This is a genomic window from Gaiella sp., assembly GCF_057140465.1.
This window is the reverse complement of record NZ_DBNHWK010000042.1, coordinates 1-56834: the sequence shown is the minus strand read 5'-3', so window position 1 is coordinate 56834 and position 56834 is coordinate 1. Positions and strand designations below refer to the sequence as shown.

Below are 56834 nucleotides of genomic sequence, written 5' to 3'. Positions count from 1 at the left end.
CAACTCGCGCTTCCCGTCGCTCCTGATCGAGAACGGCTGGGTCGAGAAGCTGAACAAGGACCTGATCCCGAACATCGAGAACCTGATCCCCGCCCAGCAGAGCCCGCCCTTCGACCCGGACCGCGAGTACTCGCTGCCGTGGCAGTCGGGCATGACCGGCATCGCCTGGAACCCGAAGGTCTCGGGTGGCGACGTCACGTCGATCGAGCAGTTGCTCACCGACCCCAAGCTCAAGGGCAAGGTGACGATGCTGACCGAGATGGCCGACTCGATCGGGCTCGTGATGCGGCAGAACGGCGACGACCCGACCGAGGTCACGGACGAGACGTTCGACAGTGCGATCGCGACGATCCAGAGCGCCGTCGACAGCGGGCAGATCCGCCGCTTCACCGGGAACGACTACGCGGAGGGGCTCTCGGGAGGCAGCATCGCCGCCGCCGTCGCCTGGTCGGGCGACATCGTGCAGCTGCAGATCGACAACCCCGACCTGCAGTTCGTGATCCCCGACGCGGGCGGCATGATCTGGACCGACAACATGATGGTCCCGCTCGGCGGCAGCTCCGCCACCGCCTCGACGTTCATGAACTTCGTCTACGACCCGGTGAACCAGGCGCCGATCGAGGCCTACGTGAACTACATCCCGCCGGTCGAGGGGACGAAGGAGGAGCTGGCCAAGATCGACCCGGAGCTCGCGAACAACCAGTTGATCATCCCCGACGAGGCGACGCTCGAGAACGTCAGCGGGTTCGACTCGGCTGCGCTCAACAACGAGGACTACATCGAGAAGTGGCAGCAGGTGCTCGGCGCCTAGTCCGTCTCCGAGGGGTCTCCCCGATCGGGGAGACCCCTCGTTCCCTGCCCCGATTCGAAGCGAGCACCTAGGCGATGGGGAGGTTCCTCCACCGGCACAGGGGCGTCACGCCCTACCTGCTGCTCGCGCCGGGAATCGCCTGGCTCGCGGTCTTCTTCCTCGTCCCGCTCGCGTTCCTCGGCTACCAGTCGCTCCAGTCCGGCTCGCTCGGGAACTACTCGTTCACGTGGGAGTTCTCGAACTACACCGAGGCCTTCACCGACTACCGGGAGCAGCTCTTCCGCTCGTTCCTGTACGCGGGGATCGCGACCGTGATCGCACTCGCGCTCTCCTATCCGCTCGTCTACTGGATCGCGTTCCGCGGCGGGCGGTGGAAGAACCTGTTCCTGCTCTTCATCGTCGCGCCGTTCTTCGTCACGTACCTGATCCGCACGCTGGCCTGGCGGAACATCCTCGCCGACGATGGGGCGGTCGTCGGCGTGCTCCGCGATATCCACATCCTCGCGGACGACGGGCGCCTGCTCGCGACGTCGGTCGCCGTCGTCGCCGGCATCACCTACAACTTCCTGCCCTTCATGGCGCTCCCGATCTACGTCTCGCTGGAGCAGGTCGACCCGCGGCTGCTCGAGGCGGCGAAGGACCTCTACGCCAGCCCCGTGCAGTCGTTCCTCCGGGTGACGCTCCCGCTCTCGGCCCCCGGCATCGTCGCGGGGACGCTGCTCACGTTCATCCCCGCGGCGGGTGACTTCATCAACGCCCAGCTGCTCGGCACGCCGCAGCAGTCGATGCTCGGGAACGTGATCCAGTCGAAGTTCCTCGAGCTGATCGACTACCCGACGGCGGCGGCGCTCTCCTTCGTCCTGATGGCGACGATCCTCGTCGCGCTCCTCGTCTACGCGAAGGTCGTCGGCACGGAGAAGCTGACCGGATGACGAGCGTCCCCCAGACCACCGTGCCCGCGCGGCGCCGCGGCGCCGGCTTCAAGACGTGGCGGTTCGTCAAGCGCCACGTACTGACGGTGTACGCCATGCTCGTGTTCGCGTACCTGATGCTGCCGATCGCCGTCGTCGTGCTCTTCTCCTTCAACAATCCGAAGGGGCGCTTCAACTACGTGTGGCAGGGCTTCACGATCGACAACTGGCGCGAGTGGGACGCGATCCTCGGGCTCAAGGACTCGGTGATCACGTCGCTCGAGATCGCGCTGCTCTCGTCGCTCGTCGCGACCGCGCTCGGGACGCTCGTCGCCCTGGCGATCGTCCGCCACCACTTCCGCGGGCGCAGCTTCACGAACCTCCTCGTGTTCCTGCCGATGTCGACGCCCGAGATCGTGCTCGGCGCGTCGCTGCTGACGCTGTTCATCAACATGCGGATCGCGACCGGGTTCGCGACGATCTTCATCGCGCACGTGATGTTCGTGATCAGCTTCATCGTCGTCACCGTCAAGGCGCGCCTGATCGACTTCGACCGCCATCTCGAGGAGGCGGCGATGGACCTCGGCGCGAACGAGTGGACGACGTTCCGGAAGGTGACGCTGCCGTTGCTGGCGCCCGCGATCCTCAGTGCCGGGCTGCTCGGATTCGCGATCTCCGTCGACGACTTCGTGATCACGTACTTCAACTCCGGGCCGACGCAGACGTTCCCGCTGTTCGTCTGGGGCGCGGCGCGCGTCGCCGTCCCGCCGCAGGTGAACGTGATCGCGAGCTCGATCTTCCTGATCGCGGTGTCGGTCATGGTCGTCAACGTGATCGTCTCCGGCGTCCGCGCGGGCCGGGCGGAGCGGGCGGGGGCATGACCGCGACCGGGCTCGACCTCCAGCGCCTCGCCAAGGAGCACCTGTGGATGCACTTCACCCGCATGGGCGGGTACGCGGCCAGCGACGTGCCGATCATCGTGCGCGGCGAGGGCTGCTACCTCGAGGACGCGAACGGCAAGCGCTACCTCGACGCGCTCGCCGGCCTGTTCTCGGTCAACATCGGCTACTCGTACGGCGAGGAGATCGGGCAGGCCGCCCTCGAGCAGATGCGCGAGCTGCCGTTCTACACGAACTGGACGTACGCGCACCCGCGGGCGATCGAGCTCGCGGCGGAGGTCGCCTCGCTCGCACCCGCCGCGCTGAACCGGGTCTTCTTCGTCTCCGGCGGCTCCGAGGCGGTCGAGTCGGCGTGGAAGCTCGCCCGCCAGTACTACGTGGCACGCGGCGAGACCCGGCTCCGTGCGCACGTCGGCACCGTCCCCGAGCGCGACCACGACGCCGTCGTCGCGAACCTGCGGACGCCGCCGCGGCGCTACAAGGCGATCACGCGGCAGACGGCCTACCACGGCACCACCCTGGGCGCGCTGTCTCTGACCGGGATCCCTCCGATCCGCGCCCCGTTCGAGCCGCTCGTGCCCGAGGTGCGGAACATCTCGAACACGAACCGCTACCGGCGGCCGGCGGGCGAGACCGAGGAGGAGTTCACGGCGTCGCTGCTCGACGAGCTCCGCCGCACGATCGAGATGATGGGCCCCGAGACGGTGTGCCTCGTCCACCTCGAGCCGGTGCAGAACTCGGGCGGTGCGTTCACGCCCCCGGCCGGGTACTTCCAGGGCGTGCGGGCGATCTGCGACGAGTACGACATCCTGCTCTCCGCCGACGAGGTGATCACCGGATTCGGACGGGTCGGCGCGTGGTTCGCCTCCGAGCGCTACGACATCCGGCCCGACCTCATCACGTCGGCGAAGGGCCTCTCCTCCTCGTACGGAGCGATCGGCGCCGTGATCGCCGCCGACCGCGTCGTCGAGCCGTTCCTCGAGCAGGGCTCGATGTACTCCCACGGCATCACGTTCGGCGGGCACCCCGTGCAGTGCGCGGTCGCCCTCAAGAACATCGAGATCATGAAGCGGGAGGGGATCGTCGAGCACGTCCACGCGAGCGAGGAGCGCTTCCGCTCCAAGCTCGCGACGCTCCTCGAGCTGCCGCTCGTCGGCGACCTCCGCGGCGCCGGGTTCTTCTGGGCGCTCGAGCTCGTGAAGGACAAGGAGACGAAGGCGACGTTCGGCGACGACGAGTGCGAGCGCCTGCTGCGCGGCATCGTCTCCCCGGCGCTGTTCGAGGCCGGCCTCATCTGCCGCGCCGACGACCGCGGCGACCCCGTCGTGCAGATCTCGCCGCCGCTCGTCGCCGGCGAGGCGGAGATGGACTCGATCGTGGGCATCCTCGGCGACGTCCTCGCCGAGGCCGGCCGGCGCATGGGCCACTGACGCCGGCCGGGCGACGCCACCCGAGCGGGCACCGGGTCGGATCGCGGGCATCACCCGTTCTCGGCCGTCGGGCGAGCCGCTAGCCTGCGTCGCGGCAGGCACTCGAAGGGAGCAGCGTGGAACACGACGGATCGGTGGTGATCGCAACCGACCTGACCCGGCGCTACGGGGAGGGCGACACGGCGGTCGACGCCCTGAGGGGCGTCTCCGTGGACATCGCGCCGCAGCGCATGACGGCCGTGATGGGGCCCTCGGGCTCGGGCAAGTCGACGCTGATGCACATCCTCGCCGGGCTCGACCGGCCGACGACCGGTGCGGTCAGCATCGCCGGGACGGAGATCACGACGCTCGGCGACAACGAGCTCACGAAGCTCCGTCGCCAGCACATCGGCTTCGTCTTCCAGTTCTTCAACCTGCTGCCGATGCTGACGGCGCGCGAGAACATCGTCCTCCCCCTGAGGATCGCCGGGGAGACGCCCGACGAGCTGTGGTTCGACGAGCTGATCGCGAACGTCGGCCTCGCCGACCGGCTGTCGCATCGGCCGGCCGAGCTCTCGGGCGGCCAGCAGCAGCGGGTCGCGATCGCCCGCGCGCTCGTCTCGCGCCCGACCGTGCTCTTCGCAGACGAGCCGACGGGCAACCTCGACTCGTCGACCGGTGCCGAGATCCTCGAGCTGATGCGGCGCTCGGTCGAGGGCCTCGGACAGACGATCGTGATGGTGACGCACGAGGCGCGCGCGGCCGCGATGGCGGACCACGTGCTCTTCCTCGCCGACGGGAGGATCGTCCGGGAGGTCGGCCACGTCGATCAGCACGAGATCCTGAAGATCGTCGACGAGCTCGACGTCGGATGATCCGCTTCGCCCTCGGCGGGCTCCTCTCCCGCAAGCTGCGCACGGCCCTCACCGCGCTCGCGATCGTGCTCGGCGTGGCGATGGTGAGCGGGACGTACGTGCTCACGGACTCGATCGACAAGGCGTTCGACGCCGTCTTCTCGGAGATCTACCGCGACACGGACGCGACGATCACGGGCCAGACCGCGTTCGACCTCAGCGGCGGCAGCGGCGCGCTCGCGCCCACGTTCGACGAGTCGCTGCTCGACGACGTGCTCGCGCTCCCCGAGGTCGAGGACGCGATCGGCGGTGTCGGGAGCGAGTCGACCCAGCTGATCGGGGACGACGGCAAGGCGGTCGTGTACGGCGGGGCCCCCAACCTCGGCTTCAGCGTCGACCCGACGAAGGAGCGGTTCAACACGCTGACCCTCGTCGACGGGGCCTGGCCGGGGGCGGGGGAGATGGTCGTCGACGAGTCGACCGCCGGCAAGGAGGGCTTCGCCGTCGGTGCCGTCGTCGGCGTCCAGGCCGAGGGGAAGATCGAGAGGCTGACGATCTCGGGCCTCGTGCGCTTCGGCGCCGTCGAGTCGATCGGCGGCGCGACGCTCACGGGGTTCGACCTGCCGACGGCGCAGCGCCTCTTCGACAAGGAGGGGGAGCTCGACCAGATCCGCGTCGCCGGGAAGGACGGGGTCTCTCCGGACGAGCTCGTGTCGGCGATCCAGCAGATCCTCCCGCGCGGGACGCAGGTCCGGACGGGCGATCAGCAGGCCGTCGAGGACGCGTCCGAGACGAACGAGTTCATCTCGTTCCTCCAGCGGTTCCTGCTCGCGTTCGCGGGTGTCGCGCTGTTCGTCGGCGCGTTCGTGATCGCGAACTCGCTCTCGATCACGATCGCCCAGCGCACCCGTGAGTTCGCGACGCTGCGGACGATCGGCGCCTCGCGGCGGCAGGTGCTCGGCTCGGTCGTGCTCGAGGCGCTCGTCGTCGGCGTCGTCGCCTCGGTGATCGGCCTCTTCCTCGGCCTCGGCCTCGCGAGCGGGCTTTTCCGTCTCTTCGACGCCGTCGGCTTCACGTTGCCGAACAGCGGGCTCGTCTTCTACGTGCGCACGGTGATCGTCGCGATCCTCGTCGGCGTCGTCGTCACGCTGCTCGCGAGCCTCCGGCCCGCGATGCGCGCCACGCGCGTGCCGCCGATCGCGGCCGTGCGGGAGGGCGCGACGCTGCCAGAGGGCCGCTTCGCCCGCTTCCGGACGCCCGCCTCGCTCCTGCTCACCGCGCTCGGCTTCGGCCTGCTGGCCTGGGGGCTGTTCGGGGCCAGCGGGACGACCCAGGTCCTCCTCTCGATGCTGGTCGGCGCGCTCGTGATCTTCCTCGGCGTCGCGCTGTTCTCGGTCCGCCTCGTCGACCCCCTCGCCCGCGTGTTCGGCTGGCCGGCGGCGGTGCTCGGAGGGGCTCCGGGGCGGCTCGCCCGCGACAACTCCCGCCGCAACCCGCAGCGCACCTCGTCCACCGCCTCGGCACTGATGATCGGCCTCGCCCTCGTGACGCTCGTCGCCGTCCTCGCCGCCGGGATCGTGCAGACCTTCACGGGGGCCGTCGAGGACCTGTGGGAGGACGCCGACTACGCGATCACGGCGCAGAACAACTTCTCGCCGATCCCGATCGCCGCCGCCGAGGCGGTCGCCCGCAGCGAGAACGTCGAGTTCGTCGCCAACGTGCGCACGGGCGAGGCGCTCGTGCTCCGCAAGCCGCGCTTCGTGACCGCTGTCGACCCACCCGCGGCGGAGGTCTTCGCGATCGACTGGGTCGAGGGCTCGCCCGACGTCCTGCGCACCCTCGGGGCGGACGGCGCCTTCGTCGACGACGGCTTCGCGAAGGACAACGGGCTCCGGGTCGGATCGATGATCGACGTCACCGTGCCGAGCGGCAAGGCGAAGCTGTTCGTCGTCCGGGGCATCTTCGACCCGCCCACGGGTGGCTCGCCCTTCGGTGACGTGACCGTCTCGGTCGCGGCCTGGGACGCGCTCGTCGACCAGCCGCGCAACCTCTACTCGTTCGCGAAGATGGCCGGCGGCGTGTCCGCCGCGAACCAGAAGATCCTCGACGAGACGCTCGAGGGCTTCCCGAACGCGAAGGCGCAGACCCGCGACGAGTTCGTCGACAACCAGATCTCCGGCCTGTCGGCGGTGCTCAACATCCTCTACGTGCTGCTCGCGCTCTCCGTCGTCGTCAGCCTGTTCGGGATCGTCAACACGCTCGTCCTCACCGTCTTCGAGCGGACGCGCGAGATCGGGATGCTCCGTGCGATCGGCATGACACGGCGCCAGGTGCGCCGGATGATCCGCGCGGAGAGCGTGATCACGGCCCTCATCGGGGCGGCGATCGGGATCGTGCTCGGGATCGTCCTCGCCGGCCTGCTCATCGTCCGGGTCGAGTTCATCGACTTCGCGCTCCCGATCGGCCAGCTCGTGATCTTCGCGGTCGCCGCCGTGATCGTCGGCCTGATCGCCGCGATCTTCCCCGCCCGGCGCGCGGCCAAGCTCGACCCGCTGGAGGCGCTCCACTACGAGTAGACGCGCCGGGGTCGCGACGCCCTCCGTGCGGGCGCCCTGCCACGGAGTGATCCCTCGCGCCCCGACGGCCTCCCGCTGGCCCTCGCGCCCCGGGGCAGGAGACGCGCGAGCAGTGTCGCGATCGTCGCGGCAGCGGCGACGCCCCGGGCCGATCGTGAGCTCGCCGACGTCTCAGTCGAGCTGTCGGCGCGCCACGCCGTCGCGCTCGGCGGCCGCGGCGACGGCGCTCGCGACGGCCGGGGCGACGTCCCGGTTGAAGACGCTCGCGATGATGTGATCCGGGTCGAGCTCCTCGGGCGGGATCACGGACGCGAGCGCATGGCTCGCCGCGACCTTCATCCCCTCGGTGATGTCGCTCGCCCGGACGTCGAGCGCGCCGCGGAAGACCCCGGGGAAGGCGAGCACGTTGTTGATCTGGTTCGGGTAGTCCGAGCGGCCGGTCGCCACGACGGCGGCCAGGCCCTCGATCTCCTCGGGCGCGACCTCCGGCGTCGGGTTCGCCATCGCGAAGACGATCGCATCGGACGCCATCGTCCGTACGCCGTCGACGCTGATCGCCCCGGGCGCGGAGAGGCCGATGAACACGTCCGCACCCGCGAGCACGTCGTCGGCCGAGCCCTGCTCCGCGTCAGGGTTCGTGCGCTCGGCGTAGGCGGCCTTGACCGGCGAGAGGCCGGGCCGCCCCCGGTGGACGGCGCCCTCGCGGTCGCACCCGACGATCGTGCGTACCCCGGCGTGGAGGAGCACGTCGGTGACGGCGACGCCGGCGGCGCCGACGCCCGAGATCACGATCTTCACGTCCTCGAGCGACTTGCCGACGATGTGCAGCGCGTTCACGAGCGCGGCGAGGGTGACGATCGCCGTACCGTGCTGGTCGTCGTGGAAGACGGGGATGTCGATCTCGTCCCGGAGGCGCCGCTCGATCTCGAAGCAGCGTGGCGCCGAGATGTCCTCGAGGTTGATGCCGCCGAACCCGGGCGCGATCGCCTTCACGATCGCGACGATCTCGTCGGCGTCCTTCGTGTCGAGGCAGATCGGCCAGGCGTCGATGCCGCCGAACTCCTTGAACAGGACGGCCTTCCCCTCCATCACGGGCATCGCCGCCTCGGGCCCGATGTCGCCGAGCCCGAGCACGGCGGTGCCGTCGGAGACGACGGCGACCGTGTTCTGCTTGATCGTGAGGTTCCAGGCGGCGTCACGGGAGTCCGCGATCGCCTCGCACACCCGCGCCACACCGGGCGTGTACGCCATCGAGAGGTCGTCGCGGGTCTTCAGCGGGCTCTTCGGGTGGACCTCGAGCTTGCCGCCGAGGTGCATGAGGAACGTGCGGTCGGACACCTGGAGGACCTCGACGCCCTCGACGGCACGCACGCCCTCGACGATCCGGTGCAGGTGCTCCTCGTTGCCGGCCGCGACCGTGACGTCGCGGACCTTGTGGCGCGCCTCCACGCGGACGAGGTCGATCGCGCCGAGGAGCCCGCCCTCGTCGCCGATCGCCTTGGCCAGCCCGGCGAACGACCCCGGCGCGTTCGAGAGCCGCACGCGGATCGTGGCGCTGAACGAGGCGGACGGGTGGCTCATCGGTGCGGCGCCTCGACTGCCATGAGAGCATTGTCGCCCGCCACGCGGTGTAACGCGCCGACAACCGTCCGCGACCGACGCTCTGCGAGGATGAGGGCGTGAACCTCTTCAACCAGCTCGTCGAGTTGGTGTCGGACGCGTGGTGGACGTACCCGCTCGTCTTCCTCGTGTCGATGATCGACGCGTTCTTCCCGCTCGTGCCGAGCGAGTCGGTCGTGATCACGGCCGGCGTCGTCGCCGGGGCGGGCGACCTCTCGTTGCCGTTCGTGATCCTGTTCGCGGCGACCGGGGCGATCGTCGGCGACAACATCTCCTACGGCCTCGGCACCTGGCTCGGCGAGCACACGGTGAAGCGCCTCTTCCGCTCCGACAAGGCCCGGCACGGCTTCGAGTGGGCGGAGCGCCAGCTGGAGGTGAGGGGCTTCTACCTGATCGTCGTCGCCCGCTTCATCCCCGGGGGGCGGACGGCGGTGACGTTCGCGTCCGGGTACACGCACGGCATGACGTGGCGGCGCTTCATCGTCGCCGACGTCGTCGCGGGCCTGATCTGGGCGAGCTACGCGGCCTCGCTCGGGTACTTCGGCGGCAAGCAGTTCGAGGAGGCGCCGTGGAAGGGGCTTCTCCTCGCGTTCGTCGTCGCCGCCGGCCTCGCCGCGGCCGTCGAGCTCGTCCGCTGGCTGCGGGCCCGGCGCACGCCCGCCGTCGAGGCGGCATCCGAGACCGAGTCGACCTAGGCCGACGAGACCGGCCCCGTCGGCGGTGGGCCGCGCAGCCCGAGCGCCCGTGTGGCGGCGTGGAGGTAGGCGGCGGCCGCGAGCAGGACGACCAGGGCGAGGAGGCCGTGGAGGCCGTTCACCCAGCCTCCGCTCTCCTCGGTGTCGCCGAGCAGGACGACCTGGAGCACGGACAGCGCGAGGAACGCCGCCGCGAGCCCGAGGCTCCTCCATCTGCCCCACCAGGTGCCGACCGCTCCGACCACGATCGCGAGCTCCCCGAGGTGGACGAGCAGCGAGACGGCGCCGTGCATGTCGAGAGCGCCGTCACCCGCTCCGCGGACGTATGCGGCGATCGAGAACGCCTGGAGGAGGACACCGATCGCGACGACCACGGCGCCGACGAGGAGCAGCCACGCCCACCCGCGTCTCATCCGCGCGACTCTACGACGGCCTGCCGGCGGAGCGCAAGCCGCGCGGGGGCGTGCGGCGGCGTCTGTTACAAGGCACGCGTGCGACTCGTGGCGATCGGCGGGAGCGGGTACCTGGGGCGCGAGCTGTGCCGGGAGGCGCACGCCCGCGGCTGGGAGGTCGTCCAGGCCGGCCATGCGAGCGGCGTCGGCGTCCCCCTCGAGGTCCGCGACGGCGAGGCCGTCACGCGGCTCCTCGCCGACGCCCGCCCCGACGTCGTCGTCAACCTCGCGTACGTGCAGGACGGCCCGGATGCGTGGGGGACGAACGTCGACGGGGCCCGGCACGTCGCCACGGCCGCCGCCGCGCGGGGCTGCCGGCTCCTGCAGATGTCGACCGACGTCGTGTTCGACGGGCGCAAGGGGGCGCCCTACGTCGAGGAGGACGAGCCGACGCCGTGCACGGACTACGGGCGCTCGAAGGCGGAGGCGGAGCGGGTCGTCGTGGACGTCGATCCGGGCGCCCTCGTCGTCCGGGCCTCCCTGATCGTCGGCGGCCCCGGCCACGAGGCCTCGAGGCACGAGCTCGTCGCGCTCGACCGCGAGGCGACGTTCTACGACGACGAGATCCGCTGCCCGGTCCAGGTCACCGACCTCGCCCGGGCGCTCCTCGAGGTCGCCGTGCTCGACGTCGCGGGGCCGCTCCACGTCGCGGGCGCCGACGCCGTGTCGCGCGCCGATCTCGCCGAGCTGGTGCGCCGTGGGCCCGTGCGGCGTGCGCCGGCGCCCTCCGCGCGGCCACTCGACTGCACCCTCGACTCGTCGCGGGCGCGCGCGCTCCTGCGCACCGAGCTCCGCGGCGTCCGGGCCGTCTTCGCCCGATGCCGGTAGCAAGGTTGTGCCAAGGTCGCCGCAAGGCCGTTGCGAGATGATCGCCGTGTGGCGACCCTCCTCGTGCACGTGACGTGCGGCCCGGAGCAGCCGACCCGGGCGGCGCTCGCGTTCCTCGTCGCGAAGGCGGCGATCGACGAGGGGCACGACGTCTCGGTGTTCGTCGCGGGCGACGGCGTGCAGCTGCTCCGTCCCGAGGTGCGGGCGTCGCTCCAGGGGCTCGGCACCGGCGCGCTCGGGGAGTCCTTCGACGCCGTCCGCGCCGGTGGGGGGCGGATCTACGCGTCGGGGATGTCGAGCGCGGCCCGCGGGGTCGACGAGGCGACGCTGTCCGACGCGGGCGCCGACGCCGCCATGCCTGCGCGGCTCGTCGAGCTGGCGCTCGCCGCAGACGCCGTCCTCGCGTACTGACCCTCCCGGGCGCTGGGCCGCGAGGCGACCGGGCTCCCGCCGGTACGGTCTCGGGGTGAACCGCCTCGCGCGCGAGACGAGCCCGTACCTCCTCCAGCACGCCGACAACCCCGTCGACTGGTACGCATGGGGGGACGAGGCCTTCGCGCGCGCCCGCGACGAGGACAAGCCGCTCCTCCTCTCCGTCGGGTACAGCGCCTGCCACTGGTGCCACGTGATGGAGCACGAGTCGTTCGCGGATCCCGCGACGGCCGCCGTCATGAACGAGCACTTCGTCAACGTCAAGGTCGACCGCGAGGAGCGCCCCGACGTCGACGCGCTGTACATGGACGCGACGGTGACGATGACCGGAAGCGGCGGCTGGCCGATGACCGTGTTCCTCACCCCGGCCGGCGAGCCGTTCTACGCCGGAACCTACTTCCCGCCCGAGCCGCGCCACGGCATGCCGAGCTTCCGCCAGCTCCTCCGGGCGGTCGCCGCCGCCTGGGACGAGCGCCGAGACGACGTCGCCGAGCAGGCGCGGCGGTTCGTCGCCGTCCTCGAGCAGGGCGAACGACTCCAGGCGTCGGGCGAGCCGCTCTCCGCGGGGATCCTCACGGAGGCGGAGGAGCTGCTCGCTCGGGCGTACGAGCCCGCGTACGGCGGCTTCGGGCAGGCACCGAAGTTCCCGCCGGCGTCGAGCCTCGAGCTCCTGCTGCGGCGCGGCGGCGAGCATGCGCTCGGGCTCGTGCGCGGCACGCTCGACGGGATGGCGGCCGGAGGGTTCTACGACGTCGTGGGCGGCGGGTTCCACCGCTACTCGGTCGACGACCGCTGGCTCGTCCCGCACTTCGAGAAGATGCTCTACGACAACGCACTGCTCGCCTCGACGTACCTCCACGCCTGGGTCGTGACCGGGGCGCCGCGCTACCGGGAGGTGGTGGAGGAGACGCTCGACTACGTCCTGCGCGAGCTCGCCGTCGACGGCGGCGGCCTCGCATCCGCGCAGGACGCGGACACGGACGGCGTCGAGGGGCTCACGCACACGTGGACACTCGAGGAGGCCGCGGCAGCGGGGCTCGAGGCGTCGCTGCTCGTGCCGTTCGAGCACGGGCGGTCGATCGTCCGCGGCGTGCTCGCGCCCGAGCTCCGAGCGCGCCTGCTCGAGATCCGCAGCGCCCGCCCGCAGCCGCTCCGCGACGACAAGGTGCTCGCGTCCTGGAACGGGCTCGCGCTCGCCGCGCTCGCGGAGGCGGGCTTCCGCCTCGAGCGCCGGGACTGGCTCGACGCCGCGAAGGGCGTCGCCGAGTTCCTCCTCGGGCCGTTGTCCGGCGAGGACGGGAAGCTCCACCGCTCGTGGCGCGACGGCCGCACGAGCGGCGAGGGCTTCCTCGACGACTACGCGAACGTCGCGCACGGGCTGCTCGAGCTCCACGTCGCGACCGGGGAGGGACGGTGGCTGCGCGAGGCGCGACGGCTCGCACTGCGGGCCGTCGACCTCTTCTCCGACGAGGTGAACGGCGGCTTCTTCCTCGCGCCGCGCGACGGCGAGCGCCTCGTCGCCCGGACGAAGGACCTCCAGGACACGCCCGTGCCCTCGGGCAACTCGATGCTCGCCCACGTGCTCCTGCGCCTCGCCCGGATCTGGGGCGACGACGACCTCGAGCGACACGCGGAGGGCGTGCTCCGGCTGGTCGCGTCGCCGATGCGACGCGCCCCGACGGGCTTCGGCTGGGCGCTCTGCGCGCTCGACCTGAAGCTCGCCCCGCCTCGTGAGATCGCGATCTGCGGCGACCTCGAGGCGCCGGTCGCACGCGCCGCGCTCGCCCCGTTCCAGCCCGCTGCCGTCGTCGCCGTCGGGCCTGCCGAGGACGTTCCGCTCCTCGCCGGCAAGGGGCTCGTCGGAGGCCTGACCGCGGTCTACGTCTGCGAGCGGTTCGCGTGCCGCGCGCCGGTCACCGATCCCGGGGAGCTCGGCTGATGGAGCTGCGGCTGATGGTCGAGGGACAGGAGGGGGTGACGTGGGAGCAATGGCTCGCGCTGGCGCAGGCGTGCGAGGAGCACGGCGTCGGCGCGTTGTTCCGGTCGGACCACTACTCCTCGATCGTGCGGCCCGAGGAGGGCTCGCTCGACGCCTGGACGACGCTGGCGGCGCTCGCGGCCGTCACCGACCGGGTCCGGCTCGGGACGATGGTGTCCCCCGCGACCTTCCGGCACCCGAGCGTCCTCGCGCGCATGGCCGTCACGGTCGACCACGTGTCCGGCGGGCGGCTCGAGGTGGGGATGGGAACCGGGTGGTTCGAGGGCGAGCACGTCCGCAACGGGTTCCCGTTCCCCGACGTGCCGACACGATTCGCGCTGTTCGCCGAGCAGGTCGAGATCGTCGTCCGCTCCTGGACGGAATCGGCGTGGAGCCACGACGGGCGCCACTACGCGCTCGAGGGCCAGACCGCCCTGCCGCGCCCGGTGCAGCAGCCGCATCCGCCGCTGATCCTGGGCGGAAGCGCCGGTCGGCGGTCGGCCGCCCTCGCCGCGCGCTACGCCGCCGAGTACAACACGCCGTTCGCGTCGCCGGAGCAGTGCCGCGGGCGGCGGGAGGCGCTCGACCGCGCCTGCGCGGCGATCGGCCGCGACCCCGGGACGCTTCCACTGTCACTGATGACGACCTGCGTCGTCGGCGCCGACCGCGCAGAGGCCGACGAGCGCGTGGCGCGCGTACGGGCTGTCCTCGGCGACGACGCGGCGGACTTCGAGCCGCCGACCGACATCTGGCTCGTCGGCACCGTCGACGAGGTGGCGGAGCGGCTCGGCGCCTACGCCGAGGCGGGCGTCGCGCGCGCGTACCTCCAGCACCTCGACCATGCGGATACGTCGGCGGTGGAGACGATCGGCCGCGGGCTCGCGGCCGCTCTCTAGGTAGGCTCCAGCCCATGTCGACGACCGAACAGACCGGTGCGGAGGAGGTCGCGTGGGACCTCTCCGACCTGTACGAGGGAGCAGAGGACCCCGCGCTCGAGCGTGACGTCGTGGAGGCCGAGACGGCCGGAGCCGCGTTTCGCGAGCGCTACCACGGCGCCGTCGCCGGGCTCTCCGCCGCGGACCTCGCGGAGGCGGTCACGGAGCTCGAGCGGATCGAGTCGGTCTTCACGCGAGCCGGCTACTACGCGCACCTCAACTTCGCGACGAACATGGCCGACCCCGAGCGCGGCGCGCTCGTCGCGAAGCTGAACGAGCGCGGGGCCGCCCTCGACACCAAGCTCCTGTTCTTCCCGCTCGAATGGGCGGCCGTCGACGACGGGCAGGCGGACGCGCTCCTCGCGTCGCCCGAGCTCGACCACTGGCGGCACCACCTGCGCTCGTTGCGCAAGTACCGCCCGTACCTCCTGAGCGAGCCCGAGGAGCAGGTCGTCACGGAGAAGACCGTCACCGGCGGCTCCTCCTGGCGTCGCCTGAACGAGGAGCTGCTCGGCGCCCTGCGGGTGACGCTGGACGGGGAGGACGTCTCGCTGGAGACGGCGATGGCGCGGCTCTACGCGAGCGACCGGGGCCGTCGCAGCGAGGCGGCCGCCGCGATCACGGGAGCGCTCCAGCCGGGGCTCCGCACACGGACGTTCGTCTTCAACACGCTCCTGCTCGACAAGTCCGTCGACGACCGGCTCCGCGGCTACCCGACCTGGATCACGTCGCGCAACCTCGCCAACGAGACGACGGACGAGGCGGTCGAGGCGCTGATCGACGCCGCCGTCTCCCGGTACGACGTCCCGCAGCGCTACTACCGGCTGAAGGCCCGCCTGCTCGGGCTCGACCGGCTGTCGCACTTCGACCGCTTCGCGCCCGTGGCCGAGGACACGACGAAGACCTCGTGGAGCGACGCGCGCGCGATCGTGACGGAGGCGTACGCAGGGTTCTCCGACGAGACCGGCGACGTCGTCGAGCGCTTCTTCGCCGAGAGCTGGATCGACGCTCCCGTCCGGGACGACAAGCGGACGGGCGCCTTCTGCGCGACGACGGTCCCCGGCGTCCACCCGTACATCCTCATGAACTACACGGGCGACCGACGCTCGATCCTCACGCTCGCCCACGAGCTCGGGCACGGCCTCCACGGCGTGCTCGCGGGGCCCCTCGGCCTCTTCAACGCGTCGACGCCGCTCACCACGGCCGAGACGGCCTCGGTCTTCGGCGAGGCGCTCACCTTCAAGATCCTGCTCGCGGGCGAGGACGACCCGCGCCGCCGGCTCGACCTGCTCACCGGTCGGATCGAGGACGCGATCGCGACCACGTTCCGGCAGATCGCGATGAACCGCTTCGAGCACGCCGTGCACACGGAGCGCCGCGAGCGGGGCGAGCTCTCCTCCGATCGGATCGCCGAGCTCTGGCTGCAATGCCAGGCCCAGCTCTTCGCCGACTCGGTCGACGTCGAGGGCTACGACGCCTGGTGGAGCTACGTCGGGCACTTCGTCAACGTCCCGGGATACGTGTACGCGTACGCGTACGGGTACCTGTTCGCACTCGCCATCTACCGGCGCTACGAGCAGGAGGGGGACGCGATGGTGGAGCCGTACCTGTCGCTCCTGCGAGCCGGCGGGTCGAAGTCGCCGGAGGAGCTGGCGCAGATGGTCGGCCTCGACCTGGCCGACCCGGCGATCTGGGCCTCCGGGATCGACGCGTTGGCAGCCGAGCTCGACGAGGCCGAGCGCCTCGCGACCGAGATCGGCCTCGGCTCCTGACCCGGGGGGCGCCGCGCTCGCAAACTCCTGCGGAGCGCTGGCGTCAGTGGGTGTAGGCGAGTATGGTCGCCCATGACGACTGTCTCCAGGAGGAGTCCAATGCGTAGATACGTGGTGTCCGCGTTCGCGCTCGTCGCGGCGCTCGCAGTCGCCGTCTCGGCAACGACCGCGGCAGCGAACGAGACCGGGGTCACAGCGCGGACGGTCAAGATCGGCGGAACGTTCCCGCTCACCGGTCCTGCGTCGCTCTACGCGCCGATCCCGGTGGCGATGAAGGCGTACTTCTCGTACATCAACGCGCGGAAGGGCCCCGACGGCAAGCGCGGCGTCGGCGGCCGTCAGATCGTCTTCAGCGCACTCGACGACGGGTACAACCCGGCGAACACGGTGCAGCTGACGCGCAAGCTCGTCGAGCAGGACAAGGTGTTCGCGGTCGTCGGCACGCTCGGCACGGAGGTCAACCTCTCGATCCGGCCGTACCTCAACGCGCGCAAGGTGCCGCAGATCTTGAACGCGACCGGCGCCACGATCTGGGGGACGGATGCCGCGAAGTACCCATGGACGATCGGCTGGCAGCCGCCGTACGAGCTCGAAGGCAAGATCTACGGCCAGGCGATCGCGCGGAACAGCCCCAACGCGAAGATCGGCGTTCTCTACCAGAACGACGACTACGGCAAGGACATTCTCGGCGGGCTCAAGCGTGGGCTCGGCGGAAAGACGTCCAACATCGTCGCCGAGGAGCCATTCGAGGTGACCGCGACCTCGGTCGCGACGCAGATCGCCAAGCTGCGTGCGAGCGGTGCGACGGTGTTCGTGATCTTCGCCACACCGCGGCCGACGATCCAGGCGTACGTGATCGCGAAGACACTGGGCTGGAACCCGCCCGTGATCTACACGAACTCGGTCTCGGCGACCGACACGTTCCTGACCACGGCACAGCGTGCGGGTGCGGGGGCGCTGGTCAACAACACCTACTCGACGCAGTACACGAAGGACCCGGCGAATCCGATCTGGGACGACGATGCCAGCATGAAGCTCTACCGCGACATCATGTCGCGCTTCTATCCCAACGGGTCGAACGCGTCAGTGCAGGCGAACGGGCTGAACCTCTATGGGGTGGCTCTCGCCCACGCCTTCACGCAGCTCCTGTACAAGGCGGGCGCGAACCCGACGCGCGCCGGGCTGATGAAGGCCGCGCGCAGCTGGAACGAGCCGAACCCGTTCCTGCTCCCTGGCAACAGGCAGCTCACCAAGGCGAAGGATCAGTTCCCGGTCGGTTGCTTCCAGATCGTGAAGTTCACCGACGGCACGTTCAAGGCCGTCTCGAAGCTCAAGTGCGGGTCGAAGACCACCGGCCTCTAGGCCGCGCACAGCACACGACGTGATCGTGAGGGCCGGCTCGAGCCGGCCCTCACGCTTCTCTTGTCCGCCACAACCTCCGAAGAAGCGGCGCTCATGCCGCCGCCGGTGCCACGACGGCCGCGCGAGCAGTCAGCGCCGGGGTCGGTACTGGCTCCAGTAGCGCTCCATCGTCGTCAGCCGCGTCGACGCGTGCACCGGGTCGAGCGGCGCGACGTTGACCGCCCGCACGATCCACTCGTCACCGATGTCGAGCACGTTCACGCACCCGGGCGCCTGCTCGAAGTGCCCGAGGAAGATCCGCTCACCGGTGAGGGCCCACGAGAGGATCGCGCGGTTCACGGCGCCGTGGGCGACGACGAGGACGGTGTCCCAGGCGTCGTCGGCGACGAGGCGGCCGAGCGCCGGGACCACGCGATCGAGGAGCGCCCCGATCGTCTCGCCCCCGAGGAACCGCTTCTCCAGCGGCACGACTCCGCGGAAGGCGTGCACGAAGGTCTCCTCCAGCTCGTCCGGAGGGATCGACGACAGGCGGGCGCCCTTGATCTCCTGCAGCTCGGGCCACACCTCGATCTCCGACCGCGGCGCGACGAGCTGCGCGGTCTCCATCGTCCGCGGCAGGCCGCTCGCGATCACGCGGTCGACCGCGACTCCGGCGAGCAGCTCGCCGGCCGCCTCCGCCTGCCGGACGCCGTCGGCCGTGAGCGACACCGCATCCGGGGGCACGGGGCGGCCGTCGGCGTCGAAGTACGCCACCTCGCCGTGGCGCATCAGGTAGAGGCGGCGCCGCATCTCAGGGGTAGCGCTCGAGCGCCCTCGGGCTCGCCACGGCCAGCCGCGCCTCGACCTCGGCACGGAGCTCGGCGAGGTCGGCGGCGCCCGTGCCGTGCGCCCGGATCGCGCGTGCGAGCGTCGGGTCGCGCTCCTCCCGCTCCGGCGACTCCCGCTCGACGATCGTGAGCGCGTTCATCGCGACGAGCGTCCGGAAGCGGGCACGATGGTCGTCGAGCCGCGGCAGGATCTCGCCCTCGAGGAACTCGCGGACGGCGGTCGCGAGCTCGCCGGCGGACGGGCGATCGTGCACGACACCGGCGGGTGGTGCGGCCCTGTGCGGCTCGCGGCCGTCGATCCGGGCGATCAGGTCGAGCAGCTCGAGCTCCTGCTCCGCCGCCAGCCGGCCGAGGATCGCGAACTCGACGCTACGGTCCTCGCCCGACAGGTGGCGGCGACCCTGGTTGAGGCACCCGACGGCCCACTTGCAGTTGCCGAGCACCTCCCATGCGTCGAGCTCGGCCGGCGAGACCTCGACGCCGGTCAGCTCGGCGTAGCGCGCGAGGTACGGCTCGACGTCGCCGATGCCGCCGAGGCGCCGGTCGTCGGCGCCGAAGCGCCACGCGCGGACGACCGGCCACGAGAGGTCGTCGAGGGGGTCGCCGACGTGCGCGAACTCCCAGTCGAGCACCGCGACGAGCCGGCCGTCGTCGATCGCGATGTTCCCGATCCGGAAGTCCCCGTGCGCGACCACCGGCGCCCGGCCGGGCGCGGCGCGCTCCCGGAACCACGCCAGGCCGTACTCGATCGCGGGGTGGGGCTCGCCGACCACGTCGAGCTCTCCCTGCAGGCTCGCCACGGGATCGGGCTCGGGGAGGAACGGCACGCGCTCGCGGGCGATCGAATGGATGAGGGCGAGCTCCTCCGCCAGTCGCAGGTCGAGCCCCGCGGGCGGGTCGCGAACGATCCGGCGACCGATCGTCTCCCCGCCGACGAACTCGACGACGAACGCCTCGCGCCCGTCGAGGTCGCCCAGGTATGCGATCGGCCGAGGGACGGTGACGCCGGCCTCGCGCGCGGCGACGAGGAGGTCGAACTCCTCGCGGAGCGACAGCGTGTGCCCGTGGATCACGCCGCCCATCGCGCGTCGCACGAAGAGCCGCCGTCCGTCGGCGGTCTCGACCTCCCAGGCCTCCTTGGACGCACCCCCCGGGAGCAGGCGTGCGCGATCGACTCGCGAGCCGAGGACGTCCTCGAGCGCCTCGTTCACAGCACGAGCTCGGCGGCCAGCCGGAGCGCCTCCGGCTGCCTCGCCTGCAGGATCAGCGTCGTCACGCCGCATGCGCGCCAGGCCTCGAGCCGGTCCGCGATGCGGGAGCCGTCGCCGACGAGCGCGATCTCGTCGACGAGCTTGTCGGGCACGGTCGCGATCGCGTCGCCTCGCTGCCCGCCGAGGTACAGCTCCTGCACGCGTGCCGCCTCGGCCTCGTAGCCGTACCGGCAGGCGAGCCGGTTGTAGAAGTTCTGCCCGCGGGCACCCATGCCCCCGATGTAGAGCGCGAGCAGCGGCTTCAGGAACTCGCGGGCGGCCGCGACGTCCTCGGCGACGACGATCGGGACGAGCGGCGCGAGGTCCCAGTCGTCGGGCCTGCCGCCACGCCGGGCGAAGCCCTCCTCGAGGCTCGGGGCGTGCACCTCGCCGAACCGCTCCGGCGAGAAGAAGATCGGCAGCCATCCGTCGGCGATCTCGGCCGCGAGGGCGACGTTCTTCGGGCCGATCGCGGCGAGGGAGATCGGCACCGCCGGGCGCAGGGGGTGGAGGATGATCTTGAGCGGCTTGCCGAGCCCGGTCGTCCCCGGGCCGCCGTAGGGGATGTCGTAGTGCTCGCCGTGGTGCTCGAGCGGGACCTCGCGCCGCAGGATCGTGCGCACGATCTCCACGTACTCCCGCGTCCGCACGAGCGGCTTGCCCCACGGCTGCCCGTGCCAGCCCTCGGCCACCTGCGGGCCGGACGTGCCGAGCCCGAGGAGGGCGCGCCCGCCCGAGAGCAGGTCGAGCGTGGCCACCGTCGCGGCCGTCGTCGCGGGGGAGCGGGCGGGCATCTGCATGATCGCGGCGCCGACGCGGACGCGCTCGGTGCGGGCGGCGACCCACGCCATCGGCGTCACCGCGTCTGCGCCGTACGCCTCCGACGTCCACACCGAGTGGAAGCCGAGCCGGTCCGCCTCCTCGGCGAGCGCGACCGCGGACACCGGGTCGTCGTATCCGAGTTGCAGTCCCAGGCGCATGTGCACGATCCTACTCGTGGTGACGTCCTCGCTCTTCCCACCCGAGTACCTCGAAGCCCGCGCCTCGTACCGGGCCTTCATGGAGGAGCACGTCTACCCGCAGGAGCACGCGCTCGATCGGGAGGACGACGACGCTGCCGTCCTGCTCGCGGACCTCCAGCGGCGCGCCCGCGGCTCCGGGCTGTGGGCGCCCCATGTGCCGCCGGAGGCGGGCGGCACCGGCGAGGGCTTCCTCTACTACGCCTGCCTCAACGAGGAGATCGGCCGCTGTCACTGGGCCCAGCTCGTGTTCGGCTGTCAGGCCCCGGACGCGGGCAACGCCGAGATCCTCCACCAGTTCGGGACCGGCGACCAGCACCGGCGGTTCCTCGCGCCGCTCGTGGCCGGCGAGGTGCGGTCCTTCTTCTCGATGACCGAGCCCGAGGTCGCGGGATCGGACCCGACGACGTTGCGCGCCCGCGCCGTCCGCGACGGGGACGAGTGGGTGATCGACGGCCGCAAGTGGTACTCGACGGGAGCCGAGGGCGCCGGCTTCGGGATCGTGTTCGCGATCACGGACGCCGACGCCGAGCCGCACCGCCGGGGGACGATGATCCTCGTCCCGGCCGACACCCCCGGCGTGGCGATCACGCCGACGGTCGTCATGGGGCACACCGGGCGCGGCTGGAACACGCACTGCGAGGTCTCCTACAGCGGTGTCCGCGTCCCGGTCGAGAACACCCTCGGCGGCGTGGGGGAGGCGTTCCTGATCGCCCAGAAGCGACTCGGGCCGGGTCGCATCCACCACGTGATGCGGTGGCTCGGGCAGATGCAACGCGCGTTCGAGCTGATGTGCCGCTACGCGCTCGAGCGCGAGGCCTTCGGCGGCCCGCTCGCCGACAAGCAGACGGTGCAGAACTGGATCGCCGACTCCGCCGCCGAGATCCAGGCCTGCCGGCTGCTGACGATGGACGCGGCGGCGAAGATCGACACCGGCGTCGACGCCCGGGTCGAGATCTCGCTGCTGAAGTTCAGCGCCGCCCGCGCGCTCGTCGACGTGATCGACCGCGCGATCCAGGTGCACGGCGGCCTCGGCCTCACCGACGGCACGCCGCTCGCCGGCATGGCGATGCGCGCCCGCGCGGGACGGATCTACGACGGCCCGGACGAGGTGCACCGGATGGTCGTCGCGCGCCGGATCCTGAAGGCGTTCCGGGACGGCGACGGCTACACGTTCGCCTGACCGTCGGCCGTCGCGCGGTCGGCGCCGCTCAGGGTGCGAGCGACGGCGGCGGGGCGAGGCGCTCGCCGTCGGCGGCACGCGGGCCCGGCACGTTTCCGAAGCGGAACGCGATCGGCTCCCGCCCTGGTTGCACGACGAGCGCCCGACCGGTGCCCTCGGTGGTGAGGAGGACGTGAACGGCGTCGGCGACCTCGGCCGCCGTCAGCAGCGGGAAGCCCGCGTCGGCGAGGCGCGCCCGGACGGGAGCGGTGACCATCGGCGTGTCGACGATCCCCGGGCAGACCGCGTCGATCGTGATCCCGCGCCTCGCCAGGGCCGGTGCGGCGCTACGGACGAAGCCGACGACGGCGTGCTTCGTGGCCGCGTACACGGGGTCGTCCGGCATCGCCGTGAGCGCGGCGAGCGAGGCGGTGCAGACGATGCGCCCGCCGGGGTGCATGACGGCCGCGAGCCTGCGCACGCCGAGCACGACGCCGTCCACGTTCACGGCGACGGCGCGCCGGTACCCCTCGAGCTCGAGGTCGGCGGGATCCTGCGGCCCGCCGAGGACGCCCGCGTTGAGGCACGCGACGCCGACGGCGCCGACGCGATCCCAGTGCTCCGGGTCGGAGACGTCGAAGCCCGTCTCGAGGTCGAGCACGTCGACCTCGTGCCCCTCGTCGCGCAGGCGCGCGGCGAGGGCGGCGCCGATTCCCGACGAGCCCCCCGTGACGATCGCGGTGGCCACGGGGCTAGCCTCACCGATCGAGCCCCGGTCGCGCAACGTCAGGCGTCGGCGGGCGGCAGCACGTACACGTGGGCCGCGAGCGGCGCGAAGGAGTCGGTGAGCACGCCCCCGGCCGCGGTCACCGTCCTGCCCTCCCCGAGCACGGAGAGCGACCGGGCGCCGGCACCCGCGACCGAGAGCCGGGCCGTCGTGCTCTCGCGGGCGGCGTTGACGGCGGCGACGACGGTCGTGCGGCCGTCGGTCCACGCACCGACGCGCACGGTCGCGGGGCCGCCCACGAGCTTCGCGTCGACGCGGCGCCCGAGGAGGGACGGCGCGAGCACCGCCGTCTCCTCGGCGACGCGGCGGATCGCGCCCTCGACCTGCGCCGTCCACGCGGCGGGGAACCAGCCGAGGCCGACCGCGCCCCCGATCACGGCGAGCCACGACTCGGCGCGCACCGTCTCGGGCGTCACCTCCTGCCCCGGCGTCTCCCGGCACTTCATCTCGGTCGCCTCGATCCACTGGAACGTCGGCTTGCCCGCGGCGAGCTGCACGAGCTCGCGCTGTGCGAGCTCGACGTCGACGAGCCGACCGCGCTGGCACCACTCCTGCAGCGGGTAGAGGTCGAAGCCGATCACGTCGGCGCGCGCGACGAGCCCCGGGTACATGCCGCGGCCCGCCGGGAGCGGGTCGGCTCCGGAGTAGAAGTGGTTCGTGAGCGTGAGGAACGTCGGGCTGCGCGGGGCCGGGGGCAGCATGTCGCCGGTGATCCCGCGTCCGTCGGGCTCGTCCGGGTAGAACCAGCCGATCAGGCCGAGCCCGTCCGTCGGCTCGTCGCTCTCGGCGCCCGCCGACAGCGCGCGGCCGTCGAGGACGCTCAGCTGCTCGACGAGCCCGCCGCACGGGTTGAGCGCGAGCAGCGTGATGTCCGCGGCGAGCGCCGTGTCGACGTGATGCGAGCAGAGCCCGTAGGTCATGAGCGGGAACCAGGGCTGTCCCGCGAGCTGCAGGACGCCGCCGCCGGTGGAGGCGGTGATCGGGCCGGTCACGGTCGGCGTCGTCACGTCGACGGACGTCTCCGATCGAGCGCCGTCCGCGGCCTGCGAGCGGATCCAGACGCGGAACGTCCGGCGCGGGGAGAGCGAGCCGATGGTCACGCCGTGGGTCGAGCCGAGCGCCGTCGGCGGGAGCCACCGCGTCGGCCCGAGCCCGGGCGAGCCCACCGCGACGTGGCCCGTCGTGGGCACGGTCGTGCGCCACGAGACGATCGCCGAGACGGTCGTCGCCTCGACGCGGACGTCGAGGGGCGCCGGGCCCGCGGGCTCCGTCGGCGGAGGCGCGGGCGGCGCCGTGGTCTCGGGGGCGGTCGTCTCGGGGGCGGTCGTCTCCGGCGCCGTCGTCGTCGGCTCCGGAGGCGTCGGCTCCTCCTCGCGCACGAGCCAGATCGCGAGGAGGACACCGCCCACGAGCACCACCACCGTCCCCACGGCGGCCAGGAGCGCGCGTCGGCGGTCGCGACGGCGTGGGCGCGGGCCCTCGTTCACGCGCCCGTCAGACCCCTCGTCATCGTCGTCACGTCACGAGCACGACCTTCCCCGTCGAAGACCGCTCCTCGACGAACGCGTGCGCTTCGGCGGCTCGGTCGAGCGGGTACGTCGCCCCGACCACCGGACGGACGATCCCCTGAGCCCACAGTCGCAGGAGGTCGCGCGTCGCGTCCCGCACCAGGTCCGGCTCTCGCTGCATGAGCCGGCCGAGGTAGAAGCCGTGCAGGCCGATGTTGCGCCCGACGAGCAGCTGCGGCTGCACGGCCTCCCAGGGCCCGCCCGCGTACCCGATCGCGACCACCGCCCCGAGCGGCCGGAGCAGGCGCAGGCACCGGCCGAGGAGCGGCCCCCCGACCGGGTCGAGCACGACGTCGACCTGGCCGAGCTCCTCGACGTCGTCGTACGTGACCGCAGCCGACGCGCCCAGCGAGAGCGGCAGCGCCCGCTTCTCCTCGCTCCCGACGGCCGCGACGACCTCGGCCCCGAGCGCGCACCCGACCTGCACGGCGGCGGAGCCGACGGCGCCCGCGGCGGCCGTCACGAGGAGGCGCATCCCGTGTCGTACGGGCGCCTGGCGCGTCAGCGGCAGCCATGCCGTGAGGAACGCCATCAGGAACGCGGCTCCGTCCTCGAAGCTCGCGTCCGCGGGGAGGTCGAACAGCCATCCCTCCTCCACGGCGACCGCCTCCGCGTAGCCGCCGCCGGTCGTCCGGACGAGGCCCAGCACGCGGCGGCCGCCCTCGGTCTCGCCGGCGACCTCGAGCCCGGGCACCCACGGCAGCTCCGGGGGCTGCGGGTAGTCGCCGCGGCGGACGAGGAGCTCGAGGAAGTTCACCCCGACGGCGCGCACCCGGACGAGCTCCTCGCCTGCGCCCGGGATCGGGTCCGGAAGCTCGCGGACGGCGAGGACGTCGGGCCCGCCGAGACGCTCGAGGACGACCGCTCTCACACGATCACCGCCCGGTGAAGGTCGGCTCCCGCTTCTCGATGAACGCGGTCACGCCCTCGAGCCCGTCCTCGGAGGCGAGGCAGCGGCGGAACCCCTCCGCCTCGCGGCGCAGGCCTTCCTCGAGCGGCAGGTCGCGCGTCGTGCGCGCGAGCTCGCGCACGACCGCGACGGCGTGGGGCGACCGGTCGGCGATCGCGCGGGCGACCTCCAGGGCGGCAGTGAGCACGTCCCCGGCGGGCACGACCTTCTCGACGAGACCCCACCGCTCGGCGGTCGCGGCGTCGACGAAGTCGCCGGTGAGGTTGAGGAGCAGCGCGCGCCCCAGCCCGACGAGCCGCGGGAGCCGTTGCGTGCCGCCTCCGCCCGGGATCAGCCCGAGCTTGATCTCCGGCTGGCCGAGCTGGGCGTCGTCGGCGCAGATGCGGATGTCGCAGCACATCGCGAGCTCGAGGCCGCCGCCGAGGCAGTAGCCCTTGATCGCCGCCACGAACGGCGTCCCGGCCGCGTCCATGCGCGCCCCGAGACGCTGGATCCCACGCGCCGACCCGCCCTCCTGGGCGGCGGACTCGCGCAGCGCCGGGAACTCCTTGATGTCCGCGCCCGCGACGAACGCCCGCTCGCCGCCGCCGCGCAGCACGACCGCGCGGGTCGCGTCGTCCGCGTCGAGGCGATCGATCTCGGCCTCGAGCTCCTCGAGCAGCGCGGCGGAGAGCGCGTTCATCGGGGGGTTGTCGATGGTGACGACGGCGACGTGGCCGTCGTGCTCGGTGGAGACGAACGTTCCCATGGCCCTCACGCTCCCGTCTCGGCGCCGGCGAACTGCTCGCGCAGCGCCGTCTTGCGGAACTTGCCGACCGCCGTCTTCGGGATCTCCTCCACGAACTCGAACCGCTCCGGCAGCCACCACTTCGCGAAGTGCGGCTCGAGGTGGGCCCGGAGCTCGTCGGGCGTCACCGCCTGTCCCTCTGCGCACACGACGACCGCGAGCGGCCGCTCGGACCACTTCTCGTCCGGGATCGCGATCACGGCCGCCTCGGAGACCGCGGGGTGCCCCATGAGCGCGTTCTCGAGCGCCACCGAGGAGATCCACTCGCCCCCCGACTTCACGAGGTCCTTGTCGCGATCCTGCACCTCGACGTACCCGTCGGGCCGGATCGTCACGATGTCGCCCGTCTTGAACCAGCCGTCGTCGGTCCAGCGGTCGCCGGAGTCCGGCGACTCGTAGTAGGCGGATGCGATCGACGGCCCGCGAACCTCGAGCTCGCCCATCGTCTCGCCGTCCCACGGGACGAGGCCGTCCTCGCCGCGGGCCCGGATCTCGACGAACGGGATCGGCGGCCCCTGCATCGCGCGCTGCGCGTAGATCCCGTCCGCGTCGAGCCCGTCCTCCTGCTCCGGAAGGCCCGACAGGGTGCCGACCGGGCTCATCTCCGTCATGCCCCATCCGTGCGCGACGCGCAGCCCGTGCCGCTCGCCGAAGGCCTCGATCATCGCGCGCGGTGGCGCAGCGCCGCCGACCGTCATCATGCGCATCGGCGACAGGTCCCAGCCGCCCGGGTTGGCGTCGAGCGCCTGCAGGATGCCGAGCCAGATCGTGGGCACGCCGGCGGAGACGGTGACGCGCTCCTGCTCGAAGTCCTCGAGCAGGCTCACCGGGTCGAGGTGCGGCCCCGGGAACACCTGCTTCGCGCCGACGACGGCACACGAGAAGGGGAAGCACCAGGCGTTCGCGTGGAACATCGGGACGACCGGGAGCACGATGTCGGCGGTCGTGAGCCCGATCCCCGGGCCGACGGTGAGCGCGTGGATCGCGATCGCGCGATGGGAGTAGACGACCCCCTTGGGCCTTCCGGTGGTGCCGCTCGTGTAGCACATGGCGGCGGCGGAGCGCTCGTCGAGGTCGCGGTACGCGAACGCGGACTCGTCGGCCGCGTCGATCAGTGCCTCGAACTCGAGCGCGCCGTCGGGCGTGGGCCCGTCGCCGACCGCGATCACGTGCTCGAAGCCGCACCGGCCGACGAACTGCTCTGCGAGCGGCCACAGCGTCTTGTCGACGACCAGCACCCGGTCGCCGGCGTGGGTCGCGATGTACGCGTTGTCGTCGGGGTGCAGGCGGAGGTTGAGGGTGTGCGTGACGAACCCGCCCGCCGGTGCCCCGACGTACGTCTCGAAGTGCTCGTGGTGGTTCCACATGAACGTCGCCACCCGGTCGCCGTCCTCGAGCCCGAGGCCTCGTAGCGCCACGGCCAGCCGCTTCGTCCGCGAGACGACCTCCGCGTACGTCGCCCGGTGGAAGCTCTTGTCCGGCAGGCGCGACACGATCTCGCGGTCGCCGTAGAGCTCGTCCGCACGGCGCAGGATCGCCGGAACGTTCAGCTGGTAGTCCATCATCAGCCCCTGCATCACCAACCTCCCTCGTCGAGTAGACGTGTCGCGATCTCGGCCCGGAGCGCCTCCGTGGAAGCCTCCCACGAACGGATCCACAGCGCGCGCTTGTAGAGGCGCTGTAGCGGGTGCTCCCAGGTGAAGCCGATGCCCCCGTGCGCCTGGATCGAGCGCTCGCACGCGGTGACCGCAGCCTCCGCGGCGAGCGCCTTCGCGGCGGCGGCGTCGACCATGGCACGCTCGTGCCCCACCGCCACGGCCCACGCCGCACCGAGCGCGAGCGACCGGGCCAGCTCGAGCTCCATGTAGGTGGACGCGAGCGGGTGGGCGACGGCCTGGTAGGAGCCGATCGGCCGGCCGAACTGCGACCGCTCGCCGACGTAGGCGGCCGCGAGCTCGAGCGCCCGTGAACCGACGCCGCAGGCCTCGAGCGCGAGCGCCGCCAGCGACCGGCTCCGCACCTCGGGCAGCACCGCGGACGAGCACAGCCGCCGCCCGGCCTCGCCGCCGATCACGACGCCGAGCGGACGGGTCTCGTCGTGCGTGTCGAGCACCTCGCGCTCGAACCCCTCGAGCTCGTAGACGCCGTCGCCCCCCGCCACGGCGACGTTCGTCACCGTGTCGAGGTCGGGGACGAGCGGGCCGAGCGCGAGCGCCCAGCTCGCCTCGCCTGCGGCCACGCGCGCCTGATCCTCCGCGGGCAGCGCCGGGAGGGCGAGGGCGACCGTCGAGTAGAACGGGCCGGGAGTCAGCGCGCGGCCGAGCTCCTCGTGGAGCATCGCCTGCTCGAGGAACCCGAGCCCGGCGCCGCCGAGCTCCTCCGGGACCGAGACGCCCGTCCACCCGAGCTCCGCGAGCTGCTGCCACGTCGGCTCCGGCGTCGTTCCGAGGAACGACCGCGCCTGCGCGCGCAGCTCCTCCTGCAGCGGTGTGAGCGCCGCGTCCATCAGCGGGACCTCGGCAGGCCGAGCACGCGCTCGGCGACGATGCTGCGCAGGATCTCGGACGTCCCGGCCTCGATCGTGTTGCCGCGGCTCCGCAGCTGCTGCTGCTGCCACCAGCCGCCGTACGGCGCATTCGCGGCCCGGAGCGCTGCGTCCGCGCCGAGCAGGTCGAGCGCGAGCGACGTCACCCGCTGGTTCGCCTCCGACCACTGGAGCTTGAGGATCGACCCCTCGGGGCCGGGCACGCCCGTGCGGGCGATCGTCGACAGCGACCGGTAGGCGGTGAGGCGCAGCGCCTCGAGCTCGATCCACTCTCGGGCGATCGCGTCGCGCTGCACCGGCGAGGCGCCTCGGTCGCGGGCGAGGGCGACGAGCTTGCGGAGCGCGAGGTCGAGCTGCGCCACGAGCGCGATGCCGAGCGTTCCGCGCTCGTGGAGGAGGGTCGTCATCGCGACCTGCCACCCGCCGCCGATCTCACCGAGGACGTTGGCCACGGGGACCTCGACTTCCGTGAGGAAGATCTCGTTGAACTCGGCGTCTCCCGTGAGCTGACGGAGCGGGCGCACCTCGACGCCCGGTGCGTGCATGTCGACGATGAGGTACGTCAGCCCCTCGTGCCGCTCGGACGCGGGCTCCGACCGGGCGAGGAGGATGCAGTGGTCGGCGACGTGCGCGAACGAGGACCACACCTTCTGGCCGTCGACGACGAAGCGGTCGCCCTCGAGGCGCGCGCTCGCACGGACGCCCGCGAGGTCGGAGCCGGCGTCCGGCTCCGAGAACCCCTGGCACCAGATCTCCTCCGCGGACAGGATCGGCGCGAGGTAGCGGGCCTTCTGCTCCTCGCTGCCGAACGCGATGATCGTCGGCCCCGCCATCCCGAGCCCGATCACGCCGATGTGCGGCGGCGCCTCCGCCCGTGCCGACTCCTCGAGGAAGATCGCCTGGTGGGCGAGGGGGGCGCCGACGCCGCCGTACTCCGTGGGCCAGGTGAGGCCGGCGTAGCCGGCGTCGTGCAGCGACCTGCTCCAGGCACGGAGCGCCTCGAGGTCGCCGGTGTGCACCCCGAAGGCGTACCCGCGGAGCTCGTCCGGGACGGCGGTCGCGAGCCAGTCGCGGAGCTCGGCACGGAACGCGGCCTCGTCCGGCGTGTCTCGGAGATCCACGACGATTGAGCCTACCCGTGCGCCGCCTCGGTCACGAGCGCACGGGGAACGACGCGCGCCGATGTGACGCCGGAGAGCGCCATCGTCACGTCGAGCTCGGCCGCCAGCTGGCGGATCACGGCCTCGACACCCGCGGCCCCGCCGGCGGCGAGCCCCCAGACGAACAGGCGGCCGAGCAGCACGCCGTCCGCGCCGAGCGCGAGCGCCTTGAGCACGTCGGAGCCTCTGCGGACGCCGCCGTCGACGAGCAGCGGATAGCCGTCGCCGACCACCTCGCGCACCTCGGGAAGCGCGTCCAGTGCGGCGACCGCGCCGTCGACCTGACGGCCGCCGTGGTTCGAGACGACCAGCCCGTCGACGCCGTGCTCCACGGCGAGCCGTGCGTCATCGGCGGTCAGGACCCCCTTCACGACCAGCGGGAGCGTCGTCTGCTCGGCGAGCCACGCCAGATCGCCCCACGTCAGCCCGAGGTTCGGGAACGTGGCGATCGCGCGCCGCGCGGCCGACTGCACGTCGTCCTCCGGCGGCGCGTCGAGCCCGGCGCGGAACCCCGGGTCGGAGAAGAACTGCGCCAGTCCGTGGCCGTCGAGGAAGGGGAGGTAGCCACGACGCAGGTCGCGGTCGCGCCAGCCGAGCATGAGCGTGTCGACGGTGACCACGATCGCGCCGTAGCCCGCCGCCTCGGCCCGCTGCACGAGGCTGCGGGCGAGCTCCCGGTCCGAGAACCAGTAGAGCTGGAACCAGCGCGGCGTGTCGCCGGCCACGGCGGCGACGTCCTCGAGCGACGTGGAGGCGGCCGACGAGAGGATCATCGGCACCCTGGTGGCGGCCGACGCGCGAGCCACGGCCAGCTCCGCGTCCGGGTGGACGATCGAGAGCACGCCGACGGGTGCGAGCACGAACGGTGCGGGAGAGCGGAGGCCGAGAAGCTCGATCGACAGGTCTCGGTGCGCGGTGCCGACGAGCATCCTCGGACGGAGCCGCCTGCGGGTGAAGGCCTCGACGTTCGCGCGCATCGTGTCCTCCGAGCCGGCGCCCCCTGCGACGTAGTCGAAGGCGCCGGGGTCCATGACCTCCTTCGCGCGCGCCTCCCAGTCGGACGGTGAGACCGGCCAGGACGCGCCGCCGGCGAGGTAGATCGCGGTCTGGGCCTCACCCCCCGGCTCGAGCGCCATGGTGTCCGATCTTCCCGCCTCCCACAGCTCCCGTCAACGGCTCCGTGGCCGCCGAGGGCCTGTCAGCGCACGAGCCAGGCGACCCAGGAGCTGGGCCGTTCGCCGCCTCCTCCTCTCGGTGCGGCGCGCCCGTCCTCAGGCCGGCGCGTCGCGCTCCGCGGCCGCGATCGCGGCGACGAGGTCGGCCCGTGACACCTCGAACACCGCGTGGGGCGTGCCGGCCGCGCACCACAAACGATCGAAGCGGTCGAGCGACTCGTCGACGATCGTCCGGAGCGGCCGGTCGTGCCCCAGCGGCGGGACACCGCCGACCGCGAACCCCGTCGCCTGTCGCACCTCGTCGGCGCTCGCGCGGCGAAGGCCGAGCTCGTCCGCGGGGACCTGCCGGTCGCCGGCCCAGAGGCAGACCACGGGCTCGCCGGTCGCCCCGTCGACGAACACGAGCGACTTCACGATCTGACCGAGCTCGCACCCGCAGGCGGCCGCTGCGTCGGCGGCCGTCCGGGTCGAATCGGACAGGACGACGACGTCGATCGCGAGGCCCCGGGCGTGGAGGCGCTCCTGGAGCCTCGCCGCCGTCGGGTGGAGCGAGTCGGTCACGCGGAGTAGGGTACTCACCCACGATGGCGTTGCTCTCCGTCCGCGACGTGACGCTCCGGTTCGGCGGCATCGTCGCTCTCGACGAGGTCTCCTTCACCGTCGCCGCGGGGACGATCACGGGACTGATCGGCCCGAACGGCGCGGGCAAGACCACCGTCTTCAACGTCGTGACGCGGCTCTACCGCCCCGACGAGGGCGACGTCCTGTTCGAGGGCGAGTCCCTGCTGCGCACGCCCGCCCACCGCATCGTGCGCCGCGGGATCGCGCGGACGTTCCAGAACCTCAACCTGTTCCGGACGATGTCCGTGCTCGAGAACGTGCTCGTCGGCGCGCACGCCCGCGGTCGGAGGGTCGGCGCGCGGGAGGCCCTCGACACCCTCGACTACGTCGGGCTCGCCGACGTCGCGTCGCGCCCCGCGTCGGCGCTTCCGTACGGCACCCAGAAACGGGTCGAGGTCGCCCGGGCGCTCGTGGCGAAGCCGCGACTGCTGCTGCTCGACGAGCCGGCCGGCGGCCTCAACCACGAGGAGGTCGACGAGCTCGGGGTGTTCGTGCAGCGACTCCGCGACGAGCTGGGGCTCACGGTGCTGCTCGTCGAGCACCACATGGGGCTCGTGATGCGGATCTCCGAGCACGTCAACGTGCTCAGCTTCGGGCGGAAGATCGCCGACGGCACGCCGGAGCAGGTCCAGGCCGACGACGCCGTGATCGAGGCCTACCTGGGGGCCGACGGGTGACGGCGCCGCTCCTGGAGCTCGAGGACGTCCACGCACGCTACGGGCCGGTCGAGGCGCTGCACGGGGTCTCGCTCGAGGTCGGCGACGGCGAGGTGGTCGCCGTGCTCGGGGCGAACGGGGCGGGGAAGACGACGACGCTGCGCGCCGTCTCGGGCACCGTCCGTCGCTCCGGCGGGCAGGTGCGATTCGCGGGGAAGCCGTTGCGGGCGGTGCCCGAGGCCGTCGCCAAGGCGGGGATCGCGCACGTCCCCGAGGGGCGGGGGACGTTCACGGATCTCACCGTCGAGGAGAACCTCCGCCTCGGCGCCTACACGCGGCGCGACCGCCGGGTGCGCGCCGACATCGAGCGGGTGGCCACGTGGTTCCCGTGGCTCTCGGAGCGCGCCGGGCAGCGCGCCGGCACGCTGTCGGGCGGGGAGCAGCAGATGCTCGCCCTCGCCCGCGCCCTCATGGGGCGGCCACGCCTCGTGATGCTCGACGAGCCCTCGCTCGGGCTCGCACCGATGGTCGTCCGGGAGATCTTCCGGATCGTGCGGGAGCTGAACGTCGAGGAGGGGCTGACGGTGCTCGTGGTCGAGCAGGACGCGCGGATCGCGCTCGAGACGGCCGCCCGCGCCTACGTGCTCGAGGTGGGACGGGTCGCGGTCTCGGGCTCGGCCGCGGAGCTCGAGGCGGACGAGGCCGTGCGGCGGAGCTACCTCGGGTACTGACGTGGCCGGCGTCGCATCGACACGGATCCCGTGCCGCCCCGACCGTGGAGCGGACGCCGCCGGCCGCGACAGCCGCCGGGCGACGACCGCGGTCGATCGGTGGAGGAGCCGCTAGGTGGCCGACTTCCTGCAGCAGGTCGTGGCCGGTCTCGCCTCGGGCGGCATCTACGCCCTGCTCGCCCTCGCCCTCGTGCTCATCCACCGGGCGACCGGGATCATCAACTTCGCGCAGGGCGAGATGGCGATGTTCTCGACCTACATCCTGTGGACGCTGACGTTCAACCACGGGTGGCCGTACTGGCCCGCCTTCGCGTTCACCCTGCTCGCGTCGTTCGGCGGCGGCATCGGCATCTACCAGGGCGTGATCCGGCCGAACAGCCGCAGCTCGGTGCTCCGCGTCGTGATCGTCACGATCGGCCTCCTGATCCTCCTCAACGGGCTCGCCCAGTTCATCTGGACCGGCGAGGTGCGTGCCGTCGAGAGCCCGTTCCCCACGGGGACGGTCGACATCGGAGGCGTGATCGTCGCGTGGTCCGACGTCGGCACGATCGCCGTCTCCCTCGCGCTCGTGCTCCTGCTCTGGCTCTTCTTCCAGTTCACGAAGGTCGGGCTCGCGATGCGCGCCGCCGCCGTGAACCCGGCCGAGGCCCGGCTCGTCGGTGTTCGCGTGACGCGCATGCTCGGTCTCGGGTGGGGCCTCGCGGCCATGCTCGGCGCCGTCGCCGGCATGCTCACCGCGCCGAGCCTCTTCCTCGACCCGACGATGATGCAGGCCACCCTCATCTACGCCTTCGCGGCGGCGGTGCTCGGCGGGATCGACTCGCCGATCGGGGCGGTCGTCGGGGGCCTCGCGCTCGGGGTGCTGCTGAACGTGCTCAGCTGGCTCAGCCAGTACGACCTGTTCGACTGGTTCACCGAGGAGCTGCGCCTGCCGACGGCGCTCCTGATCATCCTCGGCGTCCTCCTCATCAAGCCGTCGGGGATCTTCGGGCGCACGGAGGTGAGGCGCGTATGAAGGACGGGCTGCGGCGGATCGGGGTCCCGGTGGCGGCGTTCGTCGTGCTCGCGGCCTTCGCGCTCGTGCTGCCCGCGTTCGTGAGCGACTTCCGCGCACAACAGTTCGCGTACGTGTCGATCTACCTGATCGCGCTGCTCGGCCTCAACGTCCTCACCGGCTACACCGGGCAGATCTCGCTCGGCCACGGCGCGTTCATGGCGATCGGCGGCTACACGACGGCGATCCTGATGATCGACCACGGCGTCAAGGACGTCTGGACGATCCCGATCGCCGGGCTGGTCGCGGGCGCCGCGGGGTTCCTGTTCGGGATCCCCGCGCTCCGCCTGTCGGGCCTCTACCTGGCACTCGCGACGTTCGCCGTCGCGGTCGCGACGCCGGGGCTGATCAAGCGCTTCGACGAGTTCACGGGAGGCGGGCAGGGCATCAACCTGTTCGGGACGGAGGAGCTGACCGCATCGCTCGAGCCGGTGACGGTGCTCGGGCAGGAGCTGAACTTCAACAACTGGCTGTACTACCTCTCGACGTCGATCGCGATCGTGCTCTACGTCGTCGCCTGGCTGCTGCTGCGGGGACGGACCGGTCGCGCGTTCCGCTCCGTGCGCGACAGCGAGACGGCGGCCGTGTCGTTCGGGATCAGCCTCGCCCGCTACAAGACCCTCGCGTTCGGCGTCTCGGCCGCGTACGCCGGGGTCGCGGGCTCGCTGTTCGCGATCGCGACGACGTTCGTGAACCCGGACACGTTCCCGATCGCGCTCTCGATCTTCCTCCTGGTCGGCGTCGTCGTGGGCGGCCTCGGCTCGCTCGTGGGGATGATCGCGGGGGCGGTGTTCATCCATTTCATGCAGACGCAGTGGGCGCAGGACGCGGAGAGCGTGATCCCCGACTGGCTGCCCGTCCTCGGGAAGCTCGACACCGACTCCCCCGGCGCGCCGGCCGTCGTGTTCGGCGCGGTCCTGATCCTGCTCATGTTCGTGCTGCCGGACGGCTTCGCCGGGCTCCTCCACCGGGCGTGGCGGGCCCTGCGGCGCACATGACCTCCTAACACGTGACGGCTACGATCGGATGTCGACCACGACGCCACCGCGAAGGAGCACGCCCCGACCATGACCAGAAAGCTCACGTCCGCCGCCCTCATCTCGGCCGCCGCCCTCGTCCTGGGCGTGACGGCGGCCATCGCCGCCCAGTCCACCGTGGGCGCGGACCCCGGCGTCACGCCGACGTCGGTGCTGCTCGGCGGGACGTCACCGCTCTCGGGCTCGGCGTCCGCGTACGCCTCCGTCGCCCGCGGCGCCGACGCGTACTTCAAGTACGTCAACGGTCGCGGCGGCGTCGCCGGCCGGAAGATCACGTACCGGTACGTCGACGACGCCTACAACCCCGCGCAGACCGTGCAGGCGACACGGCAGCTCGTCGAGCAGGAGAAGGTGTTCGCGATCTTCAACGCGCTCGGGACGGAGCACAACCTCGCGATCCGCGACTACCTGCGGGCGCAGGGCGTCCCGCAGCTCTTCGCGGCGAGCGGCTCCACCCTGTTCGGCAGCCAGGCGTCGGAGTATCCGGGGCTGATCGGGTTCCAGCCCAGCTACCTCGCCGAGGGCTGGGTGTACGGCAAGTACCTCGCCCGCACGCAGCCCGGAGCGCGCATCGCCGTCCTCTTCCAGAACGACGACTACGGCAAGGACCTGCTGGCGGCGCTCAAGCGCGGGCTCCAGCGCTCGAAGGCGAAGGTGATCGCGGCGCAGCCGTACGAGGTCACGGCGACGGACGTCCAGTCGCAGGTCGCGAAGCTCAAGGCGTCGGGCGCGAACGTGTTCGCGATCTTCGCGACGCCGAAGTTCGCGATCCAGGCCTACGTGTTCGCGAACAAGCTCGGCTGGCGGCCGAAGCTCACGATCAACAACGCCGTCTCCTCGGCGTCGAACATCATGCTCCTCGCGTCCGAAGGCGGGCGCAACAAGGTCGTGAACGGCTCGCTGTCGATCGTCTTCTTCAAGGACCCCACCGACCCCAAGTGGAAGAACGACCCGGCCGTCAAGCTCTACCGTTCGGTGCTGAAGCGCTACGCGGCGGGCGCGAACCCCAACGACGTCTACCACGTGTACGGGATGGCGGTCGCGTGGACGACGGTCGAGCTCCTGCGCAGGATCGGCAAGAACCTCACACGCCCCGCGCTCGTGAAGGCGGTCTCGAACATGAACATCCCGCGCAACCCGTTCCTGTTGCCGGGGATCACGCTCAAGACCGGCGCAGGCGATCACTTCCCGATCGAGCAGATGCTCCTGCAGCGCTGGGACAGGGGGTCGTGGAAGAGCTTCGGCGGCATCTGGGCCTACCGCGGCGCCTAGTCGCCCTCGCGCGGGTGGCGACCCGGGAGGCGGATCGCCACCGCGCACCCACGTGGCGGCGCGGATCGCCGCCGATCAGGGGCGCAGGTCGAGGACCCGTCCGAGTGCGCTGAGGACCAGCGCGTGCCGGAGCACGCCCTCGGCGACGAGGCGCGGCACGTCGTCGAGCGGGACCGTCTCGACGACGATGTCCTCGCCGCCGTCCAGGGCGAGCTCGTCGGTCTCGACCGCGTCCTCGGCGAGGAAGTGGTGGCACGTGTTGTCGAGGAACGCGGGGTTGGGCGCCGTCGCGCCGAGGGCCGACCACCGCCTCGTCGTGTACCCGGTCTCCTCGCGGAGCTCCCGCCGGGCCGCGTCGAGCGGGCTCTCGTCCGGATCCACGATGCCCGCCGGGATCTCGAGCTCGACGGCGGCGGTGCCGAAGCGGAACTGCCGCACGCACACGAGCCGACGGTCCGGGGTGATCGCGACGACGTTCACCCAGTCGGGTGCCTCGAGCACGAGGCGCTCCAGCACGGCGTCGGTGCGCGGGTTGCGCATGCGGTCGATCCGCGGCCGGAAGAGCGGGAGCTCGTCGCGGTAGTCGCTGACGAGGCGCTCCCACGGTTCGGGCGGCGGGCCCACGCCTGACGGGTGCGTCATCGCACGATCGTACTGCGGGCCCGGGAGACGCCCGTCGCCTCGTCGCGATCGCGTATGCTGCGGCCGTCCGGGGCGAGGAGACCGCCCGGGCCGGTGCTCACGACCGACCCAACCGATGCTCGATCTCCTCGCCGACATCCGCAGGGCGCCGCTCGACGAGCTCCTCGCCGAGGCCAGGAGGGTGCGGGACACGCGCGCCGCCGGTCGCCTCGTCACGTACTCGCCGAAGGTCTTCGTCCCGCTCACGACGCTGTGCCGGGACGTGTGCGGCTACTGCACGTTCGCGCGGCCGCCCCGACGCGGCGAGCGGGCGTACATGAGCGAGGACGAGGTGCTCGCGGTCGCCCGCGCAGGAGCGGCCGCGGGGTGCACGGAGGCCCTGTTCACGCTCGGCGACAAGCCCGAGCTCCGCTACGGGGTCGCCCGGGAGGAGCTCGCGGCCCTCGGCTGCACGACGACGATCGAGTACCTCGCGCGGTGCGCACGGCTCGTGCTCGAGGAGACCGGGCTCCTGCCGCACGTCAACCCCGGGGTGATGACGCGTGCAGACCTCGAGCTCCTGCGTCCCGTCTCGGCGTCGATGGGGCTCATGCTCGAGACGTCGTCCGACCGGCTCGCGGCGAGGGGCATGCCGCACTGGGCCTCGCCCGACAAGATCGCCGCCCGTCGGATCGAGACGATCCGGGCAGCCGGGGAGCTCGCGATCCCGTTCACGAGCGGCATCCTCGTCGGGATCGGCGAGACCCGCGAGGAGCGGCTCGAGGCGCTCCTCGACCTCCGCTCGCTCGCAGAGGAGCACGGGCACCTCGGCGAGGTGATCGTCCAGAACTTCCGGGCCAAGGCGGGCACACGGATGGCCGAGCACCCCGACGCCTCGCTCGAGGAGCACCTGTGGTCGATCGCCGCCGCCCGCCTGCTGCTCCCGCCCACGGTGCACGTGCAGGCGCCCCCGAACCTCGCCCACGACGACTTTCCGCGGCTGCTCCACGCCGGCATCGACGACTGGGGCGGCGTCTCCCCGGTCACGGTCGACCACGTGAACCCGGAGGCGCCGTGGCCGGCGCTCGACCGCCTCCGGGAGGGAACGGAGGAGCACGGCTTCGCCCTCGTGCCCCGCCTGCCGCTGTACCCCGAGTACGTCGCCGACCTCGAGCGCTGGGTCGACGCGGCGGTGCAGCCCGCGGTGCGGCGTGCCTCCGACGCGCAGGGCTACGGTCGAGACGACCGCTGGGCACCGGGCGAGCCGCAGCCCGTCCCGTTCGTCACCTCGACCGACGCGCCGCCGCTCGAGCTCGCCGGCGACGAGCTCGGGGAGGACGAGATCGTCAGGCTCCTCGAGGCGCGCGGCCGCGAGCGCGCCCGGGTGCTCGCCGCCGCCGACCGCCTACGGCGGGAGACCTGCGGAGACGAGGTCACCTACGTCGTCACGCGCAACATCCAGTACACGAACGTCTGCTACTTCCGCTGCGGCTTCTGCGCCTTCTCGAAGGGGAAGCTCGCCGAGAACCTCCGCGGCCCCGCGTACCTCGTGCCCCTCGACGAGATCGCCCGCCGGGCAGCGGAGGCCTGGGATCGTGGTGCGACCGAGGTCTGCCTCCAGGGAGGGATCCACCCGGCGTTCACGGGCGACTACTACGCCGATGTCGTCCGTGTGATCGCCGAGACCGTCCCCGATGTCCACGTGCACGCGTTCTCCGCGCTCGAGATCTGGCAGGGCGCGGCGACGCTCGGCGTCGCGCTCGACGAGTACCTCGGCACGTTGCGCGTGCTCGGCCTCGGCTCCCTGCCGGGAACCGCGGCCGAGGTCCTCGACGACGAGGTCCGCGCGGTGATCTGCCCCGACAAGGTCACGACCGCGCAGTGGCTCGACGTGCACGACGCCGCACACCGTGCCGGGCTCGCGTCGAACGTGACGATGATGTTCGGGCACGTCGACCGCCCACGGAACTGGGCCCGCCATCTCCTCCGCGCCCGCGAGCAGCAGGCGCGCACGGGCGGCTTCACCGAGTTCGTGCCGCTCCCGTTCGTCCCGATGGAGGCTCCGATGTACCTGCAGGGGCGAGCGCGGAGAGGGCCGACGTTCGCCGAGGCGCTCCTCGTCCACGCCGTCGCGCGGCTGGCGCTGCATCCCCTGATCACGAACGTCCAGGCCTCGTGGGTGAAGCTCGGGCCGGAGGGCGTCCGCCAGGCCCTCGCCGCCGGTGTCAACGACCTCGGCGGCACCCTCATGAACGAGTCGATCTCACGGGCCGCCGGCTCGGAGTGGGGGCAGGAGCTGCCACCGGAGCGGATGGAGGCGCTCATCCGCTCCGCGGGGCGTCGCCCCCGTCAGCGCACGACGCTCTACGGCGATCCGCCTTCCGACCAGGTCGCACGGTCGTTCGGGGCCGCTCCGCTCGCCGAGCCAGTGAGCCCGCCCGTCCGCCAGGCCGGGCTGCAGGCGCCGCCGCGACTGCTGCGGCCGGGCCTCGTCGCGGGCGCACGGGCCCGGTAGCGCCCGCGGCCGGCATCTCCGCGCGCGGGGGTCGTTGCCCGACCGCCGGGCGCCTGCCGGTGCCTACGTCCGACCGCGCCGGGCGCCGAACGCGAGCGAGGGGACCTTCGCCAGGACGCGCGGCAGGCCCGTGCGGGCACCGGCGAGCGCCTCTGCGAGGGCGGTCGCAGCCTCCGGGCCGTGGATGCCGACGCCGTGGCCGACGAGCAGGTGCTCGGGATCGAACGAGCCGAGCTGCCGGCGCGGCGGCGCGAGCCGGAGCAGGAGGTGGACGCCCGCTCCCGGCCGGCCGCCTGTGAAGAAGGCGTTCGTGCCGATCGCCTCGGCGACCACCAGCGTCCGGGTGGCCGGCCACCAGAGCGCGACCTCCTGCCAGCTCCGTCGCCGCACGACGGTCACCACCTCGAACGGCGTGTCGGGCAGCGATGCGGGCACGACGAGGTGGGGGACGCCGAGCCGCGCCGCGATCGTCGCGCAGTCACGGCCGTGGCGGTCGAGCAGCTGGACGACCGCCTGCGGCTCGCCGAGGCCGGACGCCCGGGTGAGCGCATCGGGTGAGTCCACGGGATCGACGAGCCAGACACGGCCGTCGTCCGCGAGCGCGTGGCTCGTCCTCGTCATCGGCTCGGCCACGGTCCACGAGAACCCCTCGTCCCCCCGGTCGTCGCAGAGGCGGATCTCCACGGAGCGCAGCCTAGTCCGTCGCCTTCGCCTTCGCCGTCCGCGCCCGCTTCGGCTTCGGCTTGATGCAGAAGCGGTTCGCGGGGGTCTTGCCGTTCCAGCGATGCCCGGAGGCCGCGACGCGGGTGACCCGGGTCCTGAAGCACCCGGGCCGGGCGGCAGGCCGGAACGCGGCTCTGCCGAGCGCTCCCGTCCGGCGGGCGGCGGTGAGGTGGCGCCCGCCGTTGCGGCGCACGAGCACCGCGACGGCGGCGTTGGGAACCGGCTTCCCGGCCGCGTCGACGGCGACGACGTCGACGCGCAGCCGTGGGCCGACGCGCCGGTAGGTGATGGACGCCACCCGCACCACCGGCGGCGGTGAGACGGTGATCTCCGCCGATGCGCTCAGCGGGCCGGTCTCGCCCTCCGCGGTGACGACGACGGCACCGCTGCCCGGCCCGTCGGCGGTGTAGGTCACGGTGCGCCCGGTCGTCGGCTCGAGCGTGCCGGGTGTCCCCGGGGCGAGCGCCCAGACGGGGGCTGTGGCGGGAACGAGGTTGCCGTAGGCGTCGACGCCGTCGACGGTGAGCTCCTCGCGTGCTCCCGCGACCACGGACACGGTCGGCGGGTCGATGCGCACGGAGATCGCCGGCCCGCCGAGGATCGTCTGCTCCTGCGTCCCCGTCGCGTAGCCGGCGGCGGTCGCGGAGACGACGGACACGCCGGCCCTCGTGTCACGGTAGTAGAAGGCGCCGCTCACGGTCGCGCCCGCCGGGATCGTGAGCGCGAGCGTCGGCGACCACGGGCCCTCGAGTGCGGTCGCGAACGCCCCGGCAGGCGAGTCGGACGTGAGCGTGACCGCGACGTCCGACCTCGCCGCGACCGGGAACCGGCCCTGCTGGAGCTGGAGCGTGAGCGCTCCAGACGGGACGTCGGCCGGGATCGTCTGCGGCGCGGTCGTGAAGACGAGCGAGGCCTCGACCCACGTCGCGAACCTGCCCCACGCCGAGGTCGTGCGGGCGCCGTCGACGTCGGCACCGCACCACGTGTTCGTCCCCGGCGTCCCGCAGGCGCCCGCACCCGGATCGCCGGCGTCGAGGGTCGTCCCGGAGTCGCGGATCGCCGCCGCCATCCGCTCGAGCACGCCGCGCGCCTGGCGCGCGAACTCCCCGGGGAGGATGCCGCCGAGGTTCCGCGGCGCCCACGCGAAGCCGAACCGGTCGGCGTCGCCGTTCCCGTTCGCGTAGAAGCGCATCGCGTACGTCTGGGCGGAGACATAGCTCTGCATCGCCTCGGCCGGGATCACGGTGTTGCCGAACGACGACGCCCACTGCCAGGCGGCGTTCGCGAGCGGGCTGTGCGCGCGCTCGAGGTACGTCCGGGCCGCGCCCGCCTCGGGAGGGCCCGTGCGCGCGAGCGCGAGCTGGTGCTGCAGGTAGTGGTTGAGCGTGTCACGTCGCTCCGCGAGGGAGGTTCCCGGGACGCCGTAGTAGCGGGCGTCGCCGTACACCTCGATCGACCAGTCGGCGACGAAGGCGTTCATGTCGACCCAGAAGTCCTGTTCGAGCATCCAGGTCTGCATCCGGGCCCGGTAGTCGCGCAGGTCGGAGACGTCCTGCCCGACGCCGACCATGAAGACGACACCCCGGGACTGCGGGACCGAGCCGTCGCCCTCGAAGAGCCCACGGACGAAGTCACGGGCCTCGCTCCGCGCGGCGGCCGTGCCACGGCGCACCGCGGAGGAGAACTCGTTGACGGCCCACGTGTCGCCGAGCGCGACGTCGTACCCGGCCGCCGCCATCCGCCGGCGGGCCTCGACGCCCGCCTCGCGCCAGGACGCGCCGTTCGCGTTCACCCAGGACCGCCAGCCGCCCATGTGGACCTCGGCGAGTGCGTGGAACCGTGGCCCGAGGGCCCGGATGCGCTGCGCCTGGTTGGGGCGCGGTCGCGTCTTGTCCGACGTCAGCGGCGGGACCGAGATGTAGTAGTCGGCGCACGGCGAGGCGTTCGCCGCGAGCGTCGTCGCCAGCCGCAGCCAGTCGTTCGCCGCGTAGAACACGACCCGGGCGGGACGGCAGCTCGCCTGCGCCGGCCCGAACGACAGCGGCTCGGCATCGCGCACGAGCCGACTCCAGAGCCGATCCGTCACCTGCGGCTCGAGCGAGGGGACCGGCTTCGACGGGAGCGCCGCGATCACGGGCGGCACGAAGGACGCCGTGGAGCCGTCGGCGGCACGCGCCGGCTGCGTGGCGATCGTCGCGGCGACGACCTGCACCGTGATGATGGTCAGCACTGCGAGCGGAGCACGGCGGCTCACCGACGTCGACCTCCGTTCGGACCCCGGGGACGGGCCTGACGGTAGCACCGGCGGCACGCGCGTCTCGTAAGGGAAATGTGTGGTTTGCAGCGACTTCGTCAGCAGCACGCCACGGTGCCGAGCGGGGAGGCGGTCACCGGGGCCCCGTCTCCGCGAGCGCCTCGGCGAGCGTGAAGCGACCCGCGAGGAGCGCGCTCCCGACCACGGCTGCCTCGCACCCGAGCGCACGCAGCGTCGCGAGATCGGCGGCCGATGCGATCCCGCCGGCCGCCAGCAGCGGCAGCCCGACCGGGAGGATCGACGCGAGGAGCGCCGTGTCCGGGCCCTCGAGCGTGCCGTCCCGCGCCGTGCTCGTCACGAGGAGCCGGGCGACGCCGGCGTCGGCGCATCGCCGCGCGAGGGCGGCCGGGCCGAGGTCGGTCGTCACCGTCCAGCCGTCCGCGGCGACCCTCCCCGACGTCACGTCGACGGCGACGACGAGACCGTCGCCGGCCGTCGCGACCGCCTCGGCCAGGAAGCGCGGATCGAGCGCCGCCGTGCCGACGAGCACCCGGTCGGCACCCGCGGCGAGGGCGCCCTCGACGGCCGCGACCGTCCGATAGCCGCCCCCGACCTGGATCGGGAGGCCGACCGGCAGCAGCCGTTCGAGGAGCCCCGCGGACGGTGTCCCGGAGAACGCCCCGTCGAGGTCGACGAGATGAAGGCGCGTCGCCCCCTCGGCGGCGAAGCGCGCGGCGAGCTCCACGGGGTCGCCGCCCTCGAGCGTCACGGCCTCCCGGCGTCCCTCGCGCAGGCGGACGGCCCGGCCGTCGAGCACGTCCACGGCGGGGATCACTTCGAATTGACGTGTTAGCACGCTAGCATGCTACCATGCGCTCACGGATGGCACGACAGCGGACACCGGTGGAGCCGACGGCAGCTCCGGAGCATGCGGTCGAGCCCGTGCCCGGGCTCGACGAGCTCGCGGACGCGGTGCTCTCGATGCGTACCCGCGACGAGGCGAAGCGCTTCCTCCGCGACCTCTGCACCCTGCCCGAGCTCGAGGCGCTCGCACACCGCTGGCAGATCGCACGGCTGCTCGAGCGCGGGATCCCCTACCTCGAGATCGCCGAGCGCGTGCCGACCTCCACCGCGACGGTGACGCGCGTCGCCCAGTGGGTGCGGCACGGGGCGGGCGGCTACCGCATCGCGCTCGATCGCTCGAACCGGAGGCGGGCCCGGTGAGCGGGACGCCGTTCGAGCGTGCGGGCGAGAACGGGCGGCTCACGCTCGCGGTCCCGTCGAAGGGCCGGCTCGGCGAGCCGGCGCTGCGGCTCTGCGCAGAGGCCGGGCTCACGTTCGAGCTCACGGAGCGGTCGCTCCTCGTTCCCTGCGCCAACGCCCCCGTCGACCTGCTGCTCGTGCGGCCGAGCGACATCCCGGAGTACGTGCAGGACGGCGTGGTCGACCTCGGCATCACCGGCGCGAACCTCGTCCTCGAGGCCGACGCGGACGTCGTCACGATCGCCGACCTCGGCTTCGGGCGCTGCACGCTCGAGGCCGCAGTCCCCGAGGACGCTCCACAGGACGCGCTCGAGGGGCTCGGCGGGCTTCGTGTCGCCACGGCCTACCCGGTCTCGACGCGCCGCCTGCTCGCCGAGCGTGGCATCGACGCGGAGCTCGTGCCGGTCTCCGGCTCCGTCGAGGCGGCACCGCGGCTCGGGCTCGCCGACGCGATCGTCGACCTCGTCTCGACCGGCTCGACGGTGAGCGCCAACGGCCTGCGCCGGATCGGGCTCCTCCTCTCGTCCCAGGCGGTGCTGATCGGCGGGCGCGAGGCGATCGAGCGACGCCGAGAGCTCGTCGACCGGCTCGACCTGATGCTCCTCGGCGTCGTCGCCGCCAGGCGTCGGCGGTACGTGATGATGAACGCGCGGGCCGACGATCTCGCGCGGATCCGGACGGTGCTCCCGAGCATGGGCGCGCCGACGGTCGTCCCGCTCGCGGACGAGGGGGAGATCGCCGTTCACGCCGCCGTCGACGCCGACGACGTCTGGGAGCTGCTCCCGGCGCTCAAGGACGCGGGGGCGACCTCGATCCTCGTCCTCCCGGTGGAACGGCTGGTCGCATGAGACAGGAGGGCCTCGACGACGCGCTCGAGGCCGTCGCCCCGATCGTCGCGGACGTCCGCGACCGGGGCGATGCCGCACTGCTCGAGTGGACCGAGCGCTTCGACGGGCCGCGGCCCGAGGGCGTCCGCGTCCCCCGCGAGCGGATCGCCGCGGCCTCGGTCGACGACGACGTGCTCCAGGCGCTGCGGTCGATGATCGCCGCGGTGCGGCGCTTCAGCGAGGCGCAACGGCCCGCGGACACGCGGGTCGAGGCGATGCCGGGGATCGTCGCGGAGCGGCGGTGGCTCCCGGTCGACGCCGTCGGCGTCTGCGTCCCCGGCGGTCGCTCGCCGCTGCCCTCGTCGCTCGTGATGGCGGCCGTGCCGGCACAGGTGGCCGGCGTCCGCCGGATCGCCGTCGTCACGCCGCACCCTGCCGACGCGACGCTCGTCGCTGCGCGCGAGCTCGGGCTGGACGAGATCTACAGCGTGGGCGGCGCACAGGGGGTGGCCGCGCTGGCGTACGGCACGGACACGATCCCCGCCGTCGACCTCCTCGTCGGCCCGGGCAGCCGCTTCGTGACGGCGGCGAAGCTCCTCGTGTCGGCGCAGGTGCGCATCGACCTCCCCGCGGGGCCGAGTGAGGTGCTCGTGATCGCGGACGCGAGCGCGCCGCCGCCGCTCGTGGCGTCGTCGCTGCTGGCGCAGGCCGAGCACGGGAGCGACTCCGTCGCGGTGCTCCTGACCGATGCGCCGACGCTCTCCGAGGCCGTCGCGACGCTCGTCGAGGGGCACGACAACGTCTCCGTCGAGCTGGTCGCGTCACTGGACGACGCGCTGGCGCGCGCCGACGCGTTCGCGCCCGAGCACCTCGAGCTCCACGTCGCCGAGCCCGAGCCGCTCGTCGCGCGCGTGCGCAACGCGGGAACGGTGTTCGTCTCCGTCCCCTCGGTCGTCGGCGACTATGCGGCGGGCGCGACGCACGTCCTCCCGACCGGCGGCCTCGCGCGCTCGTCCGGCGGGCTCGGCCTGGAGACGTTCCTGAAGCCGGTGCAGATCGTGCGCGCCTCGACGGAGGGGATGCGCGCCGCCGCGCAGGTCGTCGACCCGCTGGCCCGGGCCGAGGGCCTCCCGCTGCACGCGGCCGCGGTCGCCGTCGCGGTCGAGGAGGGGGCATGAGCACCGCTGACGCGGCCGCGGTCCGTGCGCTGGCGCAGCCGGTGGGCGAGAGCTTCGCGTCGTATCGCTGGGCGCCCACGGTGGCGGAGGTGGCCGAACGGCACGGGCTCCGTCCCGAGGCGGTGCTCAAGTTCGACCAGAACACGCCTCCGCTGCCCGGCGTGCCGCAGGTGCCGCTGGCGGAGGCGATGGCGACGCTCAACGAGTACCCGGCCGGGGGCTACGTCGAGCTCCGCGCGGCGGCGGCCGCCTACGCGGGGCTCGCGCCCGGGAACGTCGTCGTCGGCGCAGGGGCCGACGACCTCATCCTCCTCCTCGCGCACACGTTCCTCGGCCCGGGGGCCCGCGCGGCGCTGCGGTCGCCGACGTACGCGTACTTCGGCATCGTCACCGCGCTGCGCGCGGCGACCACGGTCGGGATCGAGGACGACGCCGACCTCTACTGGCACTGCAACCCGGACAACCCGACCGGCGCCGTCGCGGAGCCGGAGCGGCTCGTCGAGTGGGCGCGGACACGGCCCGACGCGGTCGTCGTCGTCGACGAGGCGTATCTCGAGTACGGGGCCCGGAGCGCGGCTCCGTGGGTGGACGAGCTTCCGAACCTCGTCGTCCTGCGCACGCTCTCGAAGGCGTTCGGGCTGGCCTCGCTCCGGGTCGGCTACGCCCTCGCGCACCCGGAGACGGCCGCCCTCCTCACCGACCGGCGGGCGCCCGCACCGGTCTCCGGGCCGGCGGCGCGGATCGCGGCGGCGGCGCTCCGCGCGCCGCGGCTGCTCGACCTCGAGTCGACGGTCACCGAGCGCGAGCGCGTCCGCACCGCGCTCGTCGAGGCGGGGTACGCGTGCCCGCCGAGCGCCGCGAACTTCGTGTGGATCCCGACCACGGAGCCCCTCGGCGAGCGGCTCGAGGAGCAGGGCATCGTCGTGCGCCGCTTCCCGTCCGGGATCCGGGCGACGCTCCGCCGTCCCGCCGAGAACGACGTGCTCCTGCGGGCGCTCGGGGCGACTCCCGGGCCCGCTCCGGGCCGGCAGGCGACGCTCGTGCGGACGACGACCGAGACCGCGATCCGCCTCGCGCTCGACCTCGACGGCGCGGGACGGGTGCGCGTCGCGACCGGGATCGGCTTCCTCGACCACCTGCTGACGCTGCTGGCGTTCCACGGCGGGTTCGACCTCGAGCTGCTCGCAGCCGGCGACCTCGAAGTGGACGAGCACCACACCGTCGAGGACGTGCTCGCCGCGCTCGGGGCCGCGGTCTCGGAGAGCCTCGGGGCGCGTGCGGGCATCGCCCGCTACGGGTCGGCGGTCGTGCCGATGGACGAGGCCCGTGCAGAGGCGGCGGTCGACCTCGTGCGTCGAGCCCACGCCGAGGTACAGCTCGCGTTCGCGTCCGACCGTGTCGGCACGCTCGCGACGTCGCTCCTCGGCCACGCGCTCGAGCGGTTCGCGATCGAGGCGGGATGCACCGTGCACCTGCGTGCGGCCGGGACGGACGACCACCACGTCGCCGAGGCGGCGTTCAAGGCGCTCGGGCGGGCGCTCGCCGCCGCCGTCGCACCGTCCGGCACGGGCGCACCGTCGACGAAGGGCATGGCGTGAGCGTCCGCGTCGTCCTCGCCGACCACGGGGTGGGCAACCCCCGGTCGGTCTGCTCCGCGCTCGCCCGCGCCGGCGCCGAGCCGGCGGTCACGACGAGCGCCACGGAGGTCGAGCAGGCTCCGCTCGCGGTGGTGGCCGGCGTCGGCCATGTCGCGAGCACCGTGCGGGGGCTCGCCGCGCACGGCCTCGACGACGCGCTCCGCGAGCGAGTCGCCGCCGGCCGCCCGACGCTCGGGATCTGCGTCGGGATGCAGGTGCTGTTCGAGGAGTCGGAGGAGGGTGGACGCGGTCTCGGGCTGCTCGCAGGCCCCGTGCGCCGGCTGCGGGCTCGGCGCGTCCCGCACATGGGCTGGAACGCCCTCGCCGTCGCGGAGGGCGAGCCGCTCGCCGACGGCCTCGAGGGCGCGTTCGTGTACTTCGCCCACAGCTACGCGGTCGAGCCCGCCGACGAGGCCGTCGAGCTCGCGCGGGTCGACCACGACGGCCGCGTCGTCGCCGCCGTCGCGCACGGGCCGCTCGCCGGGGCGCAGTTCCATCCGGAGCGAAGCGGGGCGGCCGGCGCTCGCTTCCTGGAGAACGTCCTGCGATGGTCGCGAAGCGGGTGATCCCGTGCCTGGACGTCGCGGGCGGCCGCGTCGTCAAGGGCGTCAACTTCGTGGGGCTCCGCGACGTCGGCGACCCGATCGTGCTCGCCACCCGCTACTCCGAGCTGGGAGCCGACGAGCTCGTCTTCCTCGACATCACCGCAACCGTCGAGGGCCGCAGGCCGATCCTCGAGCTGATCGCGCGCTCGGCGGACGAGCTGACGATCCCGTTCACGGTCGGCGGCGGCGTCACCGGGCTCGACGACGCGCAGTCCGTGCTCCGCGCCGGTGCGGACAAGGTCGCCGTCAACCGGGCCGCCTTCGACGAGCCGGCGATCCTCACGGCGCTGGCCGACGAGTACGGTGCGCAGGCGGTCGTGTGCGCGATCGACGCGCGCCGCGCGAACGGCGGCTTCGAGGTCGTCACCCACGGCGGGCGGACACCCCGCGGCCGGGACGCCGTCGAGTGGGCCGTAGACGCCGTCGGGCACGGCGCGGGCGAGCTCCTCGTCACGTCGATCGACGCCGACGGCACCCGTGCCGGGTACGACCTCGAGCTCACCGCCGCGGTCGCCGACGCGGTCGAGGTGCCGGTGATCGCCTCCGGTGGGGCAGGCTGCGCCGCGCACATGGCCGACGCGTACGCAGCGGGCGCCGAGGCGGCGCTGATCGCGTCGATCGTCCACGAGCGGCCGGAGCGGCTGCCGTCCCTGAAGTCGGAGCTCCGGGAGGCAGGGTGGCCGATCCGGATCTGATCCCGGTCGTCGTCCAGGACGTCGCCTCGGGTCGTGTGCTGATGCTCGCGTACGCCGACGACGAGGCGCTGCGTCGCACGCGGGAGAGTGGCGAGGCCTGGTTCTGGAGTCGCTCGCGTCGCGCGTACTGGCGAAAGGGCGCGACCTCCGGCAACACCCTCGCGGTGGAGGAGATCGCGGACGACTGCGACGGGGACGCGGTCCTCTACCGCGTACGACCGGCCGGTCCCGTCTGTCACACGGGGGCGGAGTCGTGCTTCGCGCCCTGGCTGTGGCGCGTGATCACGGAGCGACGGGCAGAGCGGCCGGACGGCTCGTACGTCGTGTCGCTCCTCGACGCCGGCCCGGCCGAAGCCGCGCGGAAGGTCGGGGAGGAGGGGGTGGAGGCGGCGCTCGCGGGCGCGGCGGAGTCGGACGACCGGCTCGTCTCCGAGCTCGCCGACCTCTGGTTCCACGCCCTCGTGCTCCTCGCTGCGCGGGGTCTCGACCCGACCGCCGTCGAGGACGAGCTCCGTCGGCGCCACGCCGACCGCTGAGCGCCGGCGAGCGGGCCGACCTCGACCTCAGTCCGGCAGCAGCGGCACCGAGATCCCGGGGTCACGGCCGAGGAGCAGCGCCCGGGTCACCGCACCCGGGCCGAAGCGCTCGTGGATCTCGTCCAGCGCCGCGTCGAGCGACGCCTCGGGCGCGGGCTCGAAGGGCAGTGCGAGCTGGACACGGTCGTCGCGCTCGAGGTTCGTGAGGGAGATCCCGACGAGCGTCAGCCCCTGCGTGCGGATCAGCGGGGCCGACGCCGCGAGCAGGTCGCGGGCGGCGTCGAGGACGGTCTGCGTCCGCGCCGTCGCCTGCGGAAGCGTGCGCGACCTCGTCGCCCGGGCGAAGTCGGCGAAGCGCAGGCGGAGCACGACCGTCCTGCACACCCGATGACCGGCACGCAGCCGTCTGCAGACCCGGTCGACGAGCGCGACGAGCGTCGCGTCGACGTCCTTCATGCGCTTCGGACGACTGCCGAGCGCGCGCTGGCTCCCGATCGACCGGCGCCGCCGCGCGACGCGAACGGTCCGCGGGTCGCGGTTGTGCGCGAGGGCGTGCAGCCGGCGTCCGGCCGCCCCGCCCACCATCCACACGAGCACGCGCTCGTCGAGCCCCGCGACCTGGCCGACCGTCCTGATCCCGCGGCTGCGGAGCTTCGCAGAGGTCACGCGTCCGACGCCCCAGAGCCGCTCCACCGGGAGCGGGTGCAGGAACCCGAGCTCGTCCGCCGGGGGCACGACGAGCAGGCCGTTCGGCTTCGCGACCCCGCTCGCGACCTTCGCCAGGAACTTCGTCCTCGCGATCCCGACGGTGATCGGCAGCCCGACCTCGTCGAGGACGCGCCGGCGGAGCCGCTCGGCGATCTCCGCCGGCGTGCCCGCGAGGCGGCGCATGCCGCGGACGTCGAGGAACGCCTCGTCGATCGACAGGCGCTCGACGAGCGGCGTCGTGTCCTCGAACAGCGCGAGCACGGCCGCGCTCGCCTCCGCGTAGGCGGCCATGCGCGGCGGCACGACGACCGCGTGCGGGCAGAGCCGCCGCGCCTGCCGGCCGCCCATCGCCGTCTCGACGCCGTACGCCTTCGCCTCGTAGCTCGCGGCGAGCACGACGCCGCCGCCGACGATCACCGGCTGTCCGCGCAGGCGCCGGTCGTCGCGCTGCTCGACCGACGCGAAGAACGCGTCCAGGTCGGCGTGGAGGATCGTCGCCTCCGACACGAACACATGTTCGCATCCTCGCTCTCGTCGGGCAACCGGCTCGGCGCGCCCGGACGGGGCGGGCTCGTCGTCGGGGATCGGGATCGCCCTCGTCTCGTCGATGGCGGCGCGTCCCCGCCCGGTGCGCGGTGGGTGGCTCGCGGTCGATCGGCGGAGGCCTTTCGGGGCTCGGGAGTAGCATCGGTCCGTGAGCTGGGACGAGGCCTTCGCGGCGCACTACGACGAGTGGGCGGCGCACATGACCGCGGACATTCCCTTCTACGTCGAGCTCGCCCGCGAGGCACAGGGGCGCCTCGTCGAGCTCGCGGTCGGGAACGGCCGCGTGGCGATCCCGGTCGCGCGGGCGACAGGGCGGCCCGTGATCGGGATCGACGCGTCGCCGGCGATGCTCGAGCAGGCCGGGAGGCGGGCCGCCGAGTCCGGGGTCGAGCTCGACCTGCGAGAGGGCGACATGCGCGAGCTCGCGCTCGACGAGCCCGCCGCGCTCGTGTACTGCCCGTTCCGCGCCCTCCTGCACCTGCCGACCTGGGCCGACCGGCGCCGCACGTTCGAGCGCGTCGCCGCGTCCCTCGTGCCCGGCGGGCGCTTCGCCTGGAACGCGTTCGCCTTCGACCACGCGATCGCGGCTCGCCTCGACGGGCGCCGTCACGACGAGCCCGTGCCGCACACGCTCCGCTACGCGGTTGGGGACAACCGCGTCGACATCGTCCTCGATGACGGCGGCACGAGCTCCCTCTGGTGGGCGACGAAGAACGAGTGGCTCGGGCTGATCGACGTGGCCGGGCTCGAGGTGGAGGCCGTGTACGGCGGCTTCGACCGTGAGCCGCTCGGCGACGGGAGCCGCGAGTACGTCTTCGTGACCGCGCGTCCCTGAGGCCGCGTCGCCGACGCTGGCGCTCCCGCCGGGGCCGGACTAGGATCGCGGGCGTGCGGTTCGCGGTCAACCACCTGACCTTCGCCGACCCGATCCCGGCGTCCCTCATCGACTCGGCGCGGGAGGCGCTGCAGGCGGTGGTCGACGCCGGCGGCGACGAGGCCCGGCTCGTCCAGGTGGACGACACCCACGCCTTCCTCGTCCTCGCGTTCCCCGACGCCGAGACGGAAGAGCGCGTCAAGACCGAGGTCGGTGGGCCGTGGATGCGCGAGCACGTCGTGCCGCTGCTCGCGGAGCCGACGGACCGGCGCTCCGGCGAGGTCGTCGCAGGCTTCGACTGAGAGGCGCCGACGCGGCCTCGGCCACTGACGACCGTGCGTTTCGCGCCCGGGCCGCGCGATCGTAGGATCACTAGACCGCGCCGGGGACCCCCCCGGCCCCAAACAGAGAGGAGACGGGATGCCGACGATCATGGCGTACCACGACGTGAAGGACACCGACCACTGGCTCGCGTCGCCGCGGCGCGAGGAGATCTTCGGCCCGATCGGCGTGACCAACATCCGGACGTTCGTCGACCCGGGCAACCGCACGCGCGTCGGGCTGGTGATGGACGTCGCCGACCTCGACGCCGTGATGGCGCTGATGGAGACGCAGGCCGCGGCGGACGCGATGGAGCACGACACCGTCGTCCCCGAGACGGTCGTCTTCCTCGTCGAGGCCTAGGAGCCGCACCGGCTACCGGCAGCGGGGCGGGCGCACGACCGTCGCCTGCCCCGCCCGGGCCGCAGGAGCCGCGGTCGCGCACCCGCCGGCCGGAGAGTCGCGAGCGGCCCCGGCACGACATCCCGGTCGCGTCTTCCGCCCGTGTGGCCTCGGTGCGACACTTGACGTCGGATGACCACCGGGGCGCAGATCGACGTCCGGCGCCTCGACGGCGCCGGCGCCCACGCGGAGTGCGATCGCCTCGCGGACGTCCTTCTCGACTGCGTCGACGGCGGTGCGTCGGTGCGCTACCTGGCGCCGTTCTCACACGAGCAGGCGCGCGACGCCTTCGCGGTGGTCGCCGAGGACGTCCAGCGGGGCCGCCGGGTGCTCCTCGCCGCGTACCTCGGGACGGAGCTGGTGGGCACCGTGCAGGTCGCCCTCGCACAGCAGCCGAACTCGCCGCACCGCGCGGAGATCCAGCAGCTCCTCGTCCGCCGCGCGGCGCGCCGCCGCGGGATCGCCCGCCTGCTGATGGAGGCCGCCGAGCGAGAGGCGCTCGCCGAGGGGAAGACGCTGCTCGTGCTCGACACCGTGACGGGCGACGCCGCGGAGCGTCTCTACGAGGTGACGGGCTGGGCGAAGGTCGGCGTCATCCCCGACTACGCGCTCTACCCGGACGGGCGGCCCTGCGACACGACCGTGTTCTACAAGGCCCTGTGACGCCGCGGGGGCCGGCAGCCGGGTCGGGCCTGTCGCGAGGGGCTCCCGACCGTGACCGGGACGGGGCCCGCGATCCCCGCCGGGAACACGCGGTGCCGACCACGCGTTGACGCAGGGACGATGCCCGTGCTCTTCACGCCCTTCGCCCAGCGCTCCGTCACGCTCCGCAACCGGATCGTCGTCTCGCCGATGTGCCAGTACTCCTCGGTCGACGGGATGCCGAACGAGTGGCACGAGGTTCACCTCGGCAGCCGTGCCGTCGGCGGGGCCGGCCTCGTGATCACCGAGGCCACCGCCGTCACGCCCGAGGGCCGGATCTCCCCCCGGGACGCAGGCATCTGGAACGACCGCCAAGCCGAGGCCTGGTCACGGATCGCCGCCTTCGTGGCGCGGGCCGGCGCCGTGCCGGGCATGCAGCTCGCGCACGCGGGGCGGAAGGCGAGCACGGACGTGCCCTGGCGTGGTCGCGGACGGGTGTCGCCGAGCGACGGCGGATGGCAGCCGGCCGCGCCGAGCGCGATCCCGTTCCACCCGTCCGACGATCCGCCCGCTGCCCTCGAGGCGGCGGGGATCCGCGCGGTCGTCGAGGCGTTCCGCGCCGGCGCCTCGCGCGCGCTCGACGCGGGGTTCCGCCTCGTCGAGCTCCACGCCGCCCACGGCTACCTCCTGCACGAGTTCCTGTCGCCGCTCGCGAACGCGCGCACGGACCGGTACGGAGGGGGGCTCGAGGGCCGGACGCGGCTCGTGCTCGAGGTGGCGGACGCCGTCCGCTCCGTGTGGCCGGAGGAGCTGCCGCTCTGGGTCCGGATCTCGGCGACCGACTGGGCCGACGGCGGCTGGGACGTCGACGAGAGCGTCGAGCTCGCCCGGTCGCTCGCCGCGCGCGGGGTCGACCTGATCGACGTCTCCTCCGGGGGCCTCGTACCCCACCAGGACGTCGTGCTCGGGCCCGGCTACCAGGTGCCGTTCGCCGAGCGGATCCGCCGTGAGGCGGGGATCGCGACCGGCGCCGTCGGGCTGATCACGGAGCCCGCGCAGGCCGAGGCCGTGGTCGCATCGGGACAGGCGGACGTCGTCCTGCTCGCCCGGGAGCTGCTTCGCGACCCCTACTTCCCCCGTCGCGCCGCGCAGGCGCTCGGCGCCGAGCTGACACCGCCCGACCAGTACCTCCGCGCCTGGTAGGGGTCACGACCGCGGCGGCGCGGATCGCCCGACCGGGACCGGTACGGTGCACGTCGGACAGCCGCGACGCGAGGGAGAGAGATGGAGGCCGACGAGCCTCGAGTCACACAGGAGGAGACGGAACCGTTGTCGGGCCAACGGTTCGCGGCCCACGAGCGCATGTCGACGGGTGCCCTCGCACGATGGACGCGGGCATGCGCCACGCATCCCTGGCGCGTCGTCGGCGCCTGGATCGCGATCATCGCCGTCCTCGTGCTCGCCGTCGTGGCGTTCGGCGGGCAGTTGCGGGACGCGTTCGAGATCCCCGGCTCGGACACGCAGAAGGCGACCGACCTCATCGAGGCCGAGTTCCAGGCCGAGCAGGGGGGCGTGCTCAACCTCGTCTTCGCCGCGCCCGTCGGAGAGGCGCTCGACACCCCGGAGCGCCGCGCCGCGATCGAGGAGGCGGTCACGAGGCTGCAGTCCGCCGAGTTCGCGCCGACCGACGAGCGGGCGGGCCTGGAGAGCGTGGGTGACCCGTTCGACGAGAGCACGGTGTCGGACGACGGGCGCATCGCGTACACCGAGGCGCAGTTCGACCGCGTGATCTACGAGAAGGACCGCGACGCCGTCGTCGCCGTGCAGGACGCCGTCCGCGAGACCGTCGAGCCCGCCGGCGTGATCGTCGAGTTCAACGGCGATGCGGAGTACCCCCCGCTCGAGCAGGGGACGCAGGAGCTGCTCGGGCTGCTGGCGGCGATCATCGTGCTCCTCGTCGTCTTCCGGACGTTCGTCGCGTCGGTGATCCCGATCGTGCTCGCGATCACCGCGGTCGCGACCGCCTTCGTGCTGCTGTTCCTGCTCGCCGGCCTGACCGACATCAACACGGTCACGCCGCTGCTCGTCTCGATGATCGGGCTCGGGGTCGGCATCGACTACTCGCTGTTCATCGTCACGCGGTTCCGCCAGCTCATCCACGAGGGGCTCTCGCCACGGGACGCCGCCGCCGAAGCGGGCGCCTCGGCCGGCCGCGCGGTCCTGTTCGCGGGCGCGACGGTCGCGATCTCGGTGACGGGCCTCGCCTTCTTCGGCCTCGACTTCGTGACGAAGCTCGGGTTCGGCAGCGCGCTCGGCGTCCTCACGACGGTGCTGATCGCGAACTCGCTCCTCCTCGCCGTGCTCGCGCTCCTCGGCCACAAGGTCGACCGGCTCAAAGTCCCCTTCCTGCGGCCGATCGACGACTCCGAGGCCGCCCGCGAGAAGACCCTCGTCGCCCGCTGGGGCCGGTTCGTCACCGCGCACGCGGGCATCGTGTTCACGGTCCTCCTCGTCGTCGGGCTCGGGCTCGCGGCGACGTCCATGCTCGTGCGGCTCGGGGCGGCCGACCAGGGCACCCAGCCCAAGGAGCAGACGAGCCGCCGGGCGTACGACCTCCTCGCCGAGGGCTTCGGCGCGGGCTTCAACGGCCCGATCCCGATCGTCGTCGACGTCAACGGCGACCCCGGAGCGCCGCAGCGCATCTACGACGGCGTGGAGGGCCTCCAGGGCGTGGCGTCCGTCGCCGAGCCGCAGTTCAACGACGCGAAGAGCGTCGCGATCGTCTTCGTCACGCCGGACTCCGCACCGCAGGACGAGGAGACCGACCGGCTCGTCGATCGCCTCCGCGCGGACGTCGTGCCCGCCGCGACGGAGGGCGGCGATGCGGTCGCCTACGTCTCGGGCCTCACCGCCGCGTTCAAGGACATCGGCGAGCGCATCGTCGAGCGGCTGCCGCTCTTCCTCCTCTACATCATCGGCGTCACGTTCATCGTCCTCGCGATGGCGTTCCGCTCGATCGTCGTCTCGCTGACCGCGGCGGTGACGACGATCCTCTCGGCCTTCATCGGCTTCGGCGTGCTCACCCTCGTCGTCCAGGAGGGCCACCTGCTCGGGCTCACCGGCCTCGACCGAACGGGGCCGATCGAGACCTTCGTGCCGCCGATCGCCTTCGCGATCCTCTTCGGCCTCTCGATGGACTACATGGTCTTCCTGATGAGCCGGATCCGCGAGGAGCACGTGCACGGCCTGAAGACGCGCGACGCCGTCGACCACGGGATCGCGGCGATCGGGCGCGTCGTCGTCGCCGCCGCACTGATCATGGGCACGGTCTTCGCCGCGTTCGTTCTGAGCGGCGACCGCGTCGCGAAGGAGTTCGGGCTCCTGCTCGCGGTCGCGATCCTCACCGACGCGCTCGTCGTCCGGATGACGCTCGTGCCCGCCTTCTTCACGCTCCTCCAGGAGAAGACCTGGTACATGCCGCGCTGGCTCGATCGGCTGCTCCCGAACATCACGATCGAGCCGCCGCACGACAGCGAGGCTGCTGCCGCGGCGCTCGCGGGCGCGGACGCGCCGGATCCCGAGGCGACCGAGGCCTGAGAAGCGGGCGGCGCGCCGTGCGGGCGGCTCAGCGGGCCCGGCCGAGGGCGAGGAGCAGGCCGGCGACCGACGCCGCGCCCCGGATCGAGCCATCCTCGAGCAGGGCCGTGACCTCGTCGAGCGGCACGAGCACGACCTCCGGCGCCTCCATCTCGTGCGGCTCGGGCTCGTGTCGCCGCTCCGCCCCGCGCGCGAGGAAGACGTGCCCCTGGTTCGCCGCCTTCGAGGCGTCGACGTCGAGCGAGGCGAGCAGCTCGAGCTCGTGCGCCACGAACCCGGTCTCCTCCCGGAGCTCGCGCACGGCTGCGTCGACCGGGGCCTCGCCGGCGTCGAGCTTCCCTCCCGGGAGCTCGAGGGTCACCCGACGGACGCCCTGCTTCCACTGCCGGGTCAGCACGACGCGATCGTCCGACGTCACCGCGACGACGAGCGCGTAGTCCTCGAGCACCCCGACGAGGTAGTCGTCGGCGATGCGCCCGCTCGGGAGCCGCACCGTGTCCCGGCGCACGCGGAAGTGCGGGTCGTCGAAGGCCGGCTCCGAGTCGATCTGCTCCCACTCCTCCGGCGGCATGCGGCGATGCTAGCGACCTCGTGTCACCGGGCGATCGCGGGGCTCGGTCGCGCACGGCGGTGCGCACGACCTCGCGCGTGGTGAGCCCCGGTCGCCCTCAGACGTCCCACGCGCCCGCGAGCAGGCGCGGGACGACGTGGTCGAGGATGCGCAGCGTCATCCCCCAGAGCACGTGGCCGTCGACGTCGATCCCGTCGACCTCGATCGGCTCGGGAAAGCGACGG

At 73.0% G+C, this 56834-nt stretch carries 53 protein-coding genes (1 of these 53 running past the window's edge); 33 read left to right on the top strand and 20 right to left on the bottom strand.

Going from position 1 to position 56834, the window contains the following annotated elements; translation table 11 throughout:
* The 6 genes from AC162C_RS06365 to AC162C_RS06340 all read left to right on the top strand — a co-directional run.
* Positions 1–811, top strand: the 3' portion of a protein-coding gene (locus AC162C_RS06365; RefSeq protein ID WP_484096827.1) for a polyamine ABC transporter substrate-binding protein. Its footprint begins 341 nt before the window's first position; 811 of the gene's 1152 nt are visible here — the last part of the coding sequence; the start codon falls outside the window, past its left edge; the stop codon is at positions 809–811.
* A gap of 74 nt (positions 812–885) precedes the next feature.
* Positions 886–1743, top strand: a complete 858-nt coding sequence (locus tag AC162C_RS06360) for an ABC transporter permease (RefSeq protein ID WP_484096826.1) — start codon at positions 886–888, stop codon at positions 1741–1743.
* Positions 1740–2603: an ABC transporter permease gene (locus AC162C_RS06355; RefSeq protein WP_484096825.1), complete on the top strand. Its 864-nt coding sequence runs from the start codon at positions 1740–1742 to the stop codon at positions 2601–2603. The genes AC162C_RS06360 and AC162C_RS06355 overlap by 4 nt, the downstream gene beginning before the upstream one ends.
* Positions 2600–4051, top strand: a complete 1452-nt coding sequence (locus AC162C_RS06350) for an aminotransferase class III-fold pyridoxal phosphate-dependent enzyme (RefSeq protein WP_484096824.1) — start codon at positions 2600–2602, stop codon at positions 4049–4051. Before AC162C_RS06355 ends, AC162C_RS06350 begins: the two co-directional genes overlap by 4 nt.
* A 116-nt stretch (positions 4052–4167) precedes the next feature.
* The gene (locus tag AC162C_RS06345) at positions 4168–4905 is read left to right on the top strand and encodes an ABC transporter ATP-binding protein (protein ID WP_484096823.1); all 738 of its coding nucleotides are present in this window, start codon (positions 4168–4170) and stop codon (positions 4903–4905) included.
* On the top strand, positions 4902–7460 hold the full coding sequence (locus tag AC162C_RS06340; RefSeq protein ID WP_484096822.1) for an ABC transporter permease: 2559 nt from the start codon (positions 4902–4904) through the stop codon (positions 7458–7460). Before AC162C_RS06345 ends, AC162C_RS06340 begins: the two co-directional genes overlap by 4 nt.
* Positions 7461–7631: 171 nt before the next feature.
* On the opposite strand, the gene AC162C_RS06335 is transcribed toward AC162C_RS06340, so the two are convergent.
* Positions 7632–9041 (bottom strand): NAD-dependent malic enzyme, encoded by a 1410-nt coding sequence (locus AC162C_RS06335; RefSeq protein WP_484096821.1) that lies wholly within the window; start codon positions 9039–9041, stop codon positions 7632–7634.
* 98 nt (positions 9042–9139) lie between these two features.
* On the opposite strand from AC162C_RS06335, the gene AC162C_RS06330 reads away from it, so the two are divergent.
* On the top strand, positions 9140–9775 hold the full coding sequence (locus AC162C_RS06330) for a DedA family protein (protein WP_484096820.1): 636 nt from the start codon (positions 9140–9142) through the stop codon (positions 9773–9775).
* Here the strand turns inward: AC162C_RS06330 and AC162C_RS06325 are convergent.
* A complete protein-coding gene (locus AC162C_RS06325) occupies positions 9772–10188 on the bottom strand; it encodes a hypothetical protein (protein ID WP_484096819.1) in 417 nt (138 codons plus the stop codon). The genes AC162C_RS06330 and AC162C_RS06325 overlap by 4 nt on opposite strands.
* 78 nt (positions 10189–10266) lie before the next feature.
* Between AC162C_RS06325 and AC162C_RS06320 the strand changes: the two genes are divergently transcribed.
* The 6 genes from AC162C_RS06320 to AC162C_RS06295 all read left to right on the top strand — a co-directional run bounded on the left by AC162C_RS06320 (position 10267) and on the right by AC162C_RS06295 (position 17534).
* Positions 10267–11055, top strand: a complete 789-nt coding sequence (locus AC162C_RS06320) for an SDR family oxidoreductase (RefSeq protein ID WP_484096818.1) — start codon at positions 10267–10269, stop codon at positions 11053–11055.
* Between the two features lie 48 nt (positions 11056–11103).
* Positions 11104–11466 (top strand): DsrE family protein, encoded by a 363-nt coding sequence (locus AC162C_RS06315; RefSeq protein WP_484096817.1) that lies wholly within the window; start codon positions 11104–11106, stop codon positions 11464–11466.
* A gap of 55 nt (positions 11467–11521) precedes the next feature.
* Positions 11522–13426, top strand: coding sequence for a thioredoxin domain-containing protein (locus tag AC162C_RS06310; protein ID WP_484096816.1), 1905 nt, complete (start codon positions 11522–11524; stop codon positions 13424–13426).
* Complete coding sequence (locus tag AC162C_RS06305) at positions 13426–14361, top strand: TIGR03560 family F420-dependent LLM class oxidoreductase (protein ID WP_484096815.1); 936 nt, start codon at positions 13426–13428, stop codon at positions 14359–14361. The genes AC162C_RS06310 and AC162C_RS06305 overlap by 1 nt, the downstream gene beginning before the upstream one ends.
* 14 nt (positions 14362–14375) lie before the next feature.
* A complete protein-coding gene (locus AC162C_RS06300) occupies positions 14376–16172 on the top strand; it encodes a M3 family oligoendopeptidase (protein ID WP_484096814.1) in 1797 nt (598 codons plus the stop codon).
* A gap of 99 nt (positions 16173–16271) precedes the next feature.
* Positions 16272–17534 carry an ABC transporter substrate-binding protein gene (locus AC162C_RS06295; RefSeq protein ID WP_484096813.1) on the top strand — a complete coding sequence of 421 codons (1263 nt, stop codon included), beginning with the start codon at positions 16272–16274 and terminating at the stop codon, positions 17532–17534.
* Positions 17535–17663: 129 nt separating this feature from the next.
* On the opposite strand, the gene AC162C_RS06290 is transcribed toward AC162C_RS06295, so the two are convergent.
* From AC162C_RS06290 to AC162C_RS06280, 3 genes are read right to left on the bottom strand one after another with little or no spacing between them, the layout of a single operon-like run.
* Positions 17664–18323, bottom strand: a complete 660-nt coding sequence (locus AC162C_RS06290; RefSeq protein ID WP_484096812.1) for a histidine phosphatase family protein — start codon at positions 18321–18323, stop codon at positions 17664–17666.
* Between the two features lies 1 nt (position 18324).
* Positions 18325–19572, bottom strand: a complete 1248-nt coding sequence (locus AC162C_RS06285; RefSeq protein ID WP_484096811.1) for a phosphotransferase family protein — start codon at positions 19570–19572, stop codon at positions 18325–18327.
* Positions 19569–20591 carry an LLM class F420-dependent oxidoreductase gene (locus tag AC162C_RS06280; protein WP_484096810.1) on the bottom strand — a complete coding sequence of 341 codons (1023 nt, stop codon included), beginning with the start codon at positions 20589–20591 and terminating at the stop codon, positions 19569–19571. The genes AC162C_RS06285 and AC162C_RS06280 overlap by 4 nt, the downstream gene beginning before the upstream one ends.
* 19 nt (positions 20592–20610) lie before the next feature.
* Here AC162C_RS06280 and AC162C_RS06275 point away from each other — a divergent pair, with 19 nt between their 5' ends.
* Positions 20611–21813 (top strand): acyl-CoA dehydrogenase family protein, encoded by a 1203-nt coding sequence (locus tag AC162C_RS06275; RefSeq protein WP_484096809.1) that lies wholly within the window; start codon positions 20611–20613, stop codon positions 21811–21813.
* A gap of 28 nt (positions 21814–21841) precedes the next feature.
* Here AC162C_RS06275 and AC162C_RS06270 read toward each other — a convergent pair whose 3' ends face one another.
* The 9 genes from AC162C_RS06270 to AC162C_RS06230 all read right to left on the bottom strand — a co-directional run bounded on the left by AC162C_RS06270 (position 21842) and on the right by AC162C_RS06230 (position 31285).
* A complete protein-coding gene (locus tag AC162C_RS06270) occupies positions 21842–22540 on the bottom strand; it encodes an SDR family NAD(P)-dependent oxidoreductase (protein WP_484096808.1) in 699 nt (232 codons plus the stop codon).
* A gap of 38 nt (positions 22541–22578) precedes the next feature.
* A complete protein-coding gene (locus tag AC162C_RS06265) occupies positions 22579–24066 on the bottom strand; it encodes a hypothetical protein (protein WP_484096807.1) in 1488 nt (495 codons plus the stop codon).
* A 28-nt stretch (positions 24067–24094) separates the two neighbouring features.
* Positions 24095–25018: a zinc-binding dehydrogenase gene (locus tag AC162C_RS06260; protein ID WP_484096806.1), complete on the bottom strand. Its 924-nt coding sequence runs from the start codon at positions 25016–25018 to the stop codon at positions 24095–24097.
* A gap of 4 nt (positions 25019–25022) precedes the next feature.
* The gene (locus tag AC162C_RS06255; protein WP_484096805.1) at positions 25023–25805 is read right to left on the bottom strand and encodes an enoyl-CoA hydratase-related protein; all 783 of its coding nucleotides are present in this window, start codon (positions 25803–25805) and stop codon (positions 25023–25025) included.
* A 5-nt stretch (positions 25806–25810) separates the two neighbouring features.
* Positions 25811–27421: a long-chain fatty acid--CoA ligase gene (locus tag AC162C_RS06250; RefSeq protein ID WP_484096804.1), complete on the bottom strand. Its 1611-nt coding sequence runs from the start codon at positions 27419–27421 to the stop codon at positions 25811–25813.
* Positions 27421–28350 carry an acyl-CoA dehydrogenase family protein gene (locus AC162C_RS06245; protein ID WP_484096803.1) on the bottom strand — a complete coding sequence of 310 codons (930 nt, stop codon included), beginning with the start codon at positions 28348–28350 and terminating at the stop codon, positions 27421–27423. The genes AC162C_RS06250 and AC162C_RS06245 overlap by 1 nt, the downstream gene beginning before the upstream one ends.
* A complete protein-coding gene (locus AC162C_RS06240; RefSeq protein WP_484096802.1) occupies positions 28350–29510 on the bottom strand; it encodes an acyl-CoA dehydrogenase family protein in 1161 nt (386 codons plus the stop codon). The genes AC162C_RS06245 and AC162C_RS06240 overlap by 1 nt, the downstream gene beginning before the upstream one ends.
* Positions 29511–29521: 11 nt before the next feature.
* Complete coding sequence (locus AC162C_RS06235; RefSeq protein WP_484096801.1) at positions 29522–30685, bottom strand: alpha-hydroxy-acid oxidizing protein; 1164 nt, start codon at positions 30683–30685, stop codon at positions 29522–29524.
* A gap of 135 nt (positions 30686–30820) precedes the next feature.
* Complete coding sequence (locus tag AC162C_RS06230) at positions 30821–31285, bottom strand: YbaK/EbsC family protein (RefSeq protein ID WP_484096800.1); 465 nt, start codon at positions 31283–31285, stop codon at positions 30821–30823.
* 23 nt (positions 31286–31308) lie between these two features.
* Between AC162C_RS06230 and AC162C_RS06225 the strand changes: the two genes are divergently transcribed.
* The 5 genes from AC162C_RS06225 (at position 31309) to AC162C_RS06205 (ending at position 36095) form a co-directional block, all read left to right on the top strand.
* On the top strand, positions 31309–32022 hold the full coding sequence (locus AC162C_RS06225; RefSeq protein WP_484096799.1) for an ABC transporter ATP-binding protein: 714 nt from the start codon (positions 31309–31311) through the stop codon (positions 32020–32022).
* The gene (locus tag AC162C_RS06220; RefSeq protein WP_484096798.1) at positions 32019–32732 is read left to right on the top strand and encodes an ABC transporter ATP-binding protein; all 714 of its coding nucleotides are present in this window, start codon (positions 32019–32021) and stop codon (positions 32730–32732) included. The genes AC162C_RS06225 and AC162C_RS06220 overlap by 4 nt, the downstream gene beginning before the upstream one ends.
* A gap of 115 nt (positions 32733–32847) precedes the next feature.
* A complete protein-coding gene (locus AC162C_RS06215) occupies positions 32848–33747 on the top strand; it encodes a branched-chain amino acid ABC transporter permease (RefSeq protein ID WP_484096797.1) in 900 nt (299 codons plus the stop codon).
* On the top strand, positions 33744–34784 hold the full coding sequence (locus AC162C_RS06210; protein ID WP_484096796.1) for a branched-chain amino acid ABC transporter permease: 1041 nt from the start codon (positions 33744–33746) through the stop codon (positions 34782–34784). The genes AC162C_RS06215 and AC162C_RS06210 overlap by 4 nt, the downstream gene beginning before the upstream one ends.
* Positions 34785–34853: 69 nt before the next feature.
* A complete protein-coding gene (locus tag AC162C_RS06205; protein ID WP_484096795.1) occupies positions 34854–36095 on the top strand; it encodes an ABC transporter substrate-binding protein in 1242 nt (413 codons plus the stop codon).
* Between the two features lie 75 nt (positions 36096–36170).
* On the opposite strand, the gene AC162C_RS06200 is transcribed toward AC162C_RS06205, so the two are convergent.
* The gene (locus AC162C_RS06200) at positions 36171–36737 is read right to left on the bottom strand and encodes an NUDIX hydrolase (protein ID WP_484096794.1); all 567 of its coding nucleotides are present in this window, start codon (positions 36735–36737) and stop codon (positions 36171–36173) included.
* 115 nt (positions 36738–36852) lie between these two features.
* Here AC162C_RS06200 and cofH point away from each other — a divergent pair, with 115 nt between their 5' ends.
* Positions 36853–39231: a 5-amino-6-(D-ribitylamino)uracil--L-tyrosine 4-hydroxyphenyl transferase CofH gene (gene cofH, locus AC162C_RS06195; RefSeq protein WP_484096793.1), complete on the top strand. Its 2379-nt coding sequence runs from the start codon at positions 36853–36855 to the stop codon at positions 39229–39231.
* A gap of 63 nt (positions 39232–39294) precedes the next feature.
* Here the strand turns inward: cofH and AC162C_RS06190 are convergent, their stop codons facing one another.
* The 3 genes from AC162C_RS06190 to AC162C_RS06180 all read right to left on the bottom strand — a co-directional run bounded on the left by AC162C_RS06190 (position 39295) and on the right by AC162C_RS06180 (position 43064).
* Positions 39295–39915, bottom strand: a complete 621-nt coding sequence (locus tag AC162C_RS06190) for a hypothetical protein (protein ID WP_484096792.1) — start codon at positions 39913–39915, stop codon at positions 39295–39297.
* Between the two features lie 10 nt (positions 39916–39925).
* Positions 39926–42208, bottom strand: coding sequence for a serine/threonine-protein kinase (locus AC162C_RS06185; protein WP_484096791.1), 2283 nt, complete (start codon positions 42206–42208; stop codon positions 39926–39928).
* A gap of 133 nt (positions 42209–42341) precedes the next feature.
* Positions 42342–43064, bottom strand: a complete 723-nt coding sequence (locus tag AC162C_RS06180) for a 1-(5-phosphoribosyl)-5-[(5-phosphoribosylamino)methylideneamino]imidazole-4-carboxamide isomerase (protein WP_484096790.1) — start codon at positions 43062–43064, stop codon at positions 42342–42344.
* 26 nt (positions 43065–43090) lie between these two features.
* Between AC162C_RS06180 and AC162C_RS06175 the strand changes: the two genes are divergently transcribed.
* Genes AC162C_RS06175 through hisIE form a run of 7 tightly spaced genes read left to right on the top strand, consistent with a single transcriptional unit; the run spans position 43091 to position 48949 of the window.
* Positions 43091–43432: a YerC/YecD family TrpR-related protein gene (locus AC162C_RS06175; protein ID WP_484096789.1), complete on the top strand. Its 342-nt coding sequence runs from the start codon at positions 43091–43093 to the stop codon at positions 43430–43432.
* Complete coding sequence (gene hisG / locus AC162C_RS06170) at positions 43429–44319, top strand: ATP phosphoribosyltransferase (protein WP_462973265.1); 891 nt, start codon at positions 43429–43431, stop codon at positions 44317–44319. The genes AC162C_RS06175 and hisG overlap by 4 nt, the downstream gene beginning before the upstream one ends.
* Complete coding sequence (gene hisD, locus AC162C_RS06165) at positions 44316–45476, top strand: histidinol dehydrogenase (protein ID WP_484096788.1); 1161 nt, start codon at positions 44316–44318, stop codon at positions 45474–45476. The genes hisG and hisD overlap by 4 nt, the downstream gene beginning before the upstream one ends.
* Positions 45473–47074: an aminotransferase class I/II-fold pyridoxal phosphate-dependent enzyme gene (locus AC162C_RS06160; protein WP_484096787.1), complete on the top strand. Its 1602-nt coding sequence runs from the start codon at positions 45473–45475 to the stop codon at positions 47072–47074. Before hisD ends, AC162C_RS06160 begins: the two co-directional genes overlap by 4 nt.
* Positions 47071–47679 (top strand): imidazole glycerol phosphate synthase subunit HisH, encoded by a 609-nt coding sequence (hisH, locus tag AC162C_RS06155; protein ID WP_484096786.1) that lies wholly within the window; start codon positions 47071–47073, stop codon positions 47677–47679. Before AC162C_RS06160 ends, hisH begins: the two co-directional genes overlap by 4 nt.
* Positions 47661–48413, top strand: a complete 753-nt coding sequence (hisF, locus tag AC162C_RS06150; protein WP_484096785.1) for an imidazole glycerol phosphate synthase subunit HisF — start codon at positions 47661–47663, stop codon at positions 48411–48413. Before hisH ends, hisF begins: the two co-directional genes overlap by 19 nt.
* A complete protein-coding gene (gene hisIE / locus AC162C_RS06145) occupies positions 48395–48949 on the top strand; it encodes a bifunctional phosphoribosyl-AMP cyclohydrolase/phosphoribosyl-ATP diphosphatase HisIE (protein ID WP_484096784.1) in 555 nt (184 codons plus the stop codon). Before hisF ends, hisIE begins: the two co-directional genes overlap by 19 nt.
* Before the next feature lie 27 nt (positions 48950–48976).
* Here hisIE and dinB read toward each other — a convergent pair whose 3' ends face one another.
* Positions 48977–50170: a DNA polymerase IV gene (gene dinB, locus AC162C_RS06140; protein WP_484096783.1), complete on the bottom strand. Its 1194-nt coding sequence runs from the start codon at positions 50168–50170 to the stop codon at positions 48977–48979.
* Between the two features lie 181 nt (positions 50171–50351).
* Here dinB and AC162C_RS06135 point away from each other — a divergent pair, with 181 nt between their 5' ends.
* The 6 genes from AC162C_RS06135 (at position 50352) to AC162C_RS06110 (ending at position 56039) form a co-directional block, all read left to right on the top strand.
* A complete protein-coding gene (locus AC162C_RS06135; RefSeq protein WP_484096782.1) occupies positions 50352–51038 on the top strand; it encodes a class I SAM-dependent methyltransferase in 687 nt (228 codons plus the stop codon).
* A gap of 53 nt (positions 51039–51091) precedes the next feature.
* Complete coding sequence (locus AC162C_RS06130) at positions 51092–51379, top strand: hypothetical protein (protein ID WP_484096781.1); 288 nt, start codon at positions 51092–51094, stop codon at positions 51377–51379.
* Between the two features lie 118 nt (positions 51380–51497).
* Positions 51498–51761, top strand: coding sequence for a hypothetical protein (locus tag AC162C_RS06125; protein ID WP_484096780.1), 264 nt, complete (start codon positions 51498–51500; stop codon positions 51759–51761).
* A 171-nt stretch (positions 51762–51932) separates the two neighbouring features.
* Positions 51933–52463, top strand: coding sequence for a GNAT family N-acetyltransferase (locus AC162C_RS06120; RefSeq protein ID WP_484096779.1), 531 nt, complete (start codon positions 51933–51935; stop codon positions 52461–52463).
* Between the two features lie 120 nt (positions 52464–52583).
* Positions 52584–53645, top strand: coding sequence for an NADH:flavin oxidoreductase/NADH oxidase (locus AC162C_RS06115; protein ID WP_484096778.1), 1062 nt, complete (start codon positions 52584–52586; stop codon positions 53643–53645).
* Between the two features lie 159 nt (positions 53646–53804).
* Positions 53805–56039, top strand: a complete 2235-nt coding sequence (locus AC162C_RS06110) for an MMPL family transporter (protein WP_484096777.1) — start codon at positions 53805–53807, stop codon at positions 56037–56039.
* Positions 56040–56067: 28 nt separating this feature from the next.
* Here AC162C_RS06110 and AC162C_RS06105 read toward each other — a convergent pair whose 3' ends face one another.
* Positions 56068–56610, bottom strand: coding sequence for an NUDIX hydrolase (locus tag AC162C_RS06105; protein WP_484096776.1), 543 nt, complete (start codon positions 56608–56610; stop codon positions 56068–56070).
* Positions 56611–56834 lie beyond the last annotated feature (224 nt).

Bases quoted from the DNA above. Each gene is read 5' to 3' on its own strand.
- AC162C_RS06360 (WP_484096826.1), top strand. From the start codon at position 886: ATGGGGAGGTTCCTCCACCGGCACAGGGGCGTCACGCCCTACCTGCTG.
- AC162C_RS06355 (WP_484096825.1), top strand. From the start codon at position 1,740: ATGACGAGCGTCCCCCAGACCACCGTGCCCGCGCGGCGCCGCGGCGCC.
- AC162C_RS06350 (WP_484096824.1), top strand. From the start codon at position 2,600: ATGACCGCGACCGGGCTCGACCTCCAGCGCCTCGCCAAGGAGCACCTG.
- AC162C_RS06340 (WP_484096822.1), top strand. From the start codon at position 4,902: ATGATCCGCTTCGCCCTCGGCGGGCTCCTCTCCCGCAAGCTGCGCACG.
- AC162C_RS06335 (WP_484096821.1), bottom strand. From the start codon at position 9,041: ATGAGCCACCCGTCCGCCTCGTTCAGCGCCACGATCCGCGTGCGGCTC.
- AC162C_RS06325 (WP_484096819.1), bottom strand. From the start codon at position 10,188: ATGAGACGCGGGTGGGCGTGGCTGCTCCTCGTCGGCGCCGTGGTCGTC.
- AC162C_RS06305 (WP_484096815.1), top strand. From the start codon at position 13,426: ATGGAGCTGCGGCTGATGGTCGAGGGACAGGAGGGGGTGACGTGGGAG.
- AC162C_RS06300 (WP_484096814.1), top strand. From the start codon at position 14,376: ATGTCGACGACCGAACAGACCGGTGCGGAGGAGGTCGCGTGGGACCTC.
- AC162C_RS06295 (WP_484096813.1), top strand. From the start codon at position 16,272: ATGCGTAGATACGTGGTGTCCGCGTTCGCGCTCGTCGCGGCGCTCGCA.
- AC162C_RS06290 (WP_484096812.1), bottom strand. From the start codon at position 18,323: ATGCGGCGCCGCCTCTACCTGATGCGCCACGGCGAGGTGGCGTACTTC.
- AC162C_RS06280 (WP_484096810.1), bottom strand. From the start codon at position 20,591: ATGCGCCTGGGACTGCAACTCGGATACGACGACCCGGTGTCCGCGGTC.
- AC162C_RS06255 (WP_484096805.1), bottom strand. From the start codon at position 25,805: ATGGGAACGTTCGTCTCCACCGAGCACGACGGCCACGTCGCCGTCGTC.
- AC162C_RS06250 (WP_484096804.1), bottom strand. From the start codon at position 27,421: ATGCAGGGGCTGATGATGGACTACCAGCTGAACGTTCCGGCGATCCTG.
- AC162C_RS06245 (WP_484096803.1), bottom strand. From the start codon at position 28,350: ATGGACGCGGCGCTCACACCGCTGCAGGAGGAGCTGCGCGCGCAGGCG.
- AC162C_RS06235 (WP_484096801.1), bottom strand. From the start codon at position 30,685: ATGGCGCTCGAGCCGGGGGGTGAGGCCCAGACCGCGATCTACCTCGCC.
- AC162C_RS06225 (WP_484096799.1), top strand. From the start codon at position 31,309: ATGGCGTTGCTCTCCGTCCGCGACGTGACGCTCCGGTTCGGCGGCATC.
- AC162C_RS06210 (WP_484096796.1), top strand. From the start codon at position 33,744: ATGAAGGACGGGCTGCGGCGGATCGGGGTCCCGGTGGCGGCGTTCGTC.
- AC162C_RS06205 (WP_484096795.1), top strand. From the start codon at position 34,854: ATGACCAGAAAGCTCACGTCCGCCGCCCTCATCTCGGCCGCCGCCCTC.
- AC162C_RS06200 (WP_484096794.1), bottom strand. From the start codon at position 36,737: ATGACGCACCCGTCAGGCGTGGGCCCGCCGCCCGAACCGTGGGAGCGC.
- cofH (WP_484096793.1), top strand. From the start codon at position 36,853: ATGCTCGATCTCCTCGCCGACATCCGCAGGGCGCCGCTCGACGAGCTC.
- AC162C_RS06175 (WP_484096789.1), top strand. From the start codon at position 43,091: ATGGCACGACAGCGGACACCGGTGGAGCCGACGGCAGCTCCGGAGCAT.
- hisD (WP_484096788.1), top strand. From the start codon at position 44,316: ATGAGACAGGAGGGCCTCGACGACGCGCTCGAGGCCGTCGCCCCGATC.
- AC162C_RS06160 (WP_484096787.1), top strand. From the start codon at position 45,473: ATGAGCACCGCTGACGCGGCCGCGGTCCGTGCGCTGGCGCAGCCGGTG.
- hisF (WP_484096785.1), top strand. From the start codon at position 47,661: ATGGTCGCGAAGCGGGTGATCCCGTGCCTGGACGTCGCGGGCGGCCGC.
- AC162C_RS06125 (WP_484096780.1), top strand. From the start codon at position 51,498: ATGCCGACGATCATGGCGTACCACGACGTGAAGGACACCGACCACTGG.
- AC162C_RS06120 (WP_484096779.1), top strand. From the start codon at position 51,933: ATGACCACCGGGGCGCAGATCGACGTCCGGCGCCTCGACGGCGCCGGC.
- AC162C_RS06115 (WP_484096778.1), top strand. From the start codon at position 52,584: ATGCCCGTGCTCTTCACGCCCTTCGCCCAGCGCTCCGTCACGCTCCGC.
- AC162C_RS06110 (WP_484096777.1), top strand. From the start codon at position 53,805: ATGTCGACGGGTGCCCTCGCACGATGGACGCGGGCATGCGCCACGCAT.
- AC162C_RS06105 (WP_484096776.1), bottom strand. From the start codon at position 56,610: ATGCCGCCGGAGGAGTGGGAGCAGATCGACTCGGAGCCGGCCTTCGAC.